Genomic DNA, 45,245 nt, shown 5'->3' with positions numbered 1-45,245 from the left:
TGTCGCTGCCGATATGGCGGCTGATATCCGGCACCATGGGGGCGAAGGAGAAGAACGCGGCATTCCCTGACCCCATCAACGCAGAAATCGCAAAGGTGATCAGCGTCATCAGCAGGATTATCGAGGCGGCACTGAGACCAAATTCACCGGAGAGTGAAAGCAGCGCGTCGACTGCACCAATGGCTTTTAGCCCGGCTGAAAAAACTTCACCCGCGATAATCAACGTTACGACGGTGGCAAACACGCTGCCCATGCTGTCGAAAACTTTTTGCACGCCAGCCATCACTTCACGAGCTTTGCGATGACGCCAATACTCGCAAATCAGCGTAATGGCCAGGCTAATCAGAACGGCGGTATCCAGCGTAATTTTGAGCGAGCTAAACAGTAAATCACTGCACAGCAGCATCAATACCAACGGTAGCATCGGCAGAAACAGCCAGGCGATCGGGGCGTGGGTTTCTTCTGTGGCGGTCAACGTTTGCATCTGCTGGGTTACATCGCCGCCGCTTTCTCGGCGATCGAAAAAGCGTTGGACGACAATATGGAGCAGGGCGATGAAAAGAATGACCGGCACGACGATGGGAAGCTGATCGTGAACAAAATAGTTCACCACCTCGATACCCGCTGTTTTGGCGGCAAGAACCGAGTTACCGGAACCGGGGCCGAATTCAACCGCACAGGTACTGGCGATAACGGCGGCGACGGCGGCACGGCTGCAGCCAAGGCGGGTGAGCAGCGGATAAAGCGTTGCCATCAGCAACAAACCCAACCCCGTAGCGCTACTGATAAACAGCGACAAAAATTGCCCCAGCAGCAACGCCAGCCCTAGTAGGAGATATGGCGAGTTCAGACGCTGTAATGGACGCGAAGTCACCCGAACCAGCACCTGACTGGCACCAATGGCTGACATATAGGTGGCAAAGCCGCCAATCAGCATAATTTGCAGACCAAGGCCACCCAGGCGCACGCTCAGGGTGTCGCGGATAAACTCAAACGCATCAAAGGGGCCAAACCCGGTGCTTTTCTTCACCAGGCTACTGAGCGTGGTCATTCCGCTAAAATGGGCGATGAGTAGTAATACAATCCCGGTGAGCAGCAGCACGGACTGGGGATGGTACTTTTTCAGGATCAGCCGTCCGGCAAAGACAATGGCGACTAGCGCCAGCAATAAAGACATTCTTTTCTCCTCACTCAAAGTTGCCGTTGACCAAACACTCTCCATCGCGCAGTAACGGCCTACCCGCGGCAAACAGGTGCGCCAGCGACAGGTCATCATTGAGGACGCAAATATCGGCGCGTTCTCCGGCACAAAGCTTGCCGCCGGAAATTCCCAGCGAGCATGCAACGTTTGCCGTCATCATGGCCACGGCCTGTGCGATCGGAATGCCCGCATCAATCAGGCGAGGGAGCAGTGCAAGGTTACCGCCTACCGGCGCGGCCGTGAGTCCTTCAACCATACCCTGAGCATTAAAGCGCGGCACGCTGCCATTGCCATCTGAGCTGATGGTGATGCGATCGGCTGGAACCTGAGCCTCCAGCGCGTGGAGAATGGCCTGTTCCTGGGGCATAAAACGGCTACCGCCAGACGTCACGTCAATATGGCCGCCGCGATGGGCGAAAGCGATCGCCTGGTTGAACAGGGCTTCGGTTCTGGCCACGTGAGTCGGTGAAATATGGTGGATCGGAATACCGGCATCACAAAGCGCAGTAAGTTGCGACATGCCTTCCGGCAGGTTGCCCAGGTGCACATGCAGCAGCCCTTTTTTCCCCGCCAGCAGTGAGGCCACGCGGATATCGCTGACGATTCTCAACAGCTCCTGGAAAGAGGGATATGAACCCCGATGATCGGCGAGGGCGATTTTAACGCCGAGAATGGCCGGGATAAAGGTTATGTCATCGCGAATGGATTGCGTAATCGTCGGGCTGGGTACCGCGTAAGCCCCAGTGTGCATAAACGCACGCACGCCCTCTAGATTCAGTGACTGCATTTTGGCGTACAGATCTTTGGGCGAGCGAGAAATGGCATCGGTGCCCAGCACGCCGACGACCGTCGTAATGCCAGCTTGAAGCAGATCGCGCAGTTTTACGGCAGGCGTTCGGCTGGCAAATCCTGCTTCACCACCGCCGCCGGTCAGATGGACATGCTGGTCGATAATCCCCGGAATTACCCATTTACCCCGGCAATCGATGACCTCGTTGACGCCATCGAAACGTGAAATATCGTTGCCTACCGCCACAATACGATCGGCATATATGAGCAGAGAGCAGAGGCCTAAATCCTCCGGGGAAAAGACACGGGCATTAGTCAGTAAAGTAAACATATTAGTCCTGTCAAACGTCAAGGGGAGGGAGACTCGGCAGGTGAAACAGAATATTGTTGTTATGCGGTCCACACTAAAGCCATTACTATAACTGTGACTATTTCCGATTTGTTATCGGAGGATACGGATATGGAATGGTGGAGAATGCGACGTGGATAGTAAGTGGTTAGATGATTTCCTGGCTTTAAGTCAGCATGGGAATTACTCCCAGGCCGCCATACAGCGGCATATTACTCAGCCTGCGCTAAGTCGGCGTATTAAAGCGCTGGAAGAGACGTTAGGCGTCCCGCTATTTGATCGTACCACGACACCCGTTACGTTAACCCGTTATGGTGAACGGTTTGAACCCTATGCCCGGCATGTCCTCAGTATGCTGACGGAGGCGCGTCATGAGCTGGCCGCCATGATGCCGGCAACGGAAAATACGCTGGTGATGGTCAGTCTTCACACACTGTCGGTGAATATCCTGCCTGACATGATCAATTACCTGCGCCAAAGCGAACCGCAATTAAGTTTTACGGTAAACGCCAGCATCCAGGGAATTGATAATCACTTTAACGCGCTGATAAACCGGCAAATTGATTTTCTGGTGACCTACGATTTGCCGTCTTCGCAGCCGGGGCTGGAGATTGTCGGGGGGCTAAAACGCTCATTGTGGCGATATGAGCGGTTCATCCCGGTGATTTCAGCCCAACTGGCGGACAAGCTTGATTCTCCAGATGCTCCGATCCCCTGGCTTTGCTACAGCGACTATACCTTTGTCAGACGCATTATCGATCCGCTAGAGCAACAGGTTCACCCACGACTGAAAAAGGTCTTTGAGAGTGGGTTAAGCGAAACAATCCGGGAAATGGTGCTGCGCCATATGGGAATGGCATGGTTACCCGAGTCGATGGTGGCTGAAGAATTAGTGAATAATGAAGTTATCCACTGTTGGCCAGATAATTCAGATCTGATAGGTGAAATCCCGGTCGTTGTTTGGGCAAACCTTGACGATCAGCGACCCGTGATGCAGCGATGCTGGGATAAATTGCTGCGTTTTTGATTGATGTGGCGATTTTTTCTTCAGTTGATACAATACACTTAAATTGCCCTTGCGAAGGTTATTCGCATTGGTTAGTATTCACACCCGCTTCAGTGGGAAACAGTTAAACATTCCCGCTTTAATGGTCGAAGCATTGGTACGCGGCAACTCCGCAAGGAACAGGTTGATTATGCACGAAGCTCTTTTAGTAGTTTTCCTTATTGTAGCAATTGGCCTGGTAGGCTTGATCATGCTGCAGCAAGGCAAAGGCGCTGATATGGGAGCCTCTTTTGGCGCAGGCGCTTCTGGTACACTGTTTGGTTCAAGTGGTTCTGGTAACTTCATGACCCGAATGACAGCTGTATTGGGAACCTTGTTCTTCATTATCAGTCTGGTGCTGGGTAACATGAACAGCAATAAGACCAATAAAGGAAGTGAGTGGGAAAATCTGAGTGCACCGGCGAAAACCGAGCAAACTCAGCCAGCTGCTCCGGTTCAGCCGACCAGCGATATCCCGCGCTAATAGTAGTATCTGTGCTGAGGTGGTGGAATTGGTAGACACGCTACCTTGAGGTGGTAGTGCCCTAACGGGCTTGTGGGTTCGAGTCCCATCCTCAGTACCAATATTCCGAAAGAAAGACGCTGAAAAGCGTCTTTTTTTTCGTCTGTATGTTGTGAACCGTAGGTGTGCGTAGTAGCACGTAGGCCTGATAAGCGATAGCGCCATCAGGCATGTCCTGCAAATTGTCGGATGGCGGCTACACGCCTTAAATTCCGCGCATAAAAAAGCCGCTTGCGCGGCTTTTGTCATTTCTGTTGGCGATTACTTCGCTTTGTTTTCTAGATTCTCTACCTGCGGCAGACCGGTGGCGGAAGAGGCGGTCAGCAGGCCTGACTGGGCGTAGCCGAACAGCTTCTCACGGGTATCGGTAATATCCAGGTTACGCATAGTCAACTGACCGATACGATCGTCCGGTGAGAAGACGGAATCCCCTTTCTCCATGGTCAGACGTTCTGGCTTGTAGGTCAGGTTGTCGGAGACGGTATTCATAATGGAATAGTCGTTACCGCGACGCAGCTCCAGCGTAACTTCGCCGGTGATTTGGCTCGCAACCCAACGTTGCAGACCGTCACGCAGCATTAGCGCCTGGGAGTCAAACCAGCGACCTTGGTACAGCAGACGACCCAGTTGGCGGCCGTGAGCGTGATACTGCTCAATGGTATCTTCATTGTGAATACCGGTCAGCAGACGCTCGTAAGCGATATGCAGCAGCGCCATCCCCGGGGCTTCGTAAATACCACGGCTTTTCGCCTCGATAATACGGTTTTCAATTTGATCGCTCATGCCCAGACCATGACGGCCGCCAATGCGGTTGGCTTCCATCATCATCTCAACATCGTCGCTGAAGGTTTTGCCGTTCAGCGCAACTGGATGTCCCTGCTCAAAACGTACGGTTACTTCTTCCGCCGGGATCTTCACGCTTTCATCCCAGAACTTGACGCCCATAATCGGGTTAACGATCTTCAGGCTGGAGTTAAGGAATTCCAGATCTTTCGCTTCGTGCGTAGCGCCGAGCATGTTGGAGTCAGTGGAATACGCTTTTTCGACAGACATTTTGTAGTCGAAACCGCAGGCGATCATAAACTCAGACATCTCATGGCGACCGCCGAGTTCGTCAATGAAGTCAGTGTCCAGCCATGGTTTGTAAATCTGCAGTTCGGCATTGGTCAGCAGACCGTAACGATAGAAACGCTCAATATCGTTGCCTTTATAGGTACTGCCGTCACCCCAGATATTCACACCGTCATCTTTCATGGCGGCCACCAACATGGTGCCGGTCACCGCGCGGCCTAGTGGCGTGGTGTTGAAATAGGTCAGTCCGCCGGTGGTATTATGGAATGCACCACATTGAATCGCTGCGATCCCTTCGGCAACCAGTTGCTTGCGGCAATCAACCAGGCGAGCGTTCTCAGCACCATATTCCATTGCACGGCGAGGGATGGCGTCATAGTCATCCTCATCCGGTTGTCCCAAATTCGCAGTATATGCATATGGGACAGCCCCTTTTTGTCGCATCCACAGCAGTGCAGCACTGGTGTCCAGGCCGCCAGAAAAAGCGATACCAATACGTTGACCTACCGGGAGATGCTTGAGAATCGTCGTCATAAAATAAAACCCTGCTTGATAGACTGGTGAAGAGGTTGGTTTTTTATGCTAAGTGCATTTTTATGCAAAATAAATGAGTTTTCATTTAATCACCTTTTAACGGTGACAGGAAGAGTTTAGTGATAATTTCGTTAAATAACGGCGTTGAAGGCAGATTTATCTTTGTTGCACTTTGCTAAATTTGCGCAGGCTGGCATTCATTCATTTGCATAGTAGTAACAAGGTTGACATAAGGGATAGAAAATCAATATACTGTGCGCAGATTTTACGTCCCGTCCTCGGTACCAAATCCCAGCAGTATTTGCATTTTTTACCCAAAGCGAGTAAAATTTGCCACGTTTCAGGCGCGGGGTGGAGCAGCCTGGTAGCTCGTCGGGCTCATAACCCGAAGGTCGTCGGTTCAAATCCGGCCCCCGCAACCACTTTCCCTTAGAGTTCTTTTTCAAATATACTGTGAAGACTTAGGCCTTCGTAGCTGGATTTGAAAAAAAATTCTTTCGGAAGGTTCTCCGAACCGCAGGTGCGGTTATAGGGTTCAGTTATCTAAAGCCCCGATTTATCGGGGTTTTTTGTTATCTGATTACAGAATAACTGGGCTTTAGGCCCTTTTTTTATGTCTTGGGGGTGGGCTTGTCCACATTAGAGCAAAAATTAACAGAGATGATTAAAGCACCAGTTGAAGCCTTGGGCTACGAGCTGGTCGGCATCGAATTTATTCGTGGTCGCACATCCACACTGCGCATCTATATTGATAGTGAAGATGGCATCAATGTTGATGATTGTGCTGATGTGAGCCACCAGGTTAGCGCCGTGATGGACGTTGAAGATCCGATCACCGTTGCTTATAACCTGGAAGTCTCCTCACCGGGTCTCGACCGTCCTATGTTCACGGCTGAACACTACGTGCGTTTCCTGGGTGAAGAAGTCACGCTGGTTCTTCGTATGGCGGTACAAAATCGCCGTAAATGGCAGGGCGTTATCAAAGCGGTGGATGGTGAGATGATCACTGTCACAGTCGACGGTAAAGATGAAGTGTTCGCGCTGAGTAATATCCAGAAGGCGAACCTGGTTCCCCACTTTTAACAGTCTGGATTGAGGTGAAAAGCCCGCGATGAACAAAGAAATTTTGGCTGTTGTTGAAGCCGTATCCAATGAAAAATCGCTGCCACGCGAGAAAATTTTTGAAGCGCTGGAAAGTGCGCTGGCTACAGCAACAAAGAAAAAATACGAACAAGAGATCGACGTTCGCGTAGAAATCGATCGTAAAAGCGGTGATTTCGATACCTTCCGCCGTTGGGTAATTGTGGAAGAAGTCACTCAGCCAACCAAAGAAATTACTCTGGAAGCCGCACGTTACGAAGACGAGAGTCTGAACGTGGGTGAATACGTTGAAGACCAGATTGAATCAGTCACCTTTGACCGTATCACCACCCAGACGGCGAAACAGGTTATCGTACAGAAAGTACGTGAAGCTGAACGTGCGATGGTTGTTGATCAATTCCGCGAGCACGAAGGTGAGATCGTCACCGGTGTGGTGAAGAAAGTTAACCGTGACAACATTGCGCTGGACCTCGGCAGTAATGCTGAAGCCGTGATCCTGCGTGAAGACATGCTGCCGCGTGAAAACTTCCGCCCGGGTGACCGTATCCGTGGTGTTCTGTACTCCGTTCGCCCGGAAGCACGCGGCGCGCAACTGTTTGTGACGCGTTCCAAACCGGAAATGCTGATTGAACTGTTCCGCATTGAAGTGCCAGAAATTGGCGAAGAAGTGATTGAAATTAAAGCGGCGGCTCGCGATCCGGGTTCTCGTGCGAAAATCGCGGTGAAAACCAACGATAAGCGTATCGATCCGGTGGGTGCTTGCGTAGGTATGCGCGGTGCACGCGTTCAGGCGGTTTCTACCGAACTGGGCGGCGAACGTATCGATATCGTCCTGTGGGATGATAACCCGGCACAGTTCGTGATCAACGCAATGGCGCCTGCAGACGTCGCGTCTATCGTGGTGGATGAAGATAAACACACCATGGATATCGCGGTTGAAGCCGGTAACCTGGCTCAGGCGATTGGACGTAATGGTCAGAACGTCCGCCTGGCTTCACAATTGAGCGGTTGGGAACTCAACGTAATGACCGTTGATGACCTGCAGGCTAAGCATCAGGCTGAAGCGCATGCTGCTATTGATACCTTCACCAAATATCTCGATATCGATGAAGATTTCGCGACGGTTCTGGTAGAAGAAGGTTTTGCTACGCTGGAAGAGCTGGCCTACGTGCCAATGAAAGAGCTTCTGGCAATCGACGGCCTGGATGAAGCAACCGTTGAAGCGCTGCGCGAGCGTGCTAAAAACGCACTGACCACTCTGGCACTGGCCCAGGAAGAAAGCCTCGGTGATAACAAACCGGCTGACGATCTGCTGAATCTGGAAGGATTAGATCGTGATATGGCCTTCAAACTGGCTGCCCGTGGTGTTTGTACGCTGGAAGATCTCGCTGAACAGGGCATTGATGATCTGGCTGATATCGAAGGGTTGACCGACGAAAAAGCCGGTGAGCTGATTATGGCTGCCCGTAATATTTGCTGGTTCGGCGACGAAGCGTAATAAACTGTAGCAGGAAGGAACAGTATGACAGATGTAACCGTAAAAACGCTGGCTGCAGAGATACAGACCTCCGTGGATCGCCTGGTACAGCAATTTGCTGATGCAGGTATCCCGAAGTCTGCTGACGACTCTGTGTCCGCACAAGAGAAACAAACCTTACTGGCGCACCTGAACCGTGAGAACGGCTCTGCACCAGATAAGTTGACATTGCAGCGTAAAACGCGCAGTACTCTCAATATTCCTGGTACCGGTGGAAAAAGTAAATCGGTACAAATCGAAGTCCGCAAGACACGCACCTTTGTGAAACGCGATCCGCAAGAGGCAGAACGCCTTGCCGCGGAAGAGCAGGCGCAGCGTGAAGCGGAAGAGCAAGCCCGTCGTGAGGCAGAAGAAACTGCTAAACGCGAGGCGCAACAAAAAGCCGAACGTGAGGCCGCAGAACAAGCTAAACGTGAAGCCGCTGATAAAGCGAAACGTGAAGCTGCGGAAAAAGACAAAGTGAGCAATCAACAGACCGACGATATGACTAAAACCGCCCAGGCCGAAAAAGCCCGCCGTGAAAATGAAGCCGCAGAACTGAAGCGTAAAGCGGAAGAAGAAGCGCGTCGCAAGCTTGAAGAAGAAGCTCGCCGTGTGGCTGAAGAAGCCCGTCGTATGGCGGAAGAAAATGCCGGTGTTTGGGCAGAGCAAGAGAAAGCAAAAGGTGAAGAGGATAAGACCGATTATCACGTCACCACTTCTCAGCATGCTCGCCAGGCAGAAGACGAAAACGATCGCGAAGTAGAAGGCGGCCGTGGCCGTACGCGTACTGCGACGAAAGCTGCTCGTCCTCAGAAGAAAGGCAATAAGCACGCTGAATCTAAAGCCGATCGCGAAGAAGCACGTGCTGCTGGTCGCGGTGGTAAAGGCGGCAAGCGTAAAGGTTCTTCCCTGCAGCAAGGCTTCCAGAAGCCAGCTCAGGCCGTTAACCGTGACGTAGTGATTGGCGAAACCATCACCGTTGGCGACTTAGCGAACAAGATGGCGGTTAAAGGTTCTCAGGTCATCAAAGCGATGATGAAGCTGGGTGCGATGGCCACCATCAACCAGGTCATCGATCAGGAAACCGCACAGTTGGTTGCTGAAGAGATGGGCCACAAAGTTATCTTGCGTCGTGAAAACGAGCTGGAAGAAGCGGTAATGAGCGACCGTGACACTGGCGCAGCGGCTGAACCGCGTGCACCGGTTGTGACTATCATGGGTCACGTTGACCACGGTAAAACCTCTCTGCTGGACTACATTCGTTCAACGAAAGTCGCCTCTGGCGAAGCGGGCGGCATTACCCAGCACATTGGTGCATACCACGTTGAAACTGACAACGGTATGATCACCTTCCTGGATACCCCGGGGCACGCCGCGTTTACCTCTATGCGTGCTCGTGGTGCACAGGCAACAGATATCGTTGTTCTGGTTGTTGCAGCAGATGATGGCGTGATGCCTCAGACCATTGAAGCTATCCAGCATGCGAAAGCAGCGCAGGTGCCGATGGTTGTTGCAGTCAACAAAATCGATAAGCCAGAAGCCGATATGGATCGCGTTAAGAACGAACTGTCTCAGTACGGCGTTATGCCGGAAGAGTGGGGCGGCGAATCTCAGTTCATCCCTGTTTCTGCGAAAGCAGGTACCGGTATTGATGACCTGTTGAACGCTATCCTGCTGCAGGCTGAAGTTCTGGAGCTGAAAGCGATTCGTAAAGGTATGGCAAGCGGTGCGGTAATCGAATCCTTCCTGGACAAAGGTCGTGGCCCAGTTGCTACCGTCCTGGTTCGTGAAGGTACCCTGAATAAGGGCGATATCGTACTGTGTGGCTTCGAGTATGGCCGCGTTCGTGCAATGCGTAACGAACTGGGTCAGGAAGTCCTGGAAGCAGGTCCGTCTATTCCAGTTGAAATCCTGGGTCTGTCCGGCGTTCCGGCTGCGGGTGACGAAGTTACCGTCGTACGTGACGAGAAAAAAGCGCGTGAAGTTGCACTGTATCGTCAGGGCAAATTCCGTGAAGTTAAACTGGCTCGCCAGCAGAAATCTAAACTCGAGAACATGTTCGCCAACATGACCGAAGGCGAAGTTCACGAAGTGAACGTTGTCCTGAAAGCTGACGTTCAGGGTTCTGTCGAAGCGATCTCCGACTCCTTGCTGAAACTGTCTACCGACGAAGTGAAAGTGAAGATCATCGGTTCCGGCGTAGGTGGTATCACCGAAACCGACGCCACGCTGGCTGCGGCATCCAACGCGATTCTGGTTGGCTTCAACGTTCGTGCTGATGCCTCTGCACGTAAAGTGATTGAATCTGAAAGCCTGGATCTGCGTTACTACTCCGTCATCTATCACCTGATCGACGAAGTGAAAGCTGCGATGAGCGGCATGCTGTCTCCGGAACTGAAACAGCAGATCATCGGTCTGGCTGAAGTACGTGACGTGTTCAAATCACCGAAATTTGGCGCCATCGCAGGTTGTATGGTTACCGAAGGTACGATTAAACGTCACAACCCAATCCGCGTTCTGCGTGACAACGTGGTTATCTATGAAGGCGAGCTGGAATCCCTGCGCCGCTTCAAAGATGACGTTAACGAAGTCCGTAACGGCATGGAATGTGGTATCGGCGTTAAGAACTACAACGACGTTCGCGTTGGCGATATGATCGAAGTGTTCGAAATCATCGAGATCAAACGTACCATCGCATAATTTTCGTCGTCTTTTGGGCTGCCGCTGTGTTGGTAGTTCAAGGCATAGAAGCTTATTTGAGGTAGGCCGGGTAAGCGAAGCGCCACCCGGCAATGAAATTTAAAAAGGGGCTTATGGCCCCTTTTTTGTCTTTATTCTGGAGAATTTATTATGGCGAAAGAATTTGGTCGCCCGCAGCGCGTGGCCCAGGAGATGCAAAAAGAGATCGCACTCATCCTGCAACGCGAAATCAAAGATCCGCGCGTCGGCGTGATGACTACCGTGTCCGGCGTTGAGATGTCTCGTGACCTGGCGTATGCCAAAGTGTTCGTGACGTTCCTGAATGACCAGGACGAAGCTGCCGTGAAGAACGGTATTAAAGCCTTGCAGGAAGCCTCTGGCTTCATCCGCTCTCTGCTGGGTAAAGCCATGCGCCTGCGTATCGTGCCGGAACTGACTTTCTTCTACGACAACTCGTTGGTCGAAGGGATGCGCATGTCTAACCTGGTGACCAGCGTGGTGAAGCATGACGATGAACGTCGTGTGAATCCTGCGGACGACAGCAAGGAGGACTAATGAGTCGTCCTCGTCGTCGTGGTCGCGACATTCATGGCGTCCTGTTGCTGGATAAGCCGCAAGGCATGTCCAGCAATGACGTGCTGCAAAAAGTAAAACGCCTCTACAATGCCAACCGTGCCGGTCATACCGGTGCGCTGGATCCGCTGGCGACAGGCATGCTGCCTATCTGCCTGGGAGAGGCGACCAAGTTTTCGCAGTACCTGCTGGACTCTGACAAACGCTATCGCGTGGTGGCCCGCCTGGGACAGCGTACTGATACCTCTGATGCCGATGGGCAAATTGTGCAGGAGCGTCCGGTGACGTTTACCCCGGAACAGCTTGCCAGCGCGCTGGAGACGTTTCGCGGTGACATCCAACAGATCCCGTCGATGTACTCAGCGCTGAAGTATCAGGGTAAAAAGCTGTACGAGTACGCGCGTCAGGGTATTGAGGTCCCGCGTGAATCCAGACCGATTACCGTGTACGAACTGCTGTTTATTCGCCACGAAGGTAATGAACTGGAGCTGGAAGTCCATTGCTCCAAAGGCACGTACATTCGCACGATTGTTGACGATCTGGGCGAGAAGCTCGGATGCGGCGCGCACGTGACGTATTTGCGTCGTCTGACGGTCAGCAAGTATCCGGTAGACCGTATGGTCACGCTGGAACATTTGCACAGCCTGGTTGAACAGGCTGAACAGCAGAACATTCCGGCGGCAGAATTACTTGATCCGCTGCTGATGCCAATGGACAGTCCGGCATCGGACTATCCCATTGTTAATCTGCCTTTAACATCATCGGTTTACTTTAAAAATGGTAATCCGGTACGTACGTCGGGCGTGCCGCAGGAAGGGCTGGTTCGCGTGACGGAAGGCGATGATGGCAAATTTATCGGCATGGGGGAGATCGACGATGAAGGTCGTGTCGCCCCTCGTCGACTGGTGGTTGAGTATCCTGCATAGCGCTCTCTGTCTTGCGATAAGAAGGCGCTGCGAGTAGAATACCGCCGCTTAACGTCGCGTAAATTATTTAACAGTTCGCGCGGCGTGTACACAAAATCATTCGAGCTGCATCAAGGCGGCAAGTCTGAGGATCCTCAGGAGCTTACTGAAGTAAGTGACTGAGGTGAGCGGACGCAGCCAACGCAGAGGCAGTTTGAAGGATGAAGTGTATACACTGGGATCGCTGAATTAGAGATCGGCGTCCTTACATTCTTAACACTTTGGAGTTTTAAAATGTCTCTAAGTACTGAAGCTACAGCTAAAATTGTTTCTGAGTTTGGTCGTGATGCAAACGACACCGGTTCTACCGATGTTCAGGTTGCTCTGTTAACTGCACAGATTAACCACCTGCAGGGTCACTTCTCTGAACACAAAAAAGATCACCACAGCCGTCGTGGTCTGCTGCGTATGGTTTCTCAGCGTCGTAAACTGCTCGACTACCTGAAGCGTAAAGATGTTGCACGTTACACTGCGCTGATCGAGCGTCTGGGTCTGCGTCGCTAAGTCTTTCGAGTTTCAGAAAGAGGGGGCCTTCATGGCCCCTTTTTTCCAGCAGATGGCAGCAATTCGCTGGAAACTAATGTATTGTTGCTATGAATGATCTTCCGTCGCAGAGGTTCGCGCGGCTAATGAGAGGCTTTACCCAATACGCGTGGGTTAGGGTTGTCATTAGTCGCGAGGATGCGCAGAAGGTCGGGTATTAACGATGGCGTGTATAAATACGCCGTTAAAAAAAGAGAAAGGATATTATTTTGCTTAATCCGATCGTTCGTAAATTCCAGTACGGCCAACATACCGTAACGCTGGAAACCGGCATGATGGCTCGTCAGGCTACTGCTGCTGTTATGGTTAGCATGGATGACACCGCGGTATTTGTGACCGTTGTTGGTCAGAAAAAGACCAAGCCAGGCCAGGATTTCTTCCCGCTGACCGTTAACTATCAGGAGCGTACCTACGCTGCTGGCCGTATCCCGGGTAGCTTCTTCCGTCGTGAAGGCCGTCCGAGTGAAGGCGAAACCCTGATCGCGCGTCTGATTGACCGCCCGGTTCGTCCGCTGTTCCCGGAAGGTTTCATCAACGAAGTTCAGGTTATTGCGACCGTTGTCTCCGTTAACCCGCAGGTTAACCCAGATATCGTGGCAATGATCGGCGCATCCGCTGCGCTGTCCCTGTCTGGTCTGCCGTTCAACGGCCCGATCGGTTCTGCTCGTGTTGGTTATATCAATGACCAGTATGTACTGAACCCGACTCAAGACGAACTGAAAGAAAGCAAGCTGGACCTGGTTGTTGCCGGTACTGAAGCTGCCGTACTGATGGTTGAATCCGAAGCTGAACTGCTGAGCGAAGACCAGATGCTGGGCGCTGTCGTATTCGGTCACGAACAGCAGCAGATTGTTATCAAAGAAATCAACGAGCTGGTTAAAGTCGCTGGCAAGCCGCGTTGGGACTGGCAGCCAGAAGCTGTCAACGAAGCGCTGAATGCACGCGTTGCCGCGCTGGCAGAAACGCGTTTGAGCGATGCTTACCGTATCACCGACAAACAAGAGCGTTATGCTCAGGTTGACGTGATCAAATCTGAAACCATCGCTCAACTGGTTGCAGAAGACGAAACCCTGGACGCTAACGAACTGGGTGAAATCCTGCACGCTATCGAGAAAAACGTCGTTCGTAGCCGCGTACTGGCAGGCGAGCCGCGCATCGATGGCCGCGAAAAAGACATGATCCGTGGTCTGGACGTGCGTACTGGCGTACTGCCGCGTACTCACGGTTCCGCACTGTTCACCCGTGGCGAAACTCAGGCGCTGGTTACTGCGACCCTGGGCACCACCCGTGATGCGCAGAACCTCGACGAACTGATGGGCGAGCGTACTGACAACTTCCTGTTCCACTACAACTTCCCTCCGTACTGCGTAGGCGAAACCGGTATGGTCGGTTCTCCGAAGCGTCGTGAGATTGGTCACGGCCGTCTGGCGAAACGCGGCGTGCTGGCAGTGATGCCGGAACTGGACAAATTCCCGTACACCGTACGTGTTGTGTCTGAAATCACCGAATCCAACGGTTCTTCTTCCATGGCTTCCGTGTGCGGTGCTTCTCTGGCACTGATGGACGCAGGCGTGCCGATCAAAGCCGCTGTTGCGGGTATCGCGATGGGTCTGGTGAAAGAAGGCGATAACTTTGTGGTTCTGTCTGACATTCTGGGTGACGAAGATCACCTGGGCGACATGGACTTTAAAGTGGCGGGTTCCCGCGATGGTATCTCTGCACTGCAGATGGATATCAAAATCGAAGGTATCACCAAAGAGATCATGCAGGTTGCTCTGAACCAGGCTAAAGGTGCGCGTCTGCACATTCTGGGCGTGATGGAACAGGCGATCAATGCGCCGCGCGGCGACATCTCTCAGTTCGCTCCGCGTATCCACACCATTAAGATCAGCCCGGACAAAATCAAAGACGTTATCGGTAAAGGCGGTTCTGTTATCCGTGCTCTGACCGAAGAAACCGGCACCACCATCGAAATCGAAGATGATGGTACTGTGAAGATCGCGGCGACCGACGGTGAAAAAGCGAAATATGCTATCCGTCGTATCGAAGAGATTACTGCAGAAATCGAAGTTGGCCGTATCTACAATGGTAAAGTGACCCGTATCGTTGACTTTGGCGCATTCGTTGCCATCGGTGGTGGTAAAGAAGGTCTGGTACACATCTCTCAGATCGCTGACAAGCGCGTAGAGAAAGTGACCGATTACCTGCAGATGGGTCAGGAAGTACCGGTTAAAGTTCTGGAAGTTGATCGCCAGGGCCGCGTACGTCTGAGCATTAAAGAAGCAACTGAGCAGTCTCAGCCAGCAGCTGCGCCGGAAGCACCGGCAAGCCTCGGCGAGTAAGGTTGCCATTGCCCTCCGCGTGAGCGGGGGGCCTTTAACCCGGCAGGAAGCCTTGTTAGCAACCGGGGAACAGGACGTTCATTCAATCGTTGTCTTCGGGAGTGGGAAATGAAGCCTTTTTTGCGCTGGTGTTTCGTTGCGACAGCACTCACGCTGGCTGGATGCAGTAATTCCGCCTGGCGTAAGAGTGAAGTCCTCGCAGTACCACTGCAACCGACTTTACAGCAGGAAGTGATTCTGGCACGTATGGAACAAATTCTTGCCAGTCGGGCTTTAACCGATGACGAACGCGCACAGCTTTTATATGAGCGCGGAGTGTTGTATGATAGTCTCGGTCTGAGGGCACTAGCGCGAAATGATTTTTCACAAGCGTTGGCAATCCGACCAGATATGCCTGAAGTATTCAATTACTTAGGTATATATTTAACGCAGGCAGGCAATTTTGATGCTGCCTATGAAGCGTTTGATTCTGTACTTGAGCTTGATCCAACTTACAACTACGCGCACTTAAATCGCGGTATCGCATTGTATTACGGCGGTCGCGACAAGTTAGCGCAAGATGATCTGCTAGCGTTTTATCAAGACGATCCCAATGATCCATTCCGCAGTCTGTGGCTGTATCTCGCCGAGCAGAAGCTCGATGAGAAGCAGGCTAAAGAAGCGTTAATACAGCGCTTCGAGAAATCGGATAAAGAGCAATGGGGATGGAACATTGTCGAGTTCTACCTGGGCAACATTAGCGAAGCAACGCTGATGGAGCGCCTGAAGGCGGACGCAACGGATAACACCTCGCTCGCTGAGCATCTCAGTGAAACCAACTTCTATTTAGGTAAGTACTACCTAAGTCTGGGGGATTTGGACAACGCTACGGCATTGTTCAAACTGGCGGTGGCTAACAACGTTCATAACTTTGTTGAGCACCGATACGCATTGTTGGAATTATCGCTCCTGGGCCAGGACCAAGATGACCTGGCAGAATCGGACCAGCAATAGCTGACGTACACATCAGCCCGTAATCTTTTTTGATTGCCATCACCTTCACCGGTGAGGGCGTTGTTGTTCGTTAATACACCTACTTTGAGCCGGTTCACACTTTTCAATGAAAATTGCAGATCAATTTCATGATGAGTTATGTAGACTGGCCGCCATTAATTTTGAGGCACACGTACTACATGGCTGAATTCGAAACCACTTTTGCAGATCTGGGCCTGAAGGCTCCTATCCTTGAAGCCCTTACCGATCTGGGTTACGAAAAACCATCTCCAATCCAGGCAGAGTGCATTCCGCATCTGCTGGGCGGTCGCGATGTTCTGGGTATGGCCCAGACCGGTAGCGGCAAAACTGCAGCGTTCTCCTTACCGCTGCTCAACAATCTTGATCCTGAGCTGAAGGCACCTCAGATTCTGGTGCTGGCACCGACCCGCGAACTGGCGGTTCAGGTTGCAGAAGCCATGACGGATTTCTCTAAACATATGCACGGCGTGAACGTGGTAGCCCTTTACGGCGGCCAGCGTTATGACGTGCAATTACGTGCCCTGCGTCAGGGCCCGCAGATCGTCGTCGGTACGCCGGGTCGTCTTCTGGATCACCTGAAGCGCGGTACCCTGAACCTCTCTAAACTGAGCGGTTTAGTGCTGGACGAAGCCGATGAAATGCTGCGTATGGGCTTCATCGAAGACGTTGAAACGATTATGGCGCAGATCCCGGAAGGTCATCAGACCGCTCTGTTCTCTGCAACCATGCCGGAAGCGATTCGCCGTATTACCCGCCGCTTTATGAAAGAGCCGCAGGAAGTACGCATTCAGTCCAGCGTCACCACGCGTCCTGACATCAGCCAGAGCTACTGGACTGTCTGGGGCATGCGTAAAAATGAAGCGCTGGTGCGTTTCCTGGAAGCAGAAGATTTTGATGCGGCGATTATCTTCGTTCGTACCAAAAATGCGACCCTGGAAGTGGCAGAAGCGCTGGAGCGTAGCGGCTATAGCAGCGCTGCACTGAACGGCGACATGAACCAGTCCCTGCGTGAGCAGACTCTGGAACGTCTGAAAGACGGCCGTCTGGATATTTTGATTGCAACCGACGTTGCGGCCCGTGGCCTGGACGTTGAGCGTATCAGCCTGGTTGTTAACTATGACATCCCGATGGACTCCGAGTCTTACGTTCACCGTATCGGCCGTACCGGTCGTGCGGGTCGTGCTGGCCGTGCGCTGCTGTTCGTTGAGAACCGTGAGCGTCGTCTGCTGCGTAACATAGAACGCACCATGAAGCTGACCATTCCGGAAGTTGAACTGCCGAACGCAGATCTGCTGGGCAAACGCCGTCTGGAAAAATTCGCCGCGAAAGTACAGCAGCAGCTGGAAAGCAGCGATCTGGATCAGTACCGTGCTCTGCTGGCGAAAATGCAGCCGGAAGAAGAGCTGGATATCGAAACGCTGGCCGCAGCACTGCTGAAAATGGCACAGGGTGAACGTCCGCTGATCGTGCCACCAGATGCACCGATGCGTCCTAAGCGCGAATTCCGCGACCGCGATGAACGTGCTCCACGTGGCGATCGTAATGATCGTAACGATCGTGGCCCGCGTGGTGACCGTCCGGAACGCGGTGGTGAAGACCGTCCGCGTCGTGAACGTCGTGACGTTGGCGATATGCAGCTGTACCGCATTGAAGTGGGTCGTGATGACGGTGTTGAAGTACGTCATATCGTTGGCGCTATCGCTAACGAAGGTGACATCAGCAGCCGTTACATCGGTAACATTAAGCTGTTCGGTACGCACTCCACCATCGAACTGCCGAAAGGTATGCCGGGCGACGTGCTGCAGCACTTTACCCGTACTCGCATCCTGAACAAGCCGATGAACATGCAGCTGGTTGGCGATGCAGTACCGCACACTGGTGGTGAGCGTCGTGGCGGCGGCGGTGGTCGTTTCAGCGGCGAACGTCGTGAAGGTGGTCGTGGCGAAAACCGTGGTAACAGCACTGAGCGTCGTGAAGGTGGCCGTGGTGATGGTCGTCGTTTCAGTGGCGAACGTCGTGAAGGCAGCCGTGCTCCACGTCGTGACGATGCTTCCGCTCCGCGTCGTGATGACTCCGCAGGTCGTCGTCGTTTCGGCGGTGACGCATAAGCCTCTTGGCTTCATAGCTGTAAAGTAAAATATACAGCCCCGATCTTAACGGTCGGGGCTTTTTTTATTTCTTTTGTACTCGTGTACTGGTACAGTGCAGCGCATTGAACTGTATTAGCTAATTTTAACCCTAAATAATTCGAGTTGTAGGAAGGCGGCAAACGAGGACATTCCAGGAGCTTGCTCAAGTAAGTGACTGGGATGGCGGAGTGCAGCCAAGGCATCTACAGCTTGAAGTATGACGGGTAAATACACTGGAGATCAGGCTAAATGGCAACACTAACCACCACCCAAACGTCACCATCGCTGCTTGGCGGCGTGGTGATTATCGGCGGCACCATTATTGGCGCGGGGATGTTTTCTCTGCCCGTGGTCATGTCCGGGGCGTGGTTCTTCTGGTCAATGGCGGCACTGATCTTTACCTGGTTCTGCATGCTGCATTCCGGGCTGATGATCCTCGAGGCTAACCTCAATTATCGTATTGGTTCGAGCTTCGACACCATCACCAAAGATCTGCTAGGCAAAGGCTGGAACGTTGTCAACGGCATCTCGATTGCGTTCGTACTGTATATCCTGACCTATGCGTATATCTCGGCGAGCGGCTCGATTCTGCACCATACCTTTGCCGAGATGTCGCTGAACGTCCCGGCGCGAGCGGCAGGGTTTGGCTTCGCGCTACTGGTGGCGTTTGTGGTGTGGTTGAGTACCAAAGCGGTGAGCCGCATGACGGCCATCGTGCTGGGTGCGAAGGTGATCACCTTCTTCCTGACCTTCGGCAGCCTGATGGGACATGTATCCCCAACCACGCTGTTTAACGTCGCAGAAAGCAATGCGTCGTACACACCGTATCTGCTGATGACGCTGCCGTTCTGTCTGGCATCCTTTGGTTATCACGGTAACGTACCGAGTCTGATGAAGTATTACGGTAAAGATCCGAAGACCATCGTGAAGTGCCTGGTGTACGGCACGTTGCTGGCGCTGGTGCTATACACCGTATGGTTGCTGGGGACGATGGGCAATATTCCACGTCCGGAATTCATTGGCATTGCTAAGCAGGGCGGTAACATTGATGTACTGGTACAGGCGCTGAGTGGGGTGCTGAACAGCCGCAGTCTGGACCTGCTGCTGGTGGTGTTCTCCAACTTTGCCGTGGCGAGTTCGTTCCTTGGCGTGACGCTGGGCCTGTTCGACTATCTGGCGGATCTGTTTGGTTTTGATGACTCAGCAATGGGGCGTTTGAAAACCGCTTTACTGACCTTTGTCCCACCGATTGTCGGTGGCCTGCTGTGGCCGAACGGCTTCCTGTACGCCATTGGCTATGCAGGGCTCGCGGCCACTATTTGGGCGGCCATTGTGCCGGCGCTGCTGGCACGTAAATCCCGTAAGCGGTTTGGTAGCCCGAAATTCCGCGTCTGGGGCGGCAAGCCGATGATTGCGCTGATTCTGGTGTTCGGTGTCGGCAACGCGGTTATCCATATCCTGTCGAGCGTTAATTTGTTGCCGGTGTATCAGTAAGTAGCGTGCCGGATGGCGGCTACGCCTTATCCGGCCTACTCGAACCCGTAGGCCCGGTAAGCGTAGCGCCACCGGGCAACCTAGACCTACCCAACCAACTCCTCTTTCACCTGCATCGCCAACTCAAACGAATGCAGGCGTGCCTGATGGTCAAAAATCTGCCCGTTAACCATAATCTCATCGGCCTGGGTTTCACGCAGGATTGACTCCAGCCCGTGACGCACTTTCGCTTTGTCCCCCACCAGCGACATGCTTAATGCCTGCTGTACGCCATATTGCTCGGATGCGGACCACAGCTGATGCATATTCTCCACCGGCGGTGGGAGTTGTCCGGTTTCACCCCGACGCAGTTTCATAAACGCCTGCTGCATAGAGGTGAAGAGAAACTCAGCGTCGCGATTGCTGTCGGCAGCGATGATGTTGATGCACACCATCGCATACGGTGTTGCCAGACGCGTGGAGGGTTTGAACTGAGTGCGATAAAGATGCAGCGCCTGGTGCAGCATATCCGGGGCGAAGTGGGAGGCGAAGGCAAACGGCAGGCCAAGCTGAGCGGCCAGCTGTGCGCTATACAGACTGGAGCCTAACAGCCAGACCGGTATTTGCTCTCCGTAGCCGGGAACCGGACGCACGTGGGGATTCGGATCACGTGCGTCAAACCAGTCCACCAGTTCTGTTACGTCGCGGGGAAAGTTATCGATATCACCACTCATATGGCGGCGCAGCGCGCGCATGGTTGGTTGATCGCTGCCCGGCGCTCGACCCAGACCGAGGTCAATACGTCCCGGATACAGCGTATTCAGCGTGCCAAACTGTTCGGCAATCACTAGCGGGGAATGGTTGGGTAACATCACGCCGCCAGAACCCAGATGCAGGGTTGTGGTATTGGCCGCCAGATAACCGATGAGCACCGAGGTTGCCGCACTGGCGATGCCGGTCATATTGTGATGTTCAGCCAGCCAGTAGCGATGGTAGCCGCGCTTTTCCGCCAGTTGGGCGAGATCACGAGAGTGCGAGAAGGCCTGCTTTGCGCTGGATCCTTCAGGGATCGGCGCTAGATCGAGCACCGAGAACGGAATGGTTTTGTCAGTCATAACGGCTCACTTTGTTACCGGTTAATCTTTTAATATTGCATTAAAGACTAGCGATTGTTGTTAACAAAGTGAGCTATTAATCACATCTGCAGTTCCAGGCCTGCCAGTCGTTTCCAGTAGCCGTTGCAGTCACTGTGGGTGGCAAGCGGTAACGGGGCACCACCATTCTCGTTGGCACGGAAGGCATCCAGCATGGCGAATGTCTCGGTTCCCAACGGGGACAGGCGCACAATATCAACCAGCCCCTGCATGGACGCCAGCTCATTACCGAGGTTGTAGACGTAGCCGCTCATGGTCTGAATACCGTTGAGGACAAACACTTGCTGATTCTCCTGCGACAGGACATCACGCCCGTTGGGATACTTGATGCAGCAGGTTTCGCACTCGTCTTTAGGCTTATCTTCGGAGCGTGCGGTGAAGCAGCGGGCAGAGTAGGCCAGCGGCAAATGCCCGTAGCTCAGTACTTCGGTTTCAAACTGGTCGCGAATACCCAGTTCGTCACACTGGTTAAGCAGGTTCACCAGCCAATCACGTGACAGCTCAACCGGCATACACCAGCGCACCATGCCCTGCTTGAGCAGAATACGCAGCGTTACGGCGTTGTAGCAGTTGAGTGCGTGCCCGGCCACGAACGGCAGCTTACGTTCGGCGCACATATTGACCACGCCGAGATCGCTGGCTTCCAGCAGAAAGTCACCGTTTTCAACATAGCGTTTCAACTCACCCAGCTCAGATGACGCCTGCACCAGTGCCAGCGTGGACAGGACCACCTGCTTACCGCTCCCGGCGAGGGACTTCGCCATGTCGATCCAGTCACCCACTTTGGTCGCCCGGCGCTTGCTGCACACGGCTTCGCCAAGATAGATAACGTCGGCATGGCTGGTGGCTGCCTGCTGATAAAAGTCTTCCAGCGTCTCTTTCGACCAGTAGTAGAGCACCGGTCCTAAGGAATATTTCATTGCTTTTCTCACTGCCATTTACGGTGATACGCGCCAAGTGTGGTCTGCGTGCCTTCGGACATAGAGCCGAGCGTTTCCATCCAGGCGCTTTGCGGAACGAAGTTCTGCGGATCTGCTTTGCAGCGGTCGATCGCCTGACGCCACACTTTCGCCACCTGGCTGACATAGGCCGGGCTACGCTGACGCCCCTCGATTTTCACCGAGGCAATATTGGCGGCCAGCAGGTCAGGTAGCAGTTCTAAGGTGTTGAGGCTGGTGGGCTCCTCCAGCGCATGATAGCGCTCGCCATCCACCAAATAACGCCCTTTACACAGCGTGGGATATCCGGCGTTTTCACCATCCTGGTAACGGTCAATCAGCACTTCGTTCAGGCGAGATTCCAGCCCCTGCGCGGTCTGCTGCCAGCGTACAAAACGGGCAGGGGAACACGCGCCGACGGTATTGGGGGATTCGCCCGTCAGATAAGACGAAAGATAGCAGCGGCCTTCCGCCATAATGCACAGGCTGCCGAAGGCAAACACTTCCAAAGGAACCGGTGTTACGCGCGCGAGTTGTTTCACCTGATGAATCGACAGCACACGCGGCAGCACCACACGTGCGACGTCAAAGTTACGGTGATAGAAATTTACCGCTTCTTCATTGGTTGCCGATGCCTGAACAGAGACATGGCGCTCAATATGCGGGTAGCGTTCTGCGGCATACTCAAGCATGGCGAGATCGGCGAGGATCAGTGCATCCGCGCCCAGTTGTGCCGCCATATCCACGGCACGCTGCCAGCGAGCGTACCCATCCGGGTGGGCAAAGGTGTTAATCGCGATGTGCAGCTTACGGCGATGTTGATGGACGAAACTCACCGCTTCCTGCAATTTTTTCTCGGTAAAATTAAGGCCGGCGAAATGACGGGCGTTGGTATCATCTTTTAGCCCGATGTACACAGCATCAGCGCCGTTCTCGATGGCCGCCTTAAGCGCCGGGAGATTTCCGGCAGGGCACAGCAGCTCCATAATTTATCCTGAAAGTTACGCCGCCTGGGCGCAAAAATGTTAACGAAGAGGGATTTTAGTTAACCTTGCTGAGACAATTTTTGATTTGAGGCAGTTAAAGTCGTATTGGTATCACCAATAAAGAGGTAACAATTTCGTATCGAATTGTTGATTTATGCCGCTATGTCGTTTATTTGATATGGCAAAATAGCCGGACTATAGAAACAGGGAGTAAAGCTCGTGTTGGATAAACTGCGTTCACGCTTAGTACATTTTGGTCCTTCTCTGATGAGTGTACCGGTTAAACTGACGCCCTTTACGCTCAAGCGCCAGGTACTGGAACAGGTTCTGAGCTGGCAATTTCGCCAGGCGCTGGCCGACGGGGAACTGGAGTTTCTCGACGGTCGCTGGTTGAGCATAAATGTTCGTGATATTGGCCTCAGATGGTATACCTCTGTTGAGAACGACAAACTTATCGTCAGTCAGAACGCAGACGCTGATGTGAGTTTTAGCGCAGACGCCAGCGATTTATTGATGATTGCGGCGCGTAAGCAGGATCCGGATACGCTTTTCTTCCAGCGTCGCCTGGTGATTGAAGGCGATACAGAATTAGGGCTACATGTGAAAAATCTGATGGACGCCATTGAACTGGAGCAGATGCCGAAAGCATTGCGCGTTATGCTGCTGCAATTGGCGGACTTTGTTGAGGCGGGTATGAAACATTCGCCAGAAACCAAACAGACCTCGGTAGGTGAACCATGCTGATTCGAGTTGAAATTCCCATTGATGCCCCAGGTATTGATGCGCTGCTGCGTCGTTCCTTTGAAAGCGATGCGGAAGCGAAGTTAGTGCACGACCTGCGTGAAGACGGTTTTCTGACGCTGGGTCTGGTTGCCACCGACGACGAAGGTCAGGTGGTCGGCTACGTCGCGTTCAGTCCTGTTGATGTGCAAGGTGAAGATCTGCAATGGGTCGGTATGGCTCCGTTAGCGGTAGATGAAAACTACCGTGGGCAGGGCCTGGCGCGTCAGCTGGTCTATGAGGGACTGGATTCACTGAACGAGTTTGGGTACGCCGCGGTGGTCACGCTGGGCGATCCGGCACTGTACAGTCGCTTTGGCTTTGAGCTGGCAGCCCACCACGATCTACACTGCCGCTGGCCGGGCACCGAAAGCGCGTTCCAGGTGCATCGCCTGGCAGAAGATGCGCTGGAGGGCGTGTCTGGTCTGGTGGAATACCACGAGCACTTCAATCGCTTTTAAGCACCGGGGCTTGTAGGCTACTCAGCAATGCCTCAAGCCCTTCACCTTCTACAAGGCGTTCTTTCTGACGCTTTGTGAGCTGCTTGACTCGATATTCCAGACGCAGGGCCAGCGAACGATCGCCGACCTGCGCGGCAAATGCCAGAGTTAACTCTCCCTTCCCACGCAAGGCTTTCGCGCCTTTTCCGCTTTGATGTTGCTTATAGCGGCGCTGCACATCGGTGGTTATTCCGGTGTACAGGGCGTTGTCTGCGGTACGGATCAGGTACAGATACCAGGGTGTCATTGTCACCATCGACGTGATAATTTTCAGGCCTACAGTATAAAAGAGAACAGAAATGGAAACACTGACTGCGGTGACGCGCTGGCTGGCAAAACAGCACGTCGTGACCTGGTGTGTGCATCATGACGGTGAACTGTGGTGCGCCAATGCGTTTTATCTGTTTGATGCGCAGAAGGTTGCCTTCTATGTGCTCACCGAAGATAAAACTCGCCATGCCCAGATGTCCGGCCCATGCGCGTCCGTTGCCGGGACGGTAAACGGTCAACCCAAAACGGTCGCGCTGATCCGTGGCGTCCAGTTTAAAGGCGAAATCAGGCGTCTGGAGGGGCAGGAGAGCGACGACGCGCGTAAAGCGTATAATCGTCGCTTCCCCGTCGCCAGAATGCTGTCTGCACCCGTGTGGGAGATTCGTCTTGATGAAATCAAGTTCACTGACAACACGCTGGGCTTTGGTAAAAAGCTGCTCTGGCTACGTGATCTATAGTTAGAGGAATGATTGAAGGGAAAGGATAAGCGATGAGCCAGGTGTTAATAACCGGAGCCACGGGTCTGGTGGGCGGACATTTATTGCGGATGCTACTGAACGAGCCTCGGGTCCATGCGATTACGGCTCCAACGCGCCGCCCGCTCGCCGATACGGTTGGCGTCTTTAACCCTCACGATCCGCAGTTGACCGATGCGCTGGCACAGGTCACCGATCCGGTCGACATTGTTTTTTGCTGTCTGGGAACCACCCGACGTGAAGCGGGTAGTAAAGAGGCCTTTATCCACGCTGATTATACGCTGGTGGTAGATACCGCCCTGACGGGGCGTCGTCTGGGGGCTCAGCATATGCTGGTAGTGAGTTCGATGGGGGCCAATGCGCACTCGCCATTTTTCTACAATCGGGTTAAAGGTGAGATGGAAGAGGCGCTGATTGCGCAGAAATGGCCCCGGCTGACGATTGTACGGCCTTCGATGTTGCTGGGTGACAGGGAACAACAGCGAGCGAATGAAAAGCTCTTTGCGCCATTATTCAAGTTGCTACCGGGGAACTGGAAATCTATTGAGGCACGTGATGTCGCACGGGCAATGCTGGTGGAGGCACTTGCGCCAGGACATGAAGGGGTTTCGATCCTGACCTCGTCCGAGCTGCGCGAAAGGGCTAAATAAAATGCCGGATGGCGCTGACGCTTATTCGGCCTACAAACGATGAAGTCCTGTAGGCCGGATAAGACGCCCAGGCGTCGCCATCCGGCATCTGTAGCAGTATTACTTAATAAATGTAAACGCGGTCGTGACGCGTTTCACGCCGCTGACCCGGCTGGCGATATCCGCCGCAGCCTTCGCTTCACGGTCGGTAACCAGACCCAGCAGGAAGACTTCCCCGTTCTCGGTGGTCACTTTAACGTTGGATGATTTTACCTGATCGCTGGTGAGCAGCTGGGAGCGCACTTTGGTGGTGATCCAGGTATCGTTGGAGGCTTCACCCAGGCCGATTGGCTGACCCTGACGGACTTCGTTAAACACTTCCGTCGTGCCTTCTACACCCATTGCAATCTGTTTCGCCCGCGCAGACAACTCGCTGTTAGGAGACTGCCCCACCAGTAGCACTTTACCCTGATAGGCGCTGACGTTGATGCGCGCTTCTTTCTTGATCTGGGCATCTTTTGATAACGCGGTACTGACGCGTAATTCCAGGGTTCCATCATCTACCTGGGTGCCGACGCTGCGAGGGTCAGTTGCGGCTTTCGTTCCGACAGCTGCCGTTCCGACAACGGCGGCAGCGACACAGCCTTGCAACAGCAGCGCAGAAAGAACCACTGCGAGCGGCGAAAATGCCTTCATGTGTACTCCTTAATCATCCTGGTGAGGGAAAAGCGTGTTATCGATAAGATCGCAAAGGCAGTTCACCGTCAGCATATGCATTTCCTGAATGCGTGCGCTGTGGTGTGAGGGAATGCGGATTTCGACATCCTGCGGCCCTAATAATCCGGCCAGCTCTCCCCCGTCATAACCGGTCAGAGCGACGATCGTCATGTCGCGGGTGACGGCAGCTTCAACGGCTTTAACGATATCGCGACTGTTGCCACGCGTAGAAATTGCCAACAGAACATCACCTGCATGTCCCAGCGCACGGACTTGTTTTGCATAAACTTCGTCGTGCAGGCGATCGTTGGCAATCGCAGTTAAGACCACATTATCAGTATTTAGTGCAATAGCAGGTAAACTGGGCCGTTCTGTTTCAAAACGGTTGATCATACTGGCAGCAAAATGCTGTGCGTTGGCAGCGGATGTCCCATTACCACAACAGAGAATTTTGTTGCCATTGAGCAGGGATTGAACCAGCGTCATGGCTGCACGGGAAATCGCATCCGGGAGCGCTTCAGCCGCAGCAATCTGAGTTTGAATGCTTTCTGTAAAGCAGACTTTAATTCTGTCTAACACGCTAATCCTTAAATCTTCAATTATGAGTGGTCGTTAAAGGCATCCTTTAACCACTCAACATCATTTCCGGTGAAGGCTAACACATCGAACCGACAATCCACAGTATCAAAACTCCCATTGTGGCGCGCAAGCCACAAGCGGGCGGTGTGTAATAATTTCTGTTGTTTGCTGCGGGTCACACTCGCCGCCGCCCCGCCAAAAAGAGCGGAACGACGAAAACGGACTTCAACAAAGACGGTGGTCTTGCCTTCACGCATTATCAGGTCGATTTCGCCGCCGCGTTCGCGCACGTTGGCGGCGATAAAACGCAGTCCTTTGCCCTCCAGCCAGCAACGCGCGGTGGCTTCCCACGCGTCACCGGTCTGTTTACTCGTTAACTGGCGGGGACGACCTGTCCTTGCTGGTATTTGAGCCATGATAACTTCCTGTTAATCACACAATCCGGCGTGGCGGTTAATGCGCCAGTGTTGCCGTTAATTTCAAAGCCCTGCACCTGACGCATTTGCGTGAAGTGGTTAGCCAGCGACCACGCATCGACGCCCATGGCGTACATGCGTGCCAGCGAGTAATCGTTGTGCACGGCGCTAAGCGCCTGCTGCATGAGCGGTTCGTTGCCGCCGGCCAGCATCGGAATTTCACTGTACTGCAAGCCTTCCATTTCCAGGCGGAAGTCAGGACCGGCAGTACCCTGCGCGCTACGGGAGCTGGCATACAGCGTGGCACCGCTCTGGCTGCCGTTACGCATGGCGATCATCGGCTTAATAAAGGCGATCTCTTCCGGCGTGGCCAGAATATACACGGCGTCAACACGACCGCTACCACCGGTGATTTGCGCATCGGTCGGCGGAGCCGGGATGGTGAGTCCACCAATCGTGACGCCAGGCTGTGCTGGTGTAGAGGAGACGACCGGGCTGCCCGTCAGGGCAATCCCTGCACCACCGTTGACGCCCATTCTCAGTTCTGCTGTAGAGCCGAATTTCTGTTGCAACACCACGCCGCCGCCAAGTTTTTGCCATTCCTGTGCAAAGGCGTTGGCCACGCGATCGCCTAACGCGCTACGCGGCGTTAACAGCAGCGGGGTTTGTTTTCCCTGATCGCGGATGTGACGTGCGGCATCGCGCGCTTCATCTTCCGGTGACAGCGCGAAGTAGCACACATTCGCCAGGTTCTGCACGGCTTCAGGCTGATTAAGCGCCAGTACGTTCAGCGGCGTGCTGCTCTTCATCAGTTCTTCAACATTGTTCTTCAACAGAGGGCCGACAACAATGCTGGCACCATCCTGCTGCACCTGGGCCAGGATCTGATTCAGCGGCTGTGACGAGGTGTCATAAATTTTCAGCTCTGCGGAAGGATTCGCCGGGGCGCTGGCCGTCGTTGGCTGAGTTGGTGCTGTTTGCGGCGCACTAACCGGTGTGGCTGGCTGTGCTGGTGCATCATTGGTCAGATCGCTCACCGAGGCCTGGGAAGGGCTGGCCACGCCGTCGACGGACTGCGGTTGTGTAACGGGCGTGGTGGCGTCCGTGACGGCTGCAGGTGCTGCGGCGACAGGGGTTGATACTGGTTGCGTGCCATTGTTTTTCGCTGCTTCAAAACCCTGCTGAATAGTGCGACCAAAAACAGCGGCCTGACCGTTCAGCGGCAGTAGCAGGGCTATCTTGCTGGTGGACGCTGGCTTATAGCTCTGGACGTTAACCAACTGCGTGGGCAGTAATTTTGCCCCCGGGTTTTGCGGATAGCGTTTTTGCCAGTCGGCAATGCCGGCCTTCATCATGTCGGCATCGCTACGGTTATCAAACCAGACGCGCTGGAGATCCAGCCAGCCTTGCAGAACATTTTCATCAGCGTTGATGACCAGCGCCTGCGCCTGCTCTGGTGTCATTGACGAGAGTGTTTGCCAGGTCGCATCGATGTTTTTCTGCTTATCGTTGGCGGCCAACAGCGGCTCTTGAGCGATTAGCGCACGCAGCAGCGTTAACGATGGACGCCCCTGGCTGGCATCAATTTGTGCCTGCCAGTAACGCGCCTGTTGGTTCTGATCGAAATCGGCTGGTTTTAGCTTCTCCAGCAGGGCCTGCGCGCCCGCGACATCTTTCTGCGCAAGTTTGATCTCAACGGCCAGCAGGGATTGTTCACGACGCTGGGCATCGTTCAGGTTCTGCGGCAATTGGTTGAACAGATCGACAGCCTGCTGGCTCTTACCTTCTTTCAGCAGTGCACGAATGGCGAGTAATTGCCAGTTGGTCTTGCTATCATCTGAGCTTTGCTGCATCTGTTGCAGATAAAAGCCGGAATCAGCTTGTGCTGTGCCCTGCATATGGGCTGCACTCTGGTCTGGCGCCTGGGAGCCACAACCGGCGAAAATCAATGCTGCCAGAATGACTGGCAGAGCGCGCGCGGCTTTCATACGAGAAAATGTTGAGGGTACCATACTGTATCCAGTGATATTTTTTACGCAATGCTCAATATTAAATCGGCAATACGGACGACACAATGAAACAACACGAATCGGCGGATAATTCTCAAGGCCAACTCTTTATTGTACCTACTCCTATCGGAAATTTGGCTGATATTACCCAACGAGCGCTCGAAGTTTTACAAGCCGTTGATTTAATTGCCGCTGAAGACACCCGTCATACCGGATTATTATTACAACACTTCGCGATTAGCGCCCGTATGTTTGCGTTACACGATCACAATGAGCAACAAAAAGCCCAAATGCTGGTGGCGAAGCTCAAGGAAGGCCAGAACATCGCGCTGGTTTCCGATGCCGGAACGCCGCTGATTAACGATCCTGGCTATCACCTGGTGCGTACCTGTCGTGAGGCGGGTATTCGAGTTGTGCCGCTACCGGGTCCTTGCGCGGCCATCGCCGCATTAAGTGCTGCAGGCCTGCCATCAGACCGTTTTTGCTACGAAGGCTTTTTGCCCGCCAAATCCAAAGGCCGTCGCGATGCAATGAAGGCCATTGAAGCGGAACCTCGTACACTGATTTTTTATGAGTCCACCCACCGTCTGCTCGACAGCCTGGAAGACATGGTCGCCGTATGGGGAGAGTCGCGTTATGTGGTGCTGGCGCGCGAGCTGACTAAAACCTGGGAAACCATTCACGGCGCCCCGGTCGGCGAATTGCTGGCGTGGGTAAAAGAAGATGAAAACCGCCGTAAAGGCGAAATGGTGCTGATTGTTGAGGGCCATAAAGCGCAGGACGACGATCTCCCGGCCGATGCCTTGCGGACGCTGGCGCTGTTACAGGCAGAACTGCCGCTGAAAAAGGCCGCCGCACTGGCTGCCGAAATCCACGGCGTGAAAAAGAATGCGCTGTATAAGTACGCCCTGGAACAGCAGGGAGAGTAAGCGTGAGTGGCTACTAACCTCCCTTTGCCATCACCCCATTGATACTCAATCAGGTCATTGAGATTGGTGAGCTTATGGGATATTGGGCGGTTGTGGCTGGCAGGGCATCTCCTCTTTTGCGCAAAGAGAACCTCATCCGTACTATTCAGGCCTCTTTAGCGATTGAGCATAATTCGTTGAGTGCAGATCAGGTCACTGCCCTGATGGATGGCAAGCGAATACTGGCTCCGGCAAAAGATATACAGGAAGTCAGGAATGCGATTCTGGCATATGAAAAAATGTCAGAATGGAAGAGTCATCAGTTATCCGATCTTCTCCGGGCCCATGAGATTCTTATGATGGGACTGGTCGATAACCCCGGGCGGTTGCGCTCCGGGAATGTCGGTGTTTACAGAGAAAAAAAGCTCATCCATATGGCCCCCGGCATCACAAATTTCGCGTTTGATAGATGAGCTACTGGGCTGGTTAAAAACAACCGAGCTCCATCCCCTGATAGCCGGGGCTATTTTCCATTATGAGTTTGAGTTTATTCATCCTTTTGCCGATGGTAATGGTCGGATGGGACGGCTGTGGCAGACATTGATTCTGAGTGAATGGCGAGCAGAACTGGCGTGGCTACCGGTGGAAACGCGGATTCACTTCCAGCAGGAGCGTTATTACCAGGTGTTAGGGCTGTGCGATCGGCAAAGTAGTTGCACGCCATTTATAGAATTTATTCTGGAAAATATTATCTCTGCTTTGCAAGACGGGTTGGGAAAATCATCAGCCTTGTCGGAAGAAATGTCGGAAGAAATGTCGGAAGAAATGTCGCCTGATTTACTGGATATAGAAAAACGCATACTGCATATTTTGTCGCGTCAGCCTGCACGAACTGCCAAAAGCCTTGCCGATGAGTGTGAAATCTCAGCCCGAACCATTGAACGCTATCTGAAAGCGTTGCAGCAGAAAGGCAAACTGCAACGCGTTGGTGCGAAGAAGGGAGGTTTCTGGCGGGTTTGTACGCTGTGATTTATTTGATGCAAGCGCTATCTGAAGTTAATCAGACCGCGCTTTTGAATCATTCACTAAAAAGAGATGAATGTTATGATAATTCGCGGGCAGGCATTAATCTGTTTGCCGATCCGCAGACATTAATTTTACTGCGTACCACTTCTTTCATGGCATCCATACCGACACGCATGTAGTAACGGGGATCGTTACCCTGTGGATTTTCTGCAAACCAGGCTTTGACCGCATCGGCAAAGGCGATTTTCAGTTCGGTGGCGACGTTGACCTTACACACCCCCAGCTCAATGGTGCGGCGGACATATTCATCAGGTACATCGCTTGCGCCATGCAATACCAGTGGGATATCGACCACTTCACGAATTTCTGCCAGACGCTGGAAATCAATTTTCGGGGTTTTGGTATAGAGACCGTGCGCGGTGCCGATAGCGACGGCGAGACTGTCTACACCAGTACGTTCGACAAAACGTTTTGCTTCCTGAGGATCTGTCAGGAAAGCGCTTTCTGCATCCACGCTCATGTCATCTTCAACGCCACCCAGACGACCCAATTCAGCTTCAACGCTGCAATCTTTGGCGTGGCAAAAATCCACAACGGATTTCACCAGCTTCACGTTTTCTTCGAACGGGAAGTGGCTGCCGTCAATCATCGCGCTACGCACTCCAGCGTTCACCTTACGACGGATATCGTCCAGCGATTCGTGATGGTCAAGATGCAGTGCCAGAGGCATGTCATAGGTTGTGGAGTAGGCGTTGCATAGCGCGTAGATCTCTTCTAACGCAATATGCTTAAAGGTGCCTGGTGTTCCGGCGAGGATCACCGGCGATCGCATTTCATTACAGACTTCGAGGATAGCCTGGATCGTTTCGGCATTGTGGATGTTAAACGCAGGTACGGCATAGCCCTTTGCCTGGGCATCCTGCAGGAGGTATTTCGTAGAAATAATGCTCATGATGCGATCCTTTTAGCCGTTCCAGGAATGAATAACAACGCCCTGAACGACGCGGTTGACTGTACCGCTGGCAGAAGGCGTATCCGGTGTATTGCCGATACTGATGGATTGCGTCAGTGCGAACACCTGGGCATACATCAGGAAGCAGAAAGCGAGCTCCATATCGATAAAAGTGCGTGAAGGTGGCAATAGAATATGTGGACCGGCTTCAATAATGGCATCGGTCTCTGCGGCAATGGCCACAACGCGCAGTGCCTGTTGATCACGACGTAACTCTGCCAGCAAATCGAGATCGTACTGACGTGTATAGGGATGGCTGGAGACAAACACCACGACCAGCGTTTCGTTATCGACCAGTGATTTAGGACCATGGCGAAAACCGGTTGGCGAGTCATAGAATGCGGCCAGTTTACCCGCCGTGAGTTCCAAAACTTTCAACGCTGATTCACGTGCGGCACCTTGTAATCCACCGCTGCCGAGGTAAACGATCCGTTTCCACGGTTCGTTACCAAACACGCCGTGGCTAAAATCGCCCAGTGACGTCAGGATCGCCTGACAGCGATCGGCCACGTTGCGGAATGTCTGGCTGTTGATTTTCTCTGGAACAAATACCGCCAGACAACTGGCCATCATAGTGGTGATACTGCTGGTCATCGCGAAACCGCGATCGTGCGTTTCTGCGGGCATGAGCAGTGCAAACGCGTTATCGCTATCGGCCGCGTTTTGGTACAGGCTGCCCGCTTCGTTACAGGTGATTGAGAGGTGATAGCATTCAGGGACAAACTGATTCGCCAACTCAACTGCTGCAACACTTTCCGGGCTGTTACCCGACCGGGCAAAAGAGACCAACAGCAGCGGATGCGCTGGTGCCAAATAATCCATTGGATTGGTGACCAGATCGGTTGTCGGGATGGCGCTGATGTTCTTTCCGGTATGGCTGGCGAGCCATGGGGCAATAATGTCACCGATAAACGCGGAGGTTCCCGCTCCCGTCAGTACGATCCGCAGATCGCTTTTACGCAACAAGGGTGCGAGAAAACTGTCGATGGAGGATCGGATTTTTTCGATATTGCTGAGAGAGCGGATCCAGCTGGCGGGCTGCTGGCGAATTTCTTCTTCTGTCCAGGTGCCCGTTATCGCGCGAACAGGGGTGTAGGTTTCTGGCATAACTCAGTCCTTAGTCGTGTGAATTCCACATCAGACGCTGGCAAACTTGTCGCTATCTTTCGTTTCGTTTCACTTGTACATGTAATCAGTTGAATTAAATGTATAGAAAAGAAATTGAAAGTTCAAATGAATAAAAGGAAATAAAACGAAAATTGTGATCGTGCAAGAGTGTGGTTTTATTATCTTATTGATATATAAGATTTAAATTTGGAATCTTAGCGTATGGCGTTTGTTACTTCGAAAGGAAAAGAAAGGCCTTGCGGTGTTTAAGCGAAGGCCAATAGCATACACAGTGAAAGGTCTAGAGTGGGAACGTGCGGCCCTGGATCCAGATTTGTTGTAAATGCAGAGCGCTATCAAGGGCAATAATGCTGGCACGCTTGCCCGTTTTTAACGATCCTAGCTGGTGATCAATACCTAACAAGCGAGCAGGATGCAGTGAAGCCATATGGATAGCATCTTCTGGCGTACTTCCGGTGAATTCGACCATATTGCGAACGGCCGCATCAACGGACAGTGTACTGCCGGCCAGACCGCCAGAAGCGGTCCGTACGATACCGCCGCGCATATCTACCGTTTCGCCACACAGCGTATAGCGCCCATCGGGCATACCGGCGGCCTGCATTGCATCGGTGATTAGCACTATCCGATCTTTTGCACAGTTGCAGCACAGCGTCATGGCTGCCGGGTGGACGTGGTGTCCGTCGGCAATAAGCTCCAGCCATGCGCGCGGATCGGTTAACCCCGCGCCGACCATACCGGGTTCCCGATGATGCAGCCCTGTCATGCCGTTGTAGCAGTGCACTAACCCATTTGCACCGGCGTCAAAGGCGGCTCGGGTTTGTTCCCAGGTTGCAGCACTATGACCCAGCATCACCCTGACATCCTGTTGCCTGAGGTGCCGAATAGCCTGCAATGAGCCTGGTTTCTCTGGTGCCAGCGCCACCACGCGCAAAGTTTGCCGGGAAATTGCAATCAGCTCATCCAGCTCGTTAAGTTCCAGCTCCCGAAATAACTCAGGCGGGTGCGCGCCTTTATTCTGTGGCGTGAAATACGGTCCCTCCAGATAGCTGCCCAGCACTTGCGCACCGGGGCCACCTGAATGATAGCGATGGGCAATTCGTTGCAGTGCCCCGTGAATATCCTGCAATGGGGCGGTGACGGTAGTGGGCAGCCAGCTGGCTACCCCTTCACGTGCTTTGTGCATCGCCAGCTTGTCGAGTGAGTCTGCCGCTTCATCCATAACATCGACGCCACCCCCTCCGTGGACATGGGTGTCGATGTAAGCAGGGCACAGCAGGTCGGCATCACGCCCCATCACGCCAGAGGGGATAGGCTCAATCGTCGTGATAGTGCCTTCTTCTATACGTAATTGATGATCGTCCAACCAGCCCTGTCAGTCAGCAGACGTCTGGCGCGCAGCAGTTGTGTCATATCCCTTCCTCAACGGGGTGTTCCTCGCGACACCGTCCCAGCTCATCGACCAGGCTGGTCAGGCCGCGATGCCCGCACTCCAGTGCTTGTAGACGAAATTCTTCGCTGCTCAAGCCTTCACGCTCCAGCACCATCTCCAGCAGAAGCTGCAGATTGGTACCGGTGATCACTTCACTTCCTTGTTTTTGCATCGCCAGGGTAGACGCGACACGAAACGGAGTGCCACCCAGCAGGTCAGTCAGAAAAATGATATTTTCCTTAGCGTCCAGTTCACTCACCGCTTGTTCAAGTTGCGAAGTGAGCAAGGCGGTGGTTGAGGTTTCTGGAAAGTCGATGGCGATAAACTGAGACTGTTCCCCCAGAATCTGTTTCATCGCCTTTTCCATTCCGCTGGCAAACCCGCCATGACCCGTCAAAATAATACCTAACATCTACAGCCCCTTGTATTTACAGGAAATGACAGAATTTTCCGACTACGCCGAGCACCACAGTAATGGCGATAAGACGCAGAGGACTCCAGCCACGACGAACCAACCAGAACATGGTTAATGTGTAGACCAGTGGCAGGAAAGCCGGCATCAGTTTGTCAATAACATCCGTCTGCAGTTTTACCACCGCATCACCTGCGGTAATTTCCAACGTGGTGTTAAGGCGAACGTAAGTTGCAACCAGGGCGCCAATCACCGTCATCCCAACGATGGATGCCGCATGCCCAACCTTCTTGGTATTGGCCTTAATCAGTGGGATGGCCGCGACGCCCATCCGATACGCGTAGTGTGCCAGGCCAAAACGCAAACCAAGATGGACAACGTTGAACATAACAATAAACACGACTGCGCCAAGAATAGACCCCTGTAGCGCCAGGCTGGCTCCGATCCCTCCGCAAATGGGCAGCAGCGTTAACCAGAACATCGCATCCCCGATGCCCCCGAGCGGTGCGCCTACGGCAATCTTGGTACTTTGAATACTGTTCACGTCCTGCTTGGAGCGTTCCATCGCGAGGATGATGCCAATAACAAACGTCACCAGAAACGGATGGGTATTAAAGAACCCCATATGGCCTTTCATTGAACGCGCAAGATCGCGTTTATTGGTGTGAATCTTTTTCAGTGCGGGCAACAGACCGTACAGCCATCCTGATGCCTGCATACGTTCGTAGTTAAAAGATGCCTGTAGCAGCATGGAACGCCAGGCTACGCGGTTGATGTCTTTTTTTGTCAGCTCCGCCCCAATGTTCTGATCTTCATAGATGTTTTCATTGGTGCCGGTAAGCAGCGTATCTTCGGTATCGGAAACGTTCGGCAGAGCCGTTTGGTTAGATTCCATCTTCGAATTCCTCTTTTTGTGCTACCGGGGCTGTAGGTTCAGGTGATTTACGCAGAAAATCGATCAGCGCCATTGCCAGTGCGGCGGCGGCGATAGCCAGTACCGGGAGCTTGAGCCAGGCAGCGGCAACAAAACCCAGAATAAAATAGGGGATGTAGACGTTCTTCATCATGATTTTCAGCAGTACGGCAAAACCGATTGCTGGCATGATGCCGCCGGCGACGCCGAGGCCGTCAATCAGGCGTGTGGGTAGCACATCAATGGCGGTTTTGGCATGTTCCGCGCCAAAGTAAATCGGCAGGAAGGCGCATAAGAAGTAGAACGTCCCCAATGCCAGTAATGCCAGATAGTTCACCCGCTCAATTCCGGCTGTATCGGCATTCGCTGCCATCCGATCGCAGCGAGCCATAACACCCGACATCACGGAGAACAGGAAGGTAATCCCCATTTGAACCGCTACGGCGAATGGCACAGCCACACCAACGGCAACCTCTGGTTTTACGCCGGTCGTAATAGCAAATGTTGTTCCGACAATGGTCCCGATGATGACGTTTGGTGGCTGAGCACCCGCCAGTGGGGCCAGGCCCATCCACACCAGTTCCAGCGTACCACCGGTTAAAATACCGGTATGCAGATCGCCCAGTATCAGCCCGACCAGCGGTCCAAGAACCACCGGGCGGTGCATATGCGTTAACCCGTTGAACATATCCAGGCCTGCGATAAAGGCGAGAATACCCAACGCAAAAGCCTGCAACAGACTAATTTCCATTGTGAATTCCTCAGAGAAGTTTGAAGAGGTCCTGGGCGGGTTCGGTTGGTACGCCCTGAACGAAGCATTCCACGTCGGCGGCTTTCAGCCCGTTAAATGCCGTAATATCTGTAGCGTCTACAGAAACGGTTTTGGCGATTTGCTGCTTGCCGTTGGCGTAGTGCATATTGCCAACGTTGATGCGGTTAACCGGAACGCCGCCTTCAACCAGCCGTAAGAAGTCTGCGGGGGTTCTGCAGACCAGCAGAATTTTCTGACGATCGGCAGCACGGTGGATATTGTCGATCACTTTTTGCAGTGACCAGAAGCGCACGGCAATCCCTTCCGCGAGCACCATTTCCATCAGGTTTTGCTGAACCTGATCTTCAGCGACCTCATCATTGGCAACCAGAACCAGATTTGCCCCCGCAAATCCGACCCACTGCACACCGACCTGACCGTGAATTAAACGTTCGTCAATGCGACTTAATACAATGTTTGGCATAGTGTTTTTCTCTTTCTTTTTATGCGTTATGGGATGATGCGCCCTGGCAGGCACGGTGGTATTGCTGCAGTATGTCCTGAATATGGTTAATGATGAGTTCTCGTGGTGTGGCGTTGAGATCTCCCTCGCGCACTTTTACGTACTGCAACGGTAAATATTGGCTGATGAGCGGCAGCGGAATTGGCTCGTCTGCCAGGTTGCGTACCAGTCGGTCGAAGGCGTCATCAATCTGGCTGTCTGGCCAATAGTAACGAACCCGATCGGAGTAACTGTAACCTCGTGCCAGTCGACGTGCGTTGCCATCTCCGTGGTAATGGCTCTGCCAATATTCCGGGCGATCGAGCATCACGCTTTCCAGAACATGGCGTAGACCTGAGCAGGCCTTTGCTGGCAGTAATTCTTCTTCAATAGCGGCCAGTGAGAACAACGCTTCACGCAGGGCGAAGGTCAGGGCTGGGCCAACTTTCAGGATCGCAAAGTGATCTTTGACCAACTGGCGCAGTGACTGTGGTGTTTGATAATCGGTGGAATGCGCTTCAAAGACCAATGTGTCGTAGGCTTCTACCATCTTGCTTAAAGCAGCGGCTTTTTGCGGCTGATAATCAATAATATGTGTGTGGTCAAATTCAACGCCGGGTTGCACCACCAGTGCGATAATGCGTGGCCAGATGGCGTCCAGACCCTGTTTTTCAAACGCATGATGATGAGCTTCCAGCGTGGCACGTGCCGCGTCAGGTGTAGTAACTTCCAGCTCCGTTAACGTTTCGTGGGCACCGCCGGGAACCGGAACCTCCGTGCCGATCACGTAAACCAGATCGGACTCGCCAAAATGAGCCTTACAGGTTTCTTCGGCAACCTTCGCCAGGCGTGCCGCGCGTTCAGCGACGATGGCATCCGTTAATGGAACAGGATCGCCCTGGCAGGACATGCTGCAATCCAGGTGGATTTTTTTAAATCCTGCAGCCACGTAGCTTTTAATGAGGTCGTCAGCATTGGCCATTGCCTGCTCTGCGGGTAGGTTTTGCCAACGGTTTGGTCCGAGATGGTCCCCACCCAGAATTAGCATTTCCTGAGGAAAGTCAAAAGATTCTGCCAGGCGACAGACAAAACTGCGAAAATCGGCTGGAGTCATACCGGTATAGCCGCCAAACTGGTCAACCTGATTGGACGTTGCTTCTATCAGCAACGGTGTATGGTTTGCATGGGCGTAGCGTATTGCTGATTCCAGTACCAATGGATGCGCGGAACAAACGGCATAAATCCCGTTTGCTTTCCCCCGTTTATGCTGCTCCACCATTTTAGTTAGATGTTTCACTTTCCTCTCCAGGTCAGATTGCTGCGACATCAATCTTTCGTTTTGTTTCATTTGATACTGATCCAAGTTGCCATAAAAATAAAACGAAAGATTCTTGTTTTCCGATCTGTTTCACAAAAGAAACATAATGAAAGGTTTCAGCGGCGATTCTATCGCTATCTGAGCCGGTTGTAGTGCTTGCAATCCGGTAAAAGAAAGGCGTTAATAGGCAAAACGAAATGAAACGAAAGAATTAACTAAAGGATCTCTTATGAGCAATACCGATTCTGCAAGTAAGCGGGTAACAGGTACCAGCGAGCGGCGCGAGCAGATTATCCAGCGGTTGCGACAGCAAGGAAGCGTGCAGGTGAACGATCTTTCTGTTTTATTTGGCGTCTCTACGGTGACGATCCGCAACGATCTGGCGTTTCTGGAAAAGCAGGGTATTGCCGTTCGTGCCTATGGTGGGGCGCTGATCTGTGACAGCAATACGCCGGGCGTGGAGCCTTCTGTTGAAGATAAGAGCTCGCTGAATACGGCGGTTAAACGCAGTATCGCCAAGGCTGCCGCTGAAATGATCAAACCAGGGCATCGCGTGATCCTGGATTCCGGCACTACGACCTATGAAATTGCCCGTCTGATGCGCCAGCATACCGATGTGATTGCGATGACCAATGGGATGAATGTCGCCAGTGCCTTGTTGGAAGCTGAAGGTGTCGAGCTGCTGATGACCGGTGGACATCTGCGTCGTCAGTCGCTGTCTTTTTATGGTGATCAGGCCGAGCAGTCTCTGCAGAATTACCACTTCGACATGCTGTTTCTTGGTGTTGATGCTATTGATTTAGAACGCGGTGTGAGTACGCACAATGAAGACGAAGCCCGGCTTAACCGTCGGATGTGCGAAGTGGCTGAGCGGATTATCGTGGTGACTGATTCCAGCAAATTCAATCGCTCCAGCCTGCATAAAATCATTGATACACAACGTATTCATACCATCATTGTGGATGAAGGTATTCCAGCGGAATGTCTACAAGAATTACACCGTAGCGGCGTCGAAGTGATCATTGTTCAGTGATGGCAGGGACAAATTCAGCAGTAGTGATGCCTATTCAGTTACAGACACAGGGCTGCTAATCGTTGAAATGCCGGATAGCAGCGCTAAAGCGCCTTATCCGGCCTACGGGACAGGGCGCTTATAGGCCGGAAAAATGCTCAGCCAGAGAAAATCAGGTCACCGGTGCCGGGTTAAACACCGCCAGCTGGTTGTGCAGTCCCCACTGATCCGAGAAGGTTTTCTTACGTCCGCTCGCCACGTCGAGAATGAACTCGAGCAGCTTCAGACCGACATCTTCAATGGTTTCCTCACCGGTAGCGATGGTTCCGGCATTGATATCCATCAGATCAAACCAACGGTTGGCCAGTTCGGTGCGTGTTGCCATTTTAATCACTGGAACTGCCATCAGACCGTACGGTGTACCGCGACCGGTGGTGAACACCTGCACGGTGATCCCGGACGCGACCTGCTGCGTGCCGCATACAAAGTCGCTGGCAGGCGTTGCCGCGTAAATCAGGCCGCGTTTGGTCGGACGCTGGCCCGGCGATAACACTTCCACAATGGCGCTCTTACCCGATTTGGCAATGGAGCCCAGCGCTTTTTCGACCACGTTAGCCAGACCGCCTTTCTTGTTGCCCGGAGAGGGGTTAGCGCTGCGGTCGGTTTGTCCCAAATCCAGGTAATTATCGTACCAGGCCATCTCTTCGAGCAGGCGCTTGCCCACTTCTTCATTGATGGCGCGCGGCGTTAACAGGTGGATGGCGTCACGCACTTCGGTCACTTCTGAAAACATCACGGTGGCACCGCAGCGCACCAACAGATCGGACGCGTAGCCCACTGCCGGGTTAGCGGTGACGCCAGAAAACGCATCGCTGCCGCCGCACTGCATGCCGACCACCAGTTCAGAGGCCGGGCAGGTTTCTCGCTGACGCTGGTTGAGTTTTACCAGATGGCGCTCGGCAACCTGCAAAATGTCTTCAACCATCGATTTGAAGCCTACGTGTTTTTCATCCTGCAGGCTGACAATGCTGGCGCTGTCTACCGGGATGCTTTTCACATCGTGCGTGCCTTCTAACAGGCGTTCCGGCTGGAGTTTTTCGCAGCCGAGTCCGATAACCATCACTTCGCCACCGAAGTTGGGGTTCAGGGCAATGTTATGGATGGTACGAATTGGCACGATAGCGGCCGGTGCATTGATGGCTACACCGCAACCATACAGATGGTTCAGCCCCACTACGCCGTCAACGTTCGGGTATTTGGGCAGCAGATCGCGTTCAATGATTTTCACCACATAATCCACCACGCCCGCTACGCAGTGTACGCTGGTGGAGATGCCGAGCAGGTTCTTGGTGCCCACGCTGCCGTCGGCATTGCGGTAGCCTTCGAAGGTGTAGCCTTCAAGAGGAGGAAGCGGCTCCGGTACTTTGGTTGCCAGCGGCAGCGTCTCCAGCGGCGGGGCTTTGGGCAGCTCAACCATTGACTCATCAATCCAACTACCGCGTGCGATGTCGCGAACGGCGTAACCGATCACTTCACCATAGCGCACGATTTCGCCGTGAACAGCAATATCCGTTAGCGCCACTTTATGACCCTGGGGAATATGTTCAATCAGCGCCAGTCCGTCCGGGAAACGTGTCCCGGCTTTCAGACCATTGTCATTGACAATAATCGCCACATTATCAGTGTCGTGAACTTTAATATAAAACGCCGTGGGCGATTCTTGTCTAATTTCGATGTCGGCCATTGTCCAGTATTCTCCAGCCAGGTGGTGATAATAGATATATATCGAATCTAATTATAAGTAATAAAGACTCAGTGTCGTGGAATAAGAATGTCAGGAGTTTTAATTTAAGAATGTGAGCGAGATCACTTAAACTTAGAAACGCCACGCCACCAAGGGTATCAATACGTAAATGTGTGCATCAGCGCCCATGGTTATGTGCATATGCATAAAATAATATTTTAATATTATGCTTTTAATGAGCGTTTGCACAATGATTAACAACGCTGCGCTGATTATACTGAATCACGGTTTAATAGCGACTGATAAATATAAGTGTATTTTATCTTACGGTAATTTATCAGCGTAAACATCCTTCAAAATAATAATAAAAATCTTTTTGTACCTGAGGTAAATAGAATGATACTGGATACGGTTGTAGAGAAAAAGAAAGGTACGCACACCCGATATTTAATACTGCTGATAATATTTATTGTCACTGCCGTAAACTATGCAGACCGCGCGACGTTGTCTATTGCCGGTACTGAAGTGGCCAAAGAGTTGCAGCTCAGCGCCATATCAATGGGTTACATTTTCTCCGCCTTCGGCTGGGCCTATTTGCTGATGCAAATTCCCGGCGGCTGGCTGCTCGACAAGTTTGGTTCGAAGAAAGTCTATACCTACAGTCTTTTCTTCTGGTCGCTGTTTACCTTCCTGCAGGGTTTTGTCGATATGTTCCCGCTGGCCTGGGCGGGGATCTCCATGTTTATCATGCGGTTTATGCTGGGCTTCTCGGAAGCGCCTTCCTTCCCGGCTAACGCCCGTATTGTTGCGGCCTGGTTCCCGACCAAAGAGCGTGGCACGGCCTCTGCGATTTTTAACTCCGCGCAGTATTTCTCACTGGCGCTGTTTTCACCGTTGCTGGGCTGGCTGACCTTCGCCTGGGGCTGGGAACACGTCTTTACCGTGATGGGCGTGATTGGCTTTGTGCTGACCGGACTGTGGGTAAAACTGATCCATAACCCTACCGATCACCCACGGATGTCGCAGGAAGAGCTGAAGTTTATCTCGGATAACGGCGCGGTAGTGGATATGGACCACAAGAAGCCGGGTGGTGCTGCGGCGAGCGGTCCGAAACTGCATTACATCAAGCAACTGCTGACAAACCGCATGATGCTGGGGGTGTTCTTTGGACAGTATTTTATCAACACCATCACCTGGTTCTTCCTGACCTGGTTCCCTATCTACCTGGTGCAGGAAAAAGGTATGTCGATCCTGAAAGTCGGCCTGGTCGCGTCTATTCCGGCACTGTGTGGATTTGCTGGTGGTGTACTGGGCGGCGTGTTCTCGGATTACCTGATTAAACGCGGCGCCAGCATCACCCTGGCGCGTAAGCTGCCGATCGTGCTCGGAATGCTGCTCGCCTCAACCATTATCCTGTGCAATTACACGGATAATACCACCTTCGTAGTGGCGCTGATGGCGCTGGCGTTCTTCGGTAAAGGTTTTGGCGCGCTGGGTTGGCCGGTGATTTCCGATACCGCCCCGAAAGAGATTGTGGGTCTGTGCGGTGGCGTGTTTAACGTATTTGGTAACGTGGCTTCTATCGTAACCCCGCTGGTGATTGGTTACCTGGTGAGCGAGCTGCACTCATTTAATGCTGCGCTGGTGTTTGTAGGGTGCTCGGCGCTGATGGCGATGGTTTGCTACCTGTTTATTGTCGGTGACATTAAACGTATGGAATTGCAGAAATAAACAAAGGTATAGGCGATGAATAACACGATTTTCCCAAACAAATTTAAAGCGGCACTTGCGGCGCATCAGGTTCAGATTGGCTGCTGGTCCGCGCTGGCAAGCCCGATCAGTACCGAAGTATTAGGCCTGGCCGGTTTTGACTGGCTGGTGCTGGACGGTGAACATGCGCCAAACGATATCTCGACGTTTATCCCACAGCTGATGGCGCTGAAAGGCAGTTCCAGCGCGCCGGTTGTACGTGTGCCGACAAACGAGCCGGTGATCATCAAGCGTCTGCTGGATATTGGTTTCTATAACTTCCTGATTCCGTTTGTTGAGACCGAAGAAGATGCGGTGAACGCCGTGGCGTCTACCCGCTATCCGCCGGAAGGTATTCGCGGCGTATCGGTTTCTCACCGCGCCAATATGTTTGGCACAGTGCCGGACTACTTCGCACAGTCAAATAAAAACATCACCATCATCGTGCAGATCGAAAGTCAGCAGGGTGTTGATAACGTGGATGCGATTGCCGCAACCGAAGGCGTGGACGGTATTTTCGTCGGCCCAAGCGACCTGGCCGCCGCGTTAGGCCACCTGGGTAATGCCTCCCATCCGGAAGTGCAAAAGGCGATTCAGCACATCTTTGCGGTCGCGAAAAAGCACGGTAAGCCAAGCGGCATTCTGGCACCGGTTGATGCAGATGCCCGTCGCTATCTGGACTGGGGCGCGACGTTTGTTGCCGTCGGTAGCGATCTCGGCGTGTTCCGTTCAGCGACGCAAAAACTGGCTGATTCTTTTAAGAAATAACCACCATCGACAGTATAGAGAGATAAAGACATGACAATGAAAGTAGGTTTTATTGGCCTCGGTATTATGGGTAAACCAATGAGTAAAAACCTCCTCAAGGCAGGTTACTCGCTGGTGGTTGCTGACCGTAACCCAGAAGCGATTGCGGAAGTCATCGCCGCAGGCGCAGAAACCGCTACCACGGCGAAAGCCATTGCTGAACAGTGCGATGTGATTATCACCATGCTGCCGAATTCTCCACACGTAAAAGAAGTGGCGTTGGGCGAAGGCGGTATCATCGAAGGCGCGAAGCCGGGCACCGTTCTGATCGACATGAGTTCAATCGCCCCGTTAGCCAGTCGTGAAATCAGCGATGCGCTGAAAGCGAAAGGCGTGGATATGCTGGATGCACCGGTGAGTGGCGGCGAACCGAAGGCAATTGATGGCACGTTGTCGGTGATGGTTGGTGGTGATAAAGCGATTTTCGACAAGTACTACGACCTGCTGAAAGCGATGGCGGGTTCTGTGGTGCATACCGGCGACATTGGCGCGGGTAACGTCACTAAGCTGGCAAACCAGGTGATCGTGGCGCTGAATATTGCGGCGATGTCTGAAGCGCTGACCCTGGCGACCAAAGCGGGTGTGAACCCGGATCTGGTGTATCAGGCTATTCGCGGCGGACTGGCGGGCAGCACCGTGCTGGATGCCAAAGCGCCGATGGTGATGGACCGTAACTTTAAACCGGGTTTCCGTATTGACCTGCACATCAAAGATCTGGCGAATGCGCTGGATACCTCACACGGCGTGGGTGCACAGCTGCCGCTGACTGCAGCGGTAATGGAAATGATGCAGGCGCTGCGCGCTGATGGGCTGGGAACGGCTGACCACAGTGCGTTGGCATGCTACTACGAAAAACTGGCGAAAGTGGAAGTCACTCGCTAACAAGAAGGGCGCGACTGCGCGCCCTGTAATTCTTGCCTCGCGCGGCACTGTCAGGCTACATAACTATGAAAATCGTAATTGCCCCAGACTCTTATAAAGAAAGCCTTTCTGCCACCGAGGTAGCGCAGGCGATAGAAAAAGGATTTCGGGAAATTTTTCCCGATGCGCACTATGTTTCTGTTCCGGTCGCCGATGGCGGCGAAGGGACCGTTGAAGCGATGATTGCCGCCACGCAGGGAACGGAACATTTCGCGTGGGTAACGGGACCGTTGGGCGAAAAAGTGAATGCCAGCTGGGGCATGTCCGGAGACGGTAACACCGCGT

42 protein-coding genes, 2 tRNA genes and 2 pseudogenes are annotated in these 45,245 nt (G+C 53.0%); 26 read left to right on the top strand and 20 right to left on the bottom strand.

What is annotated here, in order from left to right:
• Together dcuC and iadA are read right to left on the bottom strand one after the other, a co-directional pair.
• Positions 1-1,177 (bottom strand): C4-dicarboxylate transporter DcuC (gene dcuC / locus FDX01_RS17255; protein ID WP_249361007.1); only part of this gene is annotated, 1,177 nt, incomplete at its 3' end.
• Between the two features lie 10 nt (positions 1,178-1,187).
• Entirely contained in the window at positions 1,188-2,321 is a 1,134-nt protein-coding gene (gene iadA, locus FDX01_RS17250) for a beta-aspartyl-peptidase (protein WP_137400199.1), read from the bottom strand.
• Positions 2,322-2,472: 151 nt separating this feature from the next.
• On the opposite strand from iadA, the gene FDX01_RS17245 reads away from it, so the two are divergent.
• The 3 genes from FDX01_RS17245 to FDX01_RS17235 all read left to right on the top strand — a co-directional run bounded on the left by FDX01_RS17245 (position 2,473) and on the right by FDX01_RS17235 (position 3,968).
• Complete coding sequence (locus FDX01_RS17245; protein WP_135911331.1) at positions 2,473-3,366, top strand: LysR family transcriptional regulator; 894 nt, start codon at positions 2,473-2,475, stop codon at positions 3,364-3,366.
• Between the two features lie 169 nt (positions 3,367-3,535).
• Positions 3,536-3,868: a preprotein translocase subunit SecG gene (gene secG, locus FDX01_RS17240; RefSeq protein WP_137400198.1), complete on the top strand. Its 333-nt coding sequence runs from the start codon at positions 3,536-3,538 to the stop codon at positions 3,866-3,868.
• Positions 3,869-3,881: 13 nt separating this feature from the next.
• Positions 3,882-3,968 (top strand) — tRNA-Leu (locus tag FDX01_RS17235).
• A 200-nt stretch (positions 3,969-4,168) separates the two neighbouring features.
• On the opposite strand, the gene argG is transcribed toward FDX01_RS17235, so the two are convergent.
• Positions 4,169-5,512 (bottom strand): argininosuccinate synthase, encoded by a 1,344-nt coding sequence (gene argG / locus FDX01_RS17230; RefSeq protein WP_115257395.1) that lies wholly within the window; start codon positions 5,510-5,512, stop codon positions 4,169-4,171.
• Between the two features lie 345 nt (positions 5,513-5,857).
• Between argG and FDX01_RS17225 the strand changes: the two genes are divergently transcribed.
• From FDX01_RS17225 to mtr, 12 genes are all read left to right on the top strand, one after another.
• Positions 5,858-5,934 (top strand) — tRNA-Met (locus tag FDX01_RS17225).
• 208 nt (positions 5,935-6,142) lie between these two features.
• Positions 6,143-6,595: a ribosome maturation factor RimP gene (rimP, locus tag FDX01_RS17220; RefSeq protein ID WP_135911333.1), complete on the top strand. Its 453-nt coding sequence runs from the start codon at positions 6,143-6,145 to the stop codon at positions 6,593-6,595.
• A 28-nt stretch (positions 6,596-6,623) separates the two neighbouring features.
• On the top strand, positions 6,624-8,111 hold the full coding sequence (gene nusA / locus FDX01_RS17215; RefSeq protein WP_096755531.1) for a transcription termination factor NusA: 1,488 nt from the start codon (positions 6,624-6,626) through the stop codon (positions 8,109-8,111).
• Between the two features lie 24 nt (positions 8,112-8,135).
• Positions 8,136-10,832, top strand: a complete 2,697-nt coding sequence (gene infB, locus FDX01_RS17210; protein ID WP_096755532.1) for a translation initiation factor IF-2 — start codon at positions 8,136-8,138, stop codon at positions 10,830-10,832.
• 150 nt (positions 10,833-10,982) lie between these two features.
• Entirely contained in the window at positions 10,983-11,387 is a 405-nt protein-coding gene (gene rbfA, locus FDX01_RS17205; protein WP_096755533.1) for a 30S ribosome-binding factor RbfA, read from the top strand.
• A complete protein-coding gene (gene truB / locus FDX01_RS17200; protein WP_137400197.1) occupies positions 11,387-12,331 on the top strand; it encodes a tRNA pseudouridine(55) synthase TruB in 945 nt (314 codons plus the stop codon). The genes rbfA and truB overlap by 1 nt, the downstream gene beginning before the upstream one ends.
• Before the next feature lie 273 nt (positions 12,332-12,604).
• Positions 12,605-12,874 (top strand): 30S ribosomal protein S15, encoded by a 270-nt coding sequence (rpsO, locus tag FDX01_RS17195; protein WP_096755535.1) that lies wholly within the window; start codon positions 12,605-12,607, stop codon positions 12,872-12,874.
• 248 nt (positions 12,875-13,122) lie between these two features.
• On the top strand, positions 13,123-15,255 hold the full coding sequence (gene pnp / locus FDX01_RS17190; protein WP_096755536.1) for a polyribonucleotide nucleotidyltransferase: 2,133 nt from the start codon (positions 13,123-13,125) through the stop codon (positions 15,253-15,255).
• Positions 15,256-15,363: 108 nt separating this feature from the next.
• Positions 15,364-16,248, top strand: coding sequence for a lipoprotein NlpI (nlpI, locus tag FDX01_RS17185; protein ID WP_096755537.1), 885 nt, complete (start codon positions 15,364-15,366; stop codon positions 16,246-16,248).
• A 106-nt stretch (positions 16,249-16,354) separates the two neighbouring features.
• Complete coding sequence (gene yrbN, locus FDX01_RS17180) at positions 16,355-16,435, top strand: protein YrbN (RefSeq protein WP_010723222.1); 81 nt, start codon at positions 16,355-16,357, stop codon at positions 16,433-16,435.
• The gene (locus FDX01_RS17175; RefSeq protein ID WP_135911337.1) at positions 16,428-18,377 is read left to right on the top strand and encodes a DEAD/DEAH family ATP-dependent RNA helicase; all 1,950 of its coding nucleotides are present in this window, start codon (positions 16,428-16,430) and stop codon (positions 18,375-18,377) included. The genes yrbN and FDX01_RS17175 overlap by 8 nt, the downstream gene beginning before the upstream one ends.
• Positions 18,378-18,647: 270 nt before the next feature.
• The gene (gene mtr / locus FDX01_RS17170) at positions 18,648-19,892 is read left to right on the top strand and encodes a tryptophan permease (protein ID WP_096755539.1); all 1,245 of its coding nucleotides are present in this window, start codon (positions 18,648-18,650) and stop codon (positions 19,890-19,892) included.
• A gap of 86 nt (positions 19,893-19,978) precedes the next feature.
• Here the strand turns inward: mtr and FDX01_RS17165 are convergent, their stop codons facing one another.
• From FDX01_RS17165 to FDX01_RS17155, 3 genes are all read right to left on the bottom strand, one after another.
• Positions 19,979-20,986 (bottom strand): luciferase-like monooxygenase, encoded by a 1,008-nt coding sequence (locus FDX01_RS17165; protein WP_117342729.1) that lies wholly within the window; start codon positions 20,984-20,986, stop codon positions 19,979-19,981.
• Positions 20,987-21,066: 80 nt separating this feature from the next.
• Positions 21,067-21,945 carry a U32 family peptidase gene (locus FDX01_RS17160; RefSeq protein ID WP_137400196.1) on the bottom strand — a complete coding sequence of 293 codons (879 nt, stop codon included), beginning with the start codon at positions 21,943-21,945 and terminating at the stop codon, positions 21,067-21,069.
• 8 nt (positions 21,946-21,953) lie between these two features.
• On the bottom strand, positions 21,954-22,949 hold the full coding sequence (locus FDX01_RS17155; RefSeq protein ID WP_096755542.1) for a peptidase U32 family protein: 996 nt from the start codon (positions 22,947-22,949) through the stop codon (positions 21,954-21,956).
• Between the two features lie 219 nt (positions 22,950-23,168).
• Here FDX01_RS17155 and FDX01_RS17150 point away from each other — a divergent pair, with 219 nt between their 5' ends.
• Both FDX01_RS17150 and FDX01_RS17145 read left to right on the top strand, forming a co-directional pair.
• Positions 23,169-23,693, top strand: coding sequence for an SCP2 domain-containing protein (locus tag FDX01_RS17150; RefSeq protein WP_115257401.1), 525 nt, complete (start codon positions 23,169-23,171; stop codon positions 23,691-23,693).
• Positions 23,687-24,190: an N-acetyltransferase gene (locus FDX01_RS17145; RefSeq protein WP_115257402.1), complete on the top strand. Its 504-nt coding sequence runs from the start codon at positions 23,687-23,689 to the stop codon at positions 24,188-24,190. Before FDX01_RS17150 ends, FDX01_RS17145 begins: the two co-directional genes overlap by 7 nt.
• Here the strand turns inward: FDX01_RS17145 and FDX01_RS17140 are convergent.
• Positions 24,177-24,476: a GIY-YIG nuclease family protein gene (locus FDX01_RS17140; protein ID WP_115257403.1), complete on the bottom strand. Its 300-nt coding sequence runs from the start codon at positions 24,474-24,476 to the stop codon at positions 24,177-24,179. The two genes, FDX01_RS17145 and FDX01_RS17140, sit on opposite strands and share 14 nt — an antisense overlap.
• Before the next feature lie 52 nt (positions 24,477-24,528).
• Here FDX01_RS17140 and FDX01_RS17135 point away from each other — a divergent pair, with 52 nt between their 5' ends.
• Together FDX01_RS17135 and FDX01_RS17130 are read left to right on the top strand one after the other, a co-directional pair.
• Positions 24,529-24,957, top strand: coding sequence for a YhbP family protein (locus tag FDX01_RS17135; protein WP_115257404.1), 429 nt, complete (start codon positions 24,529-24,531; stop codon positions 24,955-24,957).
• A 32-nt stretch (positions 24,958-24,989) separates the two neighbouring features.
• A complete protein-coding gene (locus FDX01_RS17130; protein WP_137400195.1) occupies positions 24,990-25,625 on the top strand; it encodes an NAD(P)H-binding protein in 636 nt (211 codons plus the stop codon).
• 99 nt (positions 25,626-25,724) lie between these two features.
• Here the strand turns inward: FDX01_RS17130 and dolP are convergent, their stop codons facing one another.
• From dolP to FDX01_RS17110, 4 genes are read right to left on the bottom strand one after another with little or no spacing between them, the layout of a single operon-like run.
• On the bottom strand, positions 25,725-26,300 hold the full coding sequence (gene dolP / locus FDX01_RS17125; RefSeq protein WP_115257406.1) for a division/outer membrane stress-associated lipid-binding lipoprotein: 576 nt from the start codon (positions 26,298-26,300) through the stop codon (positions 25,725-25,727).
• A gap of 9 nt (positions 26,301-26,309) precedes the next feature.
• Positions 26,310-26,900, bottom strand: a complete 591-nt coding sequence (gene diaA / locus FDX01_RS17120) for a DnaA initiator-associating protein DiaA (RefSeq protein ID WP_048213380.1) — start codon at positions 26,898-26,900, stop codon at positions 26,310-26,312.
• A gap of 20 nt (positions 26,901-26,920) precedes the next feature.
• Positions 26,921-27,316 (bottom strand): YraN family protein, encoded by a 396-nt coding sequence (locus tag FDX01_RS17115; protein ID WP_096755549.1) that lies wholly within the window; start codon positions 27,314-27,316, stop codon positions 26,921-26,923.
• Positions 27,274-29,328 (bottom strand): penicillin-binding protein activator, encoded by a 2,055-nt coding sequence (locus FDX01_RS17110; protein ID WP_137400194.1) that lies wholly within the window; start codon positions 29,326-29,328, stop codon positions 27,274-27,276. The genes FDX01_RS17115 and FDX01_RS17110 overlap by 43 nt, the downstream gene beginning before the upstream one ends.
• A 62-nt stretch (positions 29,329-29,390) precedes the next feature.
• Here FDX01_RS17110 and rsmI point away from each other — a divergent pair, with 62 nt between their 5' ends.
• Both rsmI and FDX01_RS17100 read left to right on the top strand, forming a co-directional pair.
• Positions 29,391-30,254 (top strand): 16S rRNA (cytidine(1402)-2'-O)-methyltransferase, encoded by an 864-nt coding sequence (gene rsmI, locus FDX01_RS17105; RefSeq protein ID WP_115257408.1) that lies wholly within the window; start codon positions 29,391-29,393, stop codon positions 30,252-30,254.
• A 29-nt stretch (positions 30,255-30,283) separates the two neighbouring features.
• Positions 30,284-31,262, top strand: a pseudogene (locus tag FDX01_RS17100) (Fic family protein).
• A gap of 73 nt (positions 31,263-31,335) precedes the next feature.
• Here FDX01_RS17100 and kbaY read toward each other — a convergent pair.
• The 8 genes and pseudogenes from kbaY to kbaZ all read right to left on the bottom strand — a co-directional run bounded on the left by kbaY (position 31,336) and on the right by kbaZ (position 38,736).
• Entirely contained in the window at positions 31,336-32,211 is an 876-nt protein-coding gene (gene kbaY, locus FDX01_RS17095) for a tagatose-bisphosphate aldolase subunit KbaY (protein ID WP_115257410.1), read from the bottom strand.
• A 12-nt stretch (positions 32,212-32,223) separates the two neighbouring features.
• A complete protein-coding gene (locus FDX01_RS17090; protein ID WP_117342723.1) occupies positions 32,224-33,378 on the bottom strand; it encodes an AgaS family sugar isomerase in 1,155 nt (384 codons plus the stop codon).
• Between the two features lie 301 nt (positions 33,379-33,679).
• Positions 33,680-34,812: pseudogene (gene nagA / locus FDX01_RS17085) on the bottom strand (N-acetylglucosamine-6-phosphate deacetylase).
• Positions 34,809-35,243 (bottom strand): PTS galactosamine/N-acetylgalactosamine transporter subunit IIA, encoded by a 435-nt coding sequence (agaF, locus tag FDX01_RS17080; RefSeq protein WP_115257413.1) that lies wholly within the window; start codon positions 35,241-35,243, stop codon positions 34,809-34,811. Before agaF ends, nagA begins: the two are co-directional and overlap by 4 nt.
• Positions 35,244-35,259: 16 nt before the next feature.
• Entirely contained in the window at positions 35,260-36,138 is an 879-nt protein-coding gene (gene agaE / locus FDX01_RS17075; RefSeq protein ID WP_115257414.1) for a PTS N-acetylgalactosamine transporter subunit IID, read from the bottom strand.
• Positions 36,128-36,907, bottom strand: a complete 780-nt coding sequence (gene agaW, locus FDX01_RS17070; protein WP_115257415.1) for a PTS N-acetylgalactosamine transporter subunit IIC — start codon at positions 36,905-36,907, stop codon at positions 36,128-36,130. The genes agaE and agaW overlap by 11 nt, the downstream gene beginning before the upstream one ends.
• Before the next feature lie 10 nt (positions 36,908-36,917).
• Positions 36,918-37,391, bottom strand: coding sequence for a PTS N-acetylgalactosamine transporter subunit IIB (agaV, locus tag FDX01_RS17065; protein WP_137400193.1), 474 nt, complete (start codon positions 37,389-37,391; stop codon positions 36,918-36,920).
• 19 nt (positions 37,392-37,410) lie between these two features.
• Positions 37,411-38,736 carry a tagatose-bisphosphate aldolase subunit KbaZ gene (gene kbaZ, locus FDX01_RS17060; RefSeq protein WP_137400192.1) on the bottom strand — a complete coding sequence of 442 codons (1,326 nt, stop codon included), beginning with the start codon at positions 38,734-38,736 and terminating at the stop codon, positions 37,411-37,413.
• Between the two features lie 220 nt (positions 38,737-38,956).
• Between kbaZ and FDX01_RS17055 the strand changes: the two genes are divergently transcribed.
• Positions 38,957-39,760 carry a DeoR family transcriptional regulator gene (locus tag FDX01_RS17055; protein WP_115257418.1) on the top strand — a complete coding sequence of 268 codons (804 nt, stop codon included), beginning with the start codon at positions 38,957-38,959 and terminating at the stop codon, positions 39,758-39,760.
• Positions 39,761-39,911: 151 nt separating this feature from the next.
• On the opposite strand, the gene garD is transcribed toward FDX01_RS17055, so the two are convergent.
• Positions 39,912-41,483 (bottom strand): galactarate dehydratase, encoded by a 1,572-nt coding sequence (gene garD / locus FDX01_RS17050; protein ID WP_137400191.1) that lies wholly within the window; start codon positions 41,481-41,483, stop codon positions 39,912-39,914.
• A 396-nt stretch (positions 41,484-41,879) separates the two neighbouring features.
• On the opposite strand from garD, the gene garP reads away from it, so the two are divergent.
• The 4 genes from garP to FDX01_RS23925 form a co-directional block, all read left to right on the top strand.
• Entirely contained in the window at positions 41,880-43,214 is a 1,335-nt protein-coding gene (garP, locus tag FDX01_RS17040; RefSeq protein ID WP_096755558.1) for a galactarate/glucarate/glycerate transporter GarP, read from the top strand.
• A gap of 15 nt (positions 43,215-43,229) precedes the next feature.
• Positions 43,230-44,000 carry a 2-dehydro-3-deoxyglucarate aldolase gene (gene garL / locus FDX01_RS17035; RefSeq protein ID WP_117342718.1) on the top strand — a complete coding sequence of 257 codons (771 nt, stop codon included), beginning with the start codon at positions 43,230-43,232 and terminating at the stop codon, positions 43,998-44,000.
• Positions 44,001-44,030: 30 nt separating this feature from the next.
• A complete protein-coding gene (gene garR / locus FDX01_RS17030; RefSeq protein ID WP_096755560.1) occupies positions 44,031-44,921 on the top strand; it encodes a 2-hydroxy-3-oxopropionate reductase in 891 nt (296 codons plus the stop codon).
• A 65-nt stretch (positions 44,922-44,986) separates the two neighbouring features.
• On the top strand, positions 44,987-45,245 hold a 259-nt coding region (locus tag FDX01_RS23925), incomplete at its 3' end, for a glycerate kinase (RefSeq protein WP_249361006.1).

Source organism: Citrobacter sp. wls613 (assembly GCF_005281195.1).
GTDB classification, from domain to species: Bacteria; Pseudomonadota; Gammaproteobacteria; order Enterobacterales; family Enterobacteriaceae; genus Citrobacter; species Citrobacter gillenii.
Note: the sequence above shows the minus strand (reverse complement) of the source record. Positions and strands in the feature narration are given on the sequence as shown.

Coding starts and splice junctions, on each gene's coding strand:
- iadA (WP_137400199.1), bottom strand. CDS start 2,321: ATGTTTACTTTACTGACTAATGCCCGTGTCTTTTCCCCGGAGGATTTA.
- secG (WP_137400198.1), top strand. CDS start 3,536: ATGCACGAAGCTCTTTTAGTAGTTTTCCTTATTGTAGCAATTGGCCTG.
- argG (WP_115257395.1), bottom strand. CDS start 5,512: ATGACGACGATTCTCAAGCATCTCCCGGTAGGTCAACGTATTGGTATC.
- nusA (WP_096755531.1), top strand. CDS start 6,624: ATGAACAAAGAAATTTTGGCTGTTGTTGAAGCCGTATCCAATGAAAAA.
- infB (WP_096755532.1), top strand. CDS start 8,136: ATGACAGATGTAACCGTAAAAACGCTGGCTGCAGAGATACAGACCTCC.
- rbfA (WP_096755533.1), top strand. CDS start 10,983: ATGGCGAAAGAATTTGGTCGCCCGCAGCGCGTGGCCCAGGAGATGCAA.
- truB (WP_137400197.1), top strand. CDS start 11,387: ATGAGTCGTCCTCGTCGTCGTGGTCGCGACATTCATGGCGTCCTGTTG.
- rpsO (WP_096755535.1), top strand. CDS start 12,605: ATGTCTCTAAGTACTGAAGCTACAGCTAAAATTGTTTCTGAGTTTGGT.
- nlpI (WP_096755537.1), top strand. CDS start 15,364: ATGAAGCCTTTTTTGCGCTGGTGTTTCGTTGCGACAGCACTCACGCTG.
- yrbN (WP_010723222.1), top strand. CDS start 16,355: ATGAAAATTGCAGATCAATTTCATGATGAGTTATGTAGACTGGCCGCC.
- FDX01_RS17175 (WP_135911337.1), top strand. CDS start 16,428: ATGGCTGAATTCGAAACCACTTTTGCAGATCTGGGCCTGAAGGCTCCT.
- mtr (WP_096755539.1), top strand. CDS start 18,648: ATGGCAACACTAACCACCACCCAAACGTCACCATCGCTGCTTGGCGGC.
- FDX01_RS17165 (WP_117342729.1), bottom strand. CDS start 20,986: ATGACTGACAAAACCATTCCGTTCTCGGTGCTCGATCTAGCGCCGATC.
- FDX01_RS17160 (WP_137400196.1), bottom strand. CDS start 21,945: ATGAAATATTCCTTAGGACCGGTGCTCTACTACTGGTCGAAAGAGACG.
- FDX01_RS17155 (WP_096755542.1), bottom strand. CDS start 22,949: ATGGAGCTGCTGTGCCCTGCCGGAAATCTCCCGGCGCTTAAGGCGGCC.
- FDX01_RS17145 (WP_115257402.1), top strand. CDS start 23,687: ATGCTGATTCGAGTTGAAATTCCCATTGATGCCCCAGGTATTGATGCG.
- FDX01_RS17140 (WP_115257403.1), bottom strand. CDS start 24,476: ATGACACCCTGGTATCTGTACCTGATCCGTACCGCAGACAACGCCCTG.
- FDX01_RS17135 (WP_115257404.1), top strand. CDS start 24,529: ATGGAAACACTGACTGCGGTGACGCGCTGGCTGGCAAAACAGCACGTC.
- FDX01_RS17130 (WP_137400195.1), top strand. CDS start 24,990: ATGAGCCAGGTGTTAATAACCGGAGCCACGGGTCTGGTGGGCGGACAT.
- dolP (WP_115257406.1), bottom strand. CDS start 26,300: ATGAAGGCATTTTCGCCGCTCGCAGTGGTTCTTTCTGCGCTGCTGTTG.
- FDX01_RS17115 (WP_096755549.1), bottom strand. CDS start 27,316: ATGGCTCAAATACCAGCAAGGACAGGTCGTCCCCGCCAGTTAACGAGT.
- FDX01_RS17110 (WP_137400194.1), bottom strand. CDS start 29,328: ATGGTACCCTCAACATTTTCTCGTATGAAAGCCGCGCGCGCTCTGCCA.
- rsmI (WP_115257408.1), top strand. CDS start 29,391: ATGAAACAACACGAATCGGCGGATAATTCTCAAGGCCAACTCTTTATT.
- kbaY (WP_115257410.1), bottom strand. CDS start 32,211: ATGAGCATTATTTCTACGAAATACCTCCTGCAGGATGCCCAGGCAAAG.
- FDX01_RS17090 (WP_117342723.1), bottom strand. CDS start 33,378: ATGCCAGAAACCTACACCCCTGTTCGCGCGATAACGGGCACCTGGACA.
- agaF (WP_115257413.1), bottom strand. CDS start 35,243: ATGTTAGGTATTATTTTGACGGGTCATGGCGGGTTTGCCAGCGGAATG.
- agaE (WP_115257414.1), bottom strand. CDS start 36,138: ATGGAATCTAACCAAACGGCTCTGCCGAACGTTTCCGATACCGAAGAT.
- agaW (WP_115257415.1), bottom strand. CDS start 36,907: ATGGAAATTAGTCTGTTGCAGGCTTTTGCGTTGGGTATTCTCGCCTTT.
- agaV (WP_137400193.1), bottom strand. CDS start 37,391: ATGCCAAACATTGTATTAAGTCGCATTGACGAACGTTTAATTCACGGT.
- kbaZ (WP_137400192.1), bottom strand. CDS start 38,736: ATGTCGCAGCAATCTGACCTGGAGAGGAAAGTGAAACATCTAACTAAA.
- FDX01_RS17055 (WP_115257418.1), top strand. CDS start 38,957: ATGAGCAATACCGATTCTGCAAGTAAGCGGGTAACAGGTACCAGCGAG.
- garD (WP_137400191.1), bottom strand. CDS start 41,483: ATGGCCGACATCGAAATTAGACAAGAATCGCCCACGGCGTTTTATATT.
- garP (WP_096755558.1), top strand. CDS start 41,880: ATGATACTGGATACGGTTGTAGAGAAAAAGAAAGGTACGCACACCCGA.
- garL (WP_117342718.1), top strand. CDS start 43,230: ATGAATAACACGATTTTCCCAAACAAATTTAAAGCGGCACTTGCGGCG.
- garR (WP_096755560.1), top strand. CDS start 44,031: ATGACAATGAAAGTAGGTTTTATTGGCCTCGGTATTATGGGTAAACCA.